This window comes from Pseudomonas sp. RL_105y_Pfl2_101 (assembly GCF_963970585.1).
Classification (GTDB): domain Bacteria; phylum Pseudomonadota; class Gammaproteobacteria; order Pseudomonadales; family Pseudomonadaceae; genus Aquipseudomonas.
In genome coordinates, this window is the sequence record NZ_CAXAPG010000006.1 from 1 (window position 1) to 57003 (window position 57003).

A 57003-nucleotide genomic window follows, 5' to 3' on the forward strand; every position below is an offset into this window, starting at 1 on the left:
CCCCCAAGCAGATCATCTGTGCAGCGATGCGCAAGCTACTACATTTCGTTTACGCCGTTCTCAAATCGGGTCAGCCATTTGACCCAAAATTTGCCCTTGCTCGATGAGGGGCAAGACGGTATCTACAGGGCTTCTATATGGGGCTTCTACGCAGCTCCCAGGTTTCTTCGTCAGAGATGCCGCGTGCAACAGAAATAAGGAGAGTTAGATGGACTTGAATGCTGAAGTGGACAACCTGGTCAGGGCTTCCCAGGCCTGGGTCCCCATGATCATGGAATACGGCAGCCGCGTGCTGCTGGCGGTCATCACCCTGGCCATTGGCTGGTGGTTGATCAACAAAGTGACACGCAAACTGGGCGCGCTGCTGGCCCTGCGTAACGCCGACCTGGCACTGCAAGGGTTTATCAGTACCTTGGCCAACGTCATCCTGAAAATATTGCTGATGGTCAGCGTCGCTTCGATGATCGGTGTGGAAACCACCTCGTTCGTCGCCGCCATCGGTGCCGCCGGCCTGGCGATTGGCCTGGCCTTGCAGGGCAGCCTGGCGAACTTCGCCGGCGGCGTGCTGATCCTGCTGTTCCGTCCGTTCCGCATCGGTGACTGGATCGAAGCCCAGGGTGTGGCCGGTACGGTGGACAGCATCCAGATCTTCCACACCGTGATTCGCACCGGTGATAACAAAACCGTCATCGTGCCCAACGGCAATCTCTCGAACGGCATCATCACCAACACCAATCGCCAGCCGACCCGCAAGGTGGTGTTTGATGTCGGCGTGGATTACCAGGCCGACCTGCAAAAAGCCCGGGAAGTGTTGCTGGCGCTGGCCAAGGATGAGCGTGTGCTGGCTGATCCGGCCCCGCAAGCAGTGATTTCTACCTTGGGCGACAGCTCTATCACTGTGTCACTGCGGATATGGGTCAAGACGGCTGATTATTGGGATGTCATGTTCATGCTCAATGAACAGGCGCGCGATCGTTTGAAGGACGCGGGGATTGATATTCCGTTCCCACAACGTGTTATTCGTATGGTCCACGAAGGTGCTGCACAGTAACGTTTTGACTGTATGGGATTATTGTTAGTTAGCTTGCTAATTACAAAGCTGCTTTAAACTGGCATGCCGTAAGCACAAAAAAACCGCTCACCTGAATCAGGTGAGCGGTTTTTGTTTGTTACGGTGCAGCTATCGAGTTAGCACTGAATTACAAGATGCTCAGTGGGTATTCGACGATGAAGCGGAAGTCGTTGTTGTCGTTGCCGTTGATGCCGTTGTAAGAGGTATTGGCACGGTAGAACGCGCTACGAACACGGAACGACAGATCTTTGGCTGGGCCGCTCTGCATAACGTACTTGGTTTCGAAGTCCCACTCGTGCTCTTTACCTTCCTCACCGCCAGTTTCGATGTTGTCACCGGTAACGTAACGAGTCATGAAGCTCAGGCCAGGGACGCCATAAGTCTTCATGTTCAGGTCGTAGCGAGCTTGCCAGGAACGCTCGTCCTCACCGTTGAAGTCGGAGTACTGGATTGAGTTGGCGAGGAAGATAGTGCCATTGCCGTCAGCACCGTAGGCGTAACCACTGGAGCCACTGGAGCGCTGGTGGGCCAAGGTGAATTTGTGAGCACCGATGCTGTAGGCTGCTGCAAGGGACCAGATGCGGTTGTCAACGTCACCGCTGAGTTCCTGACCTTGGCTCTTTGTATCATAGCCGTTGAAGTCGAAGTTCAGGGACTGATCTTCGTTAATCGGCAGGGTATAGTTCAGGTTGATGTATTTCTTTTTGTAGTAGTCTTCGATATCCGAAGCGGCTACACCGGCTACAAAATTGTCGGTGAATTGATAGGTTGCACCAGCGATGTCAGCGGATTTCAGGCCCGTGCCGTTGATGCTGTCGTGCCCCATGTGATTCTGTCCGCTGATCGCGGTAAACCGACCAGCGCTCAGTTCCAGACCTTTGATTTCCTTGCTGGTGATCAAAGTACCGGTGGCGACTTCTGGAAGCAGACGGCTGTCATCGGTGGAGAAGACAGGGCTGGCAACGTATTGGCTGCCGTATTTCAGAACGGTGTCGGAGATACGGAACTTGACTGCGCCGCCGCCGATCGATTGGGTATCTTCTGGCCGGCCTTCGCTATCGGCGCCGAACATGCCATTACCGGTACGGCCACGGCCGCTGTCCAGTTTGATCATGCTGTTGACCAAGGCGTCCACACCGAAACCAACGGTACCTTGGGTGAAGCCAGACTCGTACGTTGCACGCACGGCAAGGCCTGTTTCTTCACGATAGCTTTGTGAAGAGCTTGGGTTGTTCTTGAAATCACGATTCATGTACAGCATACGGCTCAGAACATTCAGGCTCTGATCTTCAAAAAAGCCCTTGGATTCTTCCTGGGAAGAGGCCATTGCGAACTGCGAAACGCTGGCCGATACAGCCAGTGCGATCATGCTCCACTTCATCACGCGCATCGTGATTTGCTCCTTTGGTTTTTAGAAGAGTACTGCCGTCCCACCTGTTTTTTATCTGGGCGGCTCTTTCTTTTTGTGTCGGCGCAAACTTATATCACGCCGACATTATTGGCGATACTTGCCCATTCAACCTTTCAGCTTCTTTACGACCATGTCGCCAATGGCTCGATCCATGTCGCATTTCAGCTATTCCGACGCAACCGTATTCACAACTCTAAGGTTGTTTTTCTTTTTCCGGCATCGGTGTAAAGAGTCCGTCATTACCGCGTTTGAAGCTCCTGTGGGCAGCCTTGCCACTTTAATTTGTGTGTCGGCAGGTGCTCGCTTCCGGCGGGCCCTTCGGACAGTGTGGGGATGAATGCAACAAGCATGCTCAAACCCGGATTTCGTTTACATTTTTTTCACATTCTACCGATTGACGCGGTGAAACCTCATGAAACCGGGCTCCAAAGGCCTTGTTTTAAATAGGGTTGACTCCCGTGTGCTGCTCGTGTTCAGCACCGACAAACGTGGCGAGACAACCAAAAATGTTACCGGTTCACCCTACCCAGTGAGTAAATCACGGATGCTTTGTGCACTGAAGCGTAGACGTGCTGTGCTGTTTTGGTGCAAAAAATTTTTAAGCTGTACGAAAAATTTACAGCCTCGATGCTGTGCCTGTGCCCTGGAACGGTCCTGTCGAGACCCTATCGGGGTGCTTGCGCTGTGTTGGTGCGCCAGCTTGCACGGGTTGATGCCGGGTGTTGAAAAAAACATTCGAAGTCGAGCATCAGGACAGTACGCAGTGATCGATCCGGCGTTCGCGGGTATGCTGCGCCTCTGAGTCCGATGCAGGCCTGCGGGCCGCCAAACCGGGCAGAACCGATAACGAGCGAGGAGTACGCGCGGTGTTCGCTTTAGATCCACGACTGCAACAAGACACATTGCCCATCGGTGATTTCCCACTGTGCCGGTTGCTCTTGTCCAACGATTCGAATTACCCGTGGTTCATTCTTGTACCGCGGCGGGAAGATATCAGCGAATTGTTTCAGTTGGATGACGCTGATCAACAGCAGCTGTGGAAAGAAACCACGGCGCTGGCCGAAACCCTCAAGGATTCGTTCGATGCCGACAAGATGAACGTTGCAACCTTGGGTAACGTTGTCAGTCAATTGCACATGCATGTCATCGTGCGCAAGCGTGATGATGTCGCCTGGCCTGCGCCGGTCTGGGGCAAGCACCCTGCCCAGGCTTATAATGAAGGGCAGGTCACGGCCATTCGTGAACGGTTGCGAGTGGCCTTGACCGATGATTTCAAGTTTCTGGAGGGCTGAACCATGAACCTTGAAGACCGTGTAACCGATCTGGAAAGCCGCCTGGCGTTCCAGGATGACACTATCCAGGCATTGAACGATGTGCTTGTGGCGCAGCAGCGGGTTGTCGAGCGCCTGCAGTTGCAGATGGCGGCGTTGCTCAAGCGCCAGGAAGAAATGGCTGGGCAATTCGAATCGTTCGAAGAAGAGGCGCCGCCTCCTCACTACTAATTGGGCCGGACTCCCGTTTGACGGGCAATAAAAAACCGCGAGCAGCCAGGCTGTATCGCGGTTTTTTTACGCTTGGATCAGCGGCGCGGCAGCGCGGCGATCACATCTTCGGCCTGCAGACCCTTGTCGCGGTTCATCACGGAGAACTCCACGCGCTGGCCTTCCACCAAGACGCGATGGCCTTCGCCACGAATGGCCCGGAAATGCACGAAGATGTCATCGCCGGAGTCGCGGGAGATGAAGCCGAACCCTTTGGACGTGTTGAACCACTTCACCGTGCCGGTATCGCGGTTGGACATGTCGTAGTTCTGCGCAGCGGCGACCGGCGCCGACTTCTTGTAGAAGCTGACGGCCAGGTGCAGTGCCACGGCGAGCAGTGCCGCGCCCAGGCTGAACAGAATGGCTGGTTGACCGCCGATTTCCGGCATTGGCGCCAGCAGGGCCAGGGTTTGCAGGGCAACGGCCAGCACCAGCAGGGCGCTGACCAGGTTTTGCAGTTGGTGACGTGGACCCTTGTTCCAGTAAGGGATGACGGGTGCAAGGGTCAGGTTGAGCAGGCCGAAAAAGGCCAGGTACAGTGCATCGGGGTGTTGCAGGTAAGGTGTGGCTTCGGAACCCAGGCTAGGGATGAAGGACAGCAGCAGGGCAGCTGCGCCCATTAGCAAGTGGACGATTTTCAACATTTTGATTGGCTCACGGTTAAGACAGATCACAAGGAAGAGCTGGTCGGGGGCGGTTCGCTTCGAAACAATGAGAGGCGTTGGACACGTACCCGAATCAGCCTATGCGCCACACCCGGGAAAATAAGCGTAGCGACACACTGCCTATTTAACAGCAAAGCCACGGCCTTCTCAAACGCGTTACGGGCACGTGCCGCACTGTTCGTCGGCCAGAAAAGCCCTGCGGGTGCTTGAAGGCGCCGGGCAAGCGGCGTTGAATTCCCCTGATGGGCGGAACTGCCCGCTGTCCCGGCTTGTCGGTTCAGGAGGGCTGGCGATCTGTCGCAGGCCATAGGCCGCCAAAACCACTAGAGTTGGGGGCGTTGTCGAATTCATCACCGTCAGGAGATCAACCACCATGGCAATTGATATCGGTATCAGTGAAGAAGACCGCAAGTCCATCGTCGACGGGCTTTCGCGCCTGCTGTCGGACACCTATGTGCTGTATCTCAAGACCCACAATTTCCACTGGAACGTCACGGGTCCGATGTTTCGGACCCTGCACCTGATGTTCGAGGAGCAATACAACGAGCTGGCCCTGGCGGTGGACCTGATTGCCGAGCGAATCCGCGCCCTGGGTTTCCCGGCCCCGGGGGCCTACTCGGTGTACGCGCGCTTGTCTTCTATTAAAGAAGAGGAGGGCGTGCCTGGCGCCGAAGACATGATCCGGCAACTGGTCGAAGGCCAGGAGGCGGTGACGCGTACGGCCCGCGGCATCTTTCCTTTATTGGACAAGGTCAGCGATGAGCCCACCGCCGACCTGCTGACGCAGCGCATGCAAGTTCACGAAAAGACCGCGTGGATGCTGCGCGCGTTGCTGGAGGGGCAGTAGCCCCAGGCAGGTGATGACGTGGTGTGGGCAGCATTCCCTGCGCGCGGCGTGTAGGACGGAGTAATTCGTCGCCGGCCTGCTGTTGGCTTGTCCTACGCCCATGGTCATAAAGTCGTCTGGAACTGGCGATGCCGTTGAGCTTCCATAGAGCCACAGATGGATTGTTCCAACTGAGAGGTTCGTATGGCAAAGGAGTGTCAACGGTATGATTCAAGGAAAAGAACCGGGGGAGGGTGTGCATGGGCGTTTTCAGTCCATCAGCGTCGATCCGTTCGTCAGGGGGTTCGATATGCAACTGGTGCGTCCCCTGGCTCGATCCATTCGTCTGAACGGGTTCGCCACCTGTCTGCGGCTGGAGCAAGTCTATTGGGATATCCTCGGCGACATGGCTCAGCTCAACAACTGCTCCATCAGTACGTTGCTGTCCTATGTGGACAGGGAGGTACACCTGCGTCATGGCGGGGTGCGCAACTTCAGCGCGCTGGTGCGTGTGGTATGCGTGGTGCACAGTTTGAAGGACGCCGGGGTGGACCATGGTGCGGCGTAGGAGCTGCCGAAGGCTGCGATCTTTTGATCTTGATCTTGATTTTTCGCTTGCGACACAAGTGTCTGGGGCAAGATCGCAGCCTCGTTGCACTCGTCAGCTCCTACGCGGCTCCTACGCAGCATCTATTTATTCGGCAATGACCGTGCGGTCTTACGGCTGCACAGGCCGCATTTAATGGATATAATCCCGCTCTTTGCCGCAAAGCCTCGCCTTTGCGCGAGTAACCTGATCGCCGAGACAACCCCATGCCGATGTACGACTATCAATGTGCTTCCTGTGGTCATCAGATGGAAGCCATTCAAAAGATCAGCGCGGCACCGCTGGTCGACTGCCCTGCCTGTCAGGCGCCAGAACTGAAAAAGATGCTGTCCATGCCTGGTTTCCGCCTCGGTGGCACAGGCTGGTATGAAACCGACTTCAAGACCGGCGCCAAGAAGAATTTGGCCGGTGGCGACAAAGCTGATTGAGTTGAACACGCGCGAGTGCTTGCACGGGCAGGTCCTCCAACCGAATTTCGAATTACGAGAAGTGAAACCACTACCATGATGCGCAGCCATTATTGCGGCCAACTGAACGAAAGCCTGGAAGGCCAGGAAGTTACTCTTTGCGGATGGGTCCATCGTCGCCGTGACCATGGCGGGGTGATTTTCCTCGATATCCGTGATCGTGAAGGCCTGGCCCAGGTGGTGTTCGATCCGGACCGCGCTGAAACTTTCGCCGCCGCCGACCGCGTGCGCAGCGAATATGTGGTCAAGGTCACCGGCAAGGTGCGCCTGCGTCCGGCCGGCGCCGGCAACGCCAACATGACATCTGGCATGATCGAAGTGCTGGGCTACGAGCTGGAAGTGCTCAACGAATCGGAAACCCCGCCGTTTCCACTCAACGAATACTCCGATGTGGGCGAAGAAACCCGCCTGCGTTACCGCTTCATCGACCTGCGTCGCCCGGAAATGGCCGAGAAGCTGCGCCTGCGTTCGCGCATGACCACCAGCATCCGTCGTTATCTGGACGAGAACGGCTTCCTCGATGTCGAGACGCCGATCCTGACCCGTGCCACGCCGGAAGGCGCCCGCGACTACCTGGTGCCGAGCCGTACCCACCCCGGCAGCTTCTTTGCCCTGCCGCAATCGCCGCAGCTGTTCAAGCAACTGCTGATGGTGGCCGGTTTCGACCGCTACTACCAGATCGCCAAGTGCTTCCGCGACGAAGACCTGCGTGCCGACCGTCAGCCTGAGTTCACTCAGATCGATATCGAGACCAGCTTCCTCGACGAAAAAGATATCATGGGCCTGACCGAAGGCATGATCCGCAACCTGTTCAAGGAAGTGCTGGGTCTGGAATTCGGCGAGTTCCCGCACATGACCTTCGAAGAGGCCATGCGCCGCTACGGTTCCGACAAGCCAGACCTGCGTAACCCGTTGGAGCTGGTGGACGTGGCTGACCAGCTCAAGGACGTCGAGTTCAAGGTGTTCAGCGGCCCGGCCAACGACCCGAAATGCCGCATTGCGGCCCTGCGCGTTCCTGGCGGGGCCAGCATGCCGCGCAAGCAGATCGACGACTACACCAAGTTCGTCGGCATCTACGGCGCCAAGGGGCTGGCCTACATCAAGGTCAACGAGCGCGCCGCGGGTGTTGATGGCCTGCAATCGCCGATCGTGAAAAACATCCCTGAGGCCAGCCTCAATGTGATCCTCGATCGCGTGGGCGCGGTTGACGGCGACATCGTGTTCTTCGGCGCCGACAAGGCCAAGATCGTCAGCGAGGCCTTGGGCGCGCTGCGCATCAAGCTGGGTCACGACCTGAAGCTGCTGACCTGCGAGTGGGCACCAATGTGGGTCGTTGACTTCCCGATGTTCGAAGAAAACGACGACGGCAGCTTCTCCGCGCTGCACCACCCGTTCACCGCGCCGAAGTGCTCGCCGCAAGAGTTGGAGGTCAACCCGGCCACCGCTCTGTCGCGCGCTTACGACATGGTCCTGAACGGCACCGAGCTGGGCGGTGGTTCGATCCGTATCCATCGCAAGGAAATGCAACAGGCGGTGTTCCGCTTGCTGGGCATCGACGAAGCCGAGCAGGAAGAGAAGTTCGGCTTCCTGCTTGACGCCCTGAAATACGGTGCACCGCCCCACGGTGGCCTGGCCTTCGGCCTGGACCGCCTGGTGATGCTGATGACGGGCGCCCAGTCGATCCGTGAAGTGATCGCGTTCCCGAAAACACAGAGCGCGGCCGATGTCATGACCCAGGCGCCGGGTGTGGTGGATGCCAAGGCGCTGCGCGAGTTGCACATCCGTCTGCGTGAACAGCCAAAGGCTGAGTAAGGCTGGCACCTGAGAGGGCGCATCTTCGGATGCGCCTTTTCATTGGGGTCGATATTTCTGGTTGCCGGCGGTTGCGCAAGCGCACGGCGGGCAATGTTTCAAAGAAAAACCGGAGCGAGTTATGGCAGGTCATTCCAAGTGGGCGAACATCAAGCACCGCAAAGAACGTCAGGATGCCAAGAGAGGCAAGATTTTCACCAAGTGGATCCGTGAGCTGACGGTCGCGGCCCGCCAGGGTGGCGGCGACCCAGGTTCCAACCCGCGCTTGCGCCTGGCCCTGGACAAGGCGCTGGGTGCCAACATGAGCCGTGACATCATCGACCGGGCGATCGCCCGTGGCGCAGGTGCGACCGAGGCTGACAACGTTGAAGAGCTGACCTACGAAGGTTATGGCCCGGGAGGCGTGGCGGTGATGGTCGAATGCATGACCGACAACCGCAACCGTACTGCCGCCGCCGTGCGTCACGCGTTCAGCAAGTGCGGCGGCAACCTGGGCACGGACGGCTCGGTGGCCTATCTGTTCGAGCGCAAGGGGCAAATCAGCTTCGCGCCGGGCCTCGATGAAGATGCCCTGACGGAGGCGGCGCTGGAGGCCGACGCTGATGACGTGGTCGGTCATGAAGACGGTTCGTTCGACGTGTTCACGTCGTTCGCCAGCTTCTATGCCGTGCGCAACGCTCTGGAAGCGGCCGGTTTCAAGCCCGCCGACGCAGAAATCGTCATGCAGCCAACGACCAGTGCCGAACTGGACCTGGAAGGCGCCGAGAAGGTGCTCAAGCTGATCGACATGCTGGAAGACCTGGATGACGTGCAGAACGTTTATTCCAACGCCGATATTCCGGAGTCGGTGGCTGAACAGTTGGGCTGACGGGCGAAATGCTGCACTGAAGTGTGTTTGAGATCATCGTGGCGAAGGAGCCAGCTCCCGCTTGAACCTGTAGGAGCTGGCGAAGCCTGCGATCTTTTGATCTTGATCTTGATCTTGATCTTGATCTTGATCTTGATCTTTCGCTTGAGATTCAAGTGTCTGGGGAAAGATCGCAGCCTCGTTGCACTCGACAGCTCCTACACAGCTCCTGCACGGCTCCTATACGGGTCCTACACAGCGCCTAAACGGGGTCTACACAGCTCCTGCGTAGCTCGGCGGGAGCTGGCTCTCTCGCCACGGATTCACTGCAAGCCTTTGATGAGCTGTATCCTCTTGTAACCCGCATTACCTTTCGCAGGTGTTATGACTTTAATCCTTGGTATTGACCCCGGTTCGCGCATCACCGGCTACGGTGTGGTTCGCGATACCGGGCGCGGCTGTGTGTACGTCGCCTCTGGTTGCATTCGCACCGGTGCGGGTGAGCTGCACGAGCGTTTGCAGATCGTTTATCGCGGTGTACGCGAAGTCATCCAGACCTACGGACCGGTCACCATGGGCATCGAACGGGTCTTCATGGCGCGCAACGCCGATTCGGCCCTGAAGCTGGGGCAGGCCCGGGGCGCGGCCATTGTGGCGGGCGCCGAGGAAAACCTGGAGATCGCCGAGTACACCGCGACCCAGGTCAAGCAGGCGGTCGTCGGCACCGGGGCGGCGAACAAGGAGCAGGTGCAAATGATGGTGATGCACCTGTTGAAACTGGTCAGCAAGCCGCAGATCGATGCCTCCGACGCCCTGGCCATCGCCATTTGCCATGCCCATACCCGTTCCAGTCTGTTGCCTCACGGCCTGGGAACCGCACGCAGTCGTGGCGGGCGCCTGCGTCTCTGATAGCATCAGCGCTTCATTCATGAGCCCGAGTAAGTTGTGCCTGTGTCGTCGGCCTTTATGCTCGTGTCGATATTCGCCAGCCAGCGGCTGGCCAACACCCAAGGATCTGAAACGTGATTGGACGCTTGCGCGGCACCCTGGCTGAAAAACAGCCGCCGCACCTGATTCTGGATGTAAACGGCCTGGGCTACGAGCTGGAGGTGCCCATGACCACGTTGTATCGCTTGCCGTCGGTCGGCGAGCCGCTGACCCTGCATACCCATTTGGTCGTGCGCGAGGATGCGCAGTTACTCTATGGCTTCGTTGGCAAGCGCGAGCGGGACTTCTTTCGCGAGCTGATCCGTCTCAATGGCGTCGGCCCGAAACTGGCCCTGGCCTTGATGTCGAGCCTGGAAGTCGATGAATTGGTGCGTTGTGTGCAGTCCCAGGACACCTCGGCCTTGACCAAGGTGCCGGGTGTGGGCAAGAAAACCGCCGAGCGCCTGCTGGTCGAACTCAAGGACCGCTTCAAGGCCTGGGAGGCGGTGCCGGCCATGTTCGCCCTGGTGCCGAACCAGCCGGACGCGCCTGAGTCTGCGGCCGGCGCCGAAAACGATGCGGTCACTGCACTGATCTCCCTGGGCTACAAGCCGCAGGAAGCCAGCAAGGCGATTTCCGCCATCAAGGAAAAAGGCCTGAGCACTGAAGACATGATTCGTCGTGCCCTGAAGGGAATGATTTAAGTGATTGAAGCTGATCGTCTGATCGCCGCCACGGGCGCGCCCCGTGACCGCGAGGAAATCCAGGACCGGGCGATTCGTCCTGTCAGCCTGGCCGACTACATCGGTCAAGCGACCGTGCGCGAGCAGATGGAGTTGTTTATCCAGGCCGCCCGTGGGCGCAGCGAGTCCCTGGACCACACTTTGATCTTCGGCCCGCCGGGCCTGGGCAAGACCACCCTGGCCAACATCATTGCCCAGGAAATGGGTGTCTCGATCAAGAGCACGTCGGGGCCGGTCCTCGAAAGGCCGGGGGACCTGGCGGCACTGCTGACCAACCTAGAGCCCCATGACGTGCTTTTCATCGACGAAATCCATCGACTGTCGCCGATCGTCGAGGAAGTGCTGTATCCGGCCATGGAAGATTTTCAACTCGACATCATGATCGGTGAAGGGCCGGCCGCACGCTCCATCAAGCTCGACCTGCCGCCCTTCACCCTGGTGGGTGCCACCACCCGCGCGGGCATGCTGACGAACCCGTTGCGGGACCGTTTCGGTATCGTCCAGCGCCTGGAGTTCTACAACAACGCCGATCTGGCGACGATTGTCAGCCGCTCGGCGGGCATCCTCGGGTTGCCGCTGGACCCGGACGGTGCGTATGAGATCGCCCGTCGTGCCCGGGGTACGCCGCGGATCGCCAACCGTCTGCTGCGCCGGGTCCGGGATTTTGCCGAAGTCCGGGCCAAGGGCCATATCACCAAGCCGATTGCCGACCTGGCGTTGAATCTGCTGGACATCGACGAGCGTGGTTTCGATCACCAGGACCGGCGCCTGCTGCTGACCATGATCGAGAAGTTCGACGGTGGCCCGGTGGGCGTGGACAGCCTGGCCGCGGCCATCAGCGAAGAGCGTCACACCATTGAAGATGTGCTGGAACCGTACCTGATCCAGCAGGGCTACATCATGCGTACCCCTCGCGGGCGCGTGGTGACCCGTCATGCTTATTTGCATTTTGGCTTAAACATCCCGACACGAATGGGTGAAATGCCGGTGGTAGACGAGTTTCTCGATGCCGTGGACGATTGAACGAGCTCTGTTCGCCGACTTTTTTCCAGTTCGTGCTGTCCCAGACGACGCCTGGAGCGTCAATGCGTTCGAGAATGAAAAAAACAGTTGCCTGGCTGATTGGCAACCTGAGGAGTAAGCACTAGAGTATGCGCGCGCAAAACGGGCTGGAGTCGTTCGCACATCGCTGTCGCGTTTATTACGAGGACACCGATGCTGGCGGCATCGTTTACTACGTCAATTACCTCAAGTTTATGGAACGGGCTCGAACCGAACGGCTGCGGGAACTGGGTTTTGCCCAATCCGCGCTGGCAGGGGAGGACCTGTTATTTGTCGTGCATTCCAGCGAAGCGCGTTACCACGCGCCGGCGCGATTGGACGACGAGCTTCTGGTCAGTGCCGATGTCATCGAATTAAACCGTGTCAGCCTGCGTTTCAAGCAGCAGGTCAGGCGGGCGACGGATAACGTGCTGCTCTGTGAAGGGCAGTTTTTGGTGGCCTGTGTGCGCACCCATAGTTTGAAACCCCGGGCCATTCCCGAAACTCTACGTGCGGCCTTTGCCGGCGTGAGCGGCGCGGGTACACACTCAGAGCAGGAGATAAAGCGTGGAAGCTAACGTCGTCGACCATACCTCCATGTGGAGCTTGGTCAGCAATGCCAGCGTCGTGGTGCAGTTGGTAATGCTGATCCTGGTAGCCGCATCGGTGACCTCATGGATCATGATTTTTCAGCGCAGCAACATGCTGCGCGCCGGTCGCCGTGCCCTGGAGAGCTTTGAAGAGCGCTTCTGGTCCGGCATCGACTTGTCCAAGCTCTACCGTCAGGCCGGGAGCAACCCGGACCCGGATTCGGGCGTGGAACAGATCTTCCGTGCCGGCTTCAAGGAATTCTCCCGTCTGCGCCAGCAGCCAGGCGTTGACCCGGAAGCGGTGATGGAAGGCGTGGCCCGCGCCATGCGCGTGGCCATCTCCCGCGAGGAAGAAAAACTCGAACAGGGTCTGTCGTTCCTCGCCACCGTTGGTTCGGTCAGCCCGTACATCGGCCTGTTCGGTACCGTATGGGGGATCATGAACTCCTTCCGCGGCCTGGCCTCTGCCCAACAAGCGACCCTGGCCACCGTGGCCCCGGGTATCGCCGAGGCGTTGATCGCCACCGCCATCGGCCTGTTCGCGGCCATTCCGGCCGTGATCGCCTACAACCGCTTCGCTGCTCGCAGCGAAACGCTGACCGGCCGCTACTACACCTTCGCCGATGAATTCCAGGCGATCCTGCACCGCAAAGTGCACACCAGCGAAGAATAAGCAGGTATTTCCCAATGGCTTTAATCGCTCGAGCCCGAAAAAAGCGCAAGCCGGTTGCCGAGATGAACGTGGTGCCCTACATCGACGTGATGTTGGTACTGCTGGTCATCTTCATGGTGACCGCGCCGATGCTCAATCAGGGCGTGAAGGTCGATCTGCCCAAGGTTTCCAGCGAAGCCTTGCCGCAGGACAACAACACCCAGGTACTGACCATTTCGATCAAGGCTGACAAGACCTACTACTGGAACCTTGGCAGCGAAGTCGATACCGAGAAGCAGCAGGACCGGGCCATGACCTTGCCGCAGATGACCGACGCGGTGACCAAGATCATTCGTGTCGGCAACGATGCCGGCAAGCGTACCCAGGTCTTCATTCGCGGCGACAAGACCGTCGACTACGGTGCTGTGATGGGCGCCATGGGCGGTCTGCAGAAAGCCGGGGTCGGTAATGTTGGCTTGATCACCGAGGCCCCCTGATGCAGCAACAGCGAGAGCCGTCCGCCTCGGAAAGCTACTTCTGGCCCAGTGTCATGGCAATCGGCCTGCATGTGCTGGTGTTCGGCATGCTGTTCGTCAGTTTTGCCATGACTCCGGAGCTGCCGCCGGCCAAGCCGATCGTGCAGGCGACGTTGTACCAGCTCAAGTCGAAAAGCCAGGCGACCACCCAGACCAACCAGAAGCTCGCCGGTGAGGCGAAGAAATCTGCTGCGCGCCAGACCGAAGTCGAGCAGATGGAGCAGAAGAAGGTCGAGCAGGAAGCGATAAAGGCCGCGGAACAAAAGAAAGAGGAAGCGGCTCAAAAGGCCGAGCAAGCCAAGAAGGCCGATGAGGCGAAGAAGGCCGACGAAGCGAAAAAGGTTGATGAAGCCAGGAAGGCCGACGAAGCGAAGAAAGCCGCCGAGGCCAAAAAGGTAGAAGAGAAACAATTGGCTGATATAGCCAAGAAGAAGGCCGAAGAAGAAGCCAAGAAAGCCGCTGAAGAAGAGGCCAAGAAAGCGGCCGCTGAAGCAGCGAAGAAAAAGATCGTCGAGGACGCGAAGAAGAAAGCGGCCCAAGACGCCAAGAAGAAAGCTGAAGCTGCAGAGGCGAAAAAGAAAGTCGCCGAAGACGCGAAGAAGAAAGCCGCCGCCGACGCCGCCAAGAAAAAGGCCCAGGACGCAGCGCGTAAATCCGCCGAAGACAAAAAGGCCCAGGCCTTGGCAGATTTGCTTTCCGACACGCCGCAGCGCCAGCAGGCCTTGGCCGATGAGCAGGGCGATGAAGTCGCCGGCAGCTACGATGATTTGATTCGCGCCCGAGCGGCAGAAGGCTGGGCTCGTCCACCTTCGGCGCGCAAAGGCATGACGGTAGTATTGCAGATCGGCATGTTGCCCGACGGTACGGTTACCTCGGTCAACGTCGCCAAGTCCAGTGGTGACGGCCCGTTCGACGCTTCGGCGGTCGCAGCGGTCAAGAACATTGGGCGATTGACGGAAATGCAAGGAATGAAGCCGAGCGACTTTGCTCCCTATCGTTCATTCAAGATGACATTCACACCTGAGGATCTAGCCTTGTGAGAAACCTTCTTCGATCAATGCTGGTCGTTATCTGCTGCTTGGCAGGGATAGCGGTAGCAGAGGAAAAGAACATCCTGGTCACCAGCGGCAGCGACCGGGCGACCCCGATCGCCGTCGTACCGTTCGGCTGGCAGGGCGGTAGCGTCCTGCCGGACGACATGGCGGAAGTCATCGGCAACGACCTGCGCAACTCGGGTTACTACGCGCCGATTCCGAAGCAGAACATGATCAGCCTGCCGACCCAGGCCAGCGAAATCATCTACCGCGACTGGAAAGCCCTGGGCGCCCAGTACCTCATGGTCGGCAGCATCGTGCCGGCCGGCGGTCGCCTGCAGGTGCAGTACACCCTGTTCAACGTCGCCACCGAACAGCAAGTGCTGACCGGCAGCGTGTCGGGCAGTGTCGATCAGTTGCGCGACATGGCGCACTACATCGCTGACCAGTCGTTCGAGAAGCTCACCGGCATCAAGGGCGCGTTCTCTACGCGCATGCTCTATGTGACGGCCGAACGCTTCTCTCAGAACAACACCCGCTACACCCTGCAGCGCTCCGACTATGACGGCGCGCGTGCGGTGACCTTGCTGCAATCGCGCGAGCCGATCCTGTCGCCGCGCTTCGCCCCCGATGGCAAGCGCATCGCCTATGTCTCGTTCGAGCAGAAGCGTCCACGCATTTTCGTGCAGCACATCGACACCGGTCGTCGTGAGCAGATCACCAACTTCGAAGGCCTGAACGGCGCGCCAGCCTGGTCGCCGGACGGATCGCGCCTGGCGTTTGTGCTGTCCAAGGACGGTAATCCGGACATCTACGTGATGAACCTGGCTTCGCGTTCGATCTCTCGCGTCACCAAGGGCCCGGGCATCAACACTGAGCCGTTCTGGGGCAAGGATGGCTCGACCATCTACTTCACCTCTGACCGTGGCGGCAAGCCACAGATCTACAAGACCAGTGCCGGTGGTGGCGGTGCCGAACGCGTGACGTTCGTCGGTAACTACAACGCCAACCCTAAGCTGTCGGCGGACGAAAAGACCCTGGTGATGATCCATCGCCAGGATGGTTTCACCAATTTCAAGGTGGCGGCCCAGGATTTGCAACGCGGTAGCGTAAAAATCCTCACTGATAGCACTCTGGACGAGTCACCCACTGTTGCGCCCAACGGCACCATGGTAATCTACGCCACCCGCCAGCAGGGCCGGGGAGTCTTGATGCTCGTGTCCATTAATGGACGCGTAAGGCTCCCGCTTCCTACCGCTCAAGGCGAAGTCAGAGAACCGTCCTGGTCCCCTTACCTGAACTGACGCGGCGCTATACGTTTTACTTAACACACTGGGGTTCATTAGGAGTTTCACGATGGAAATGCTGAAGTTTGGTAAATTTGCTGCGCTGGCTCTGGCCATGGCTGTAGCTGTAGGTTGCTCGTCCAAAGGCGGCGACAATGCCGGTGAAGGCGCTGTTGATCCAAACGCTGGTTACGGCGCTAACACTGGTGCAGTTGACGGCTCCCTGAGCGAAGAAGCTGCTCTGCGCGCAATCACCACCTTCTACTTCGAATACGACAGCTCGGACCTGAAGCCAGAAGCCATGCGCGCTCTGGACGTTCACGCCAAAGACCTGAAGTCGAACGGCGCTCGTGTTGTTCTGGAAGGCAACACCGACGAACGTGGTACTCGTGAGTACAACATGGCACTGGGCGAGCGTCGTGCGAAAGCCGTTCAACGCTACCTGGTACTGCAAGGTGTTTCCCCAGCTCAGCTGGAACTGGTTTCCTACGGCGAAGAGCGTCCAGTTGCTACCGGCAACGACGAGCAGTCCTGGGCTCAAAACCGTCGCGTCGAACTGCGTAAGTAATTCGTCATGCGAACGTGCCGTCGTGCTGTAACTGTTCTGGCTCTCAGTCTCGCGCCGCTTGCGGTGTGGGCTGCGGTTCCTGTGGTTGATAACGATACTGGCTATAACAATAGCGGGAGCAGTTATCCGCCTGCAGGCTACGGTACGAACGGCGCCTATGCCGGGGGAGGGGTTTCGACCCCTGTCTCGGCACAGGGCGAGCTGTTCAACCAGCTCCAGCAAATGCAGGATCAGCTATCACGCCAACAAGGTGCGATTGAAGTTCTGCAAAATGAAGTATCGCGCATGAAGCAGGAAAGCCTGGAGCGATACCAGGATCTTGATCGGCGCATAGGATCCGGCGTTGCACCTGCCGCGACTCCTGAGAATTCTCCTGCCGGTGGCGATTTGAACGCCCCCGGTGCGGCTGCAGGCGCTTCAGCACCTGCCGCCAGTGGCGAGCCGGCTGATCCGGCGAAGGAAAAGCTCTACTACGATGCTGCCTTCGACCTGATCAAGGCCAAGGATTTCGACAAGGCCAGCCAGGCCTTTGCCGCGTTCCTGCGCAAATACCCAAACAGTCAGTACGCGGGCAATGCCCAATACTGGTTGGGTGAAGTGAACCTGGCCAAGGGCGATCTGCAAGGTGCCGGCCAGGCATTCGCCAAGGTTTCGCAACTGTATCCCAAGCACGCCAAGGTGCCGGATTCGCTGTACAAGCTGGCAGACGTGGAGCGCCGCCTCGGTCATACCGACAAGGTGAAGGGTATTCTGCAGCAGGTGGTGGCCCAATATCCGGGCACATCCGCTGCTCAATTGGCCCAGCGTGATCTGCAACGCATGTAGGTCGGCTTGACCTGTTTCGAAGAAACCCGCGCCTGTCGCGGGTTTTTTCGTTAGAATTCACGCCCTTTTATGAAACACGCTTTTTGGGATCTGCGCGCTGGCGGGGTTCCTTGAAGTGCCTGACGGAGGCGGACAGCCTGTTTAGCTGTTACGCCCGTGGCGACTATGCAAGACACATTGAGAATCACCGAAGTTTTTTACTCGTTGCAGGGTGAAACGCGAACGGCTGGGCTGCCCACGGTTTTTGTGCGCCTCACTGGCTGCCCATTGCGTTGCCAATACTGCGACAGTGCCTATGCTTTCAGCGGCGGCACCTTGCGAACCCTCGACGATATCCTGGAACAAGTGGCCAGTTATCGTCCGCGTTATGTCTGCGTCACGGGCGGCGAGCCATTGGCGCAACCCAGCGCCATCCCCTTGCTCAAGCAGTTGTGTGATGCCGGTTATGAGGTTTCGCTGGAAACCAGTGGCGCCCTGGACATCTCGGCCGTCGACCTGCGTGTCAGTCGCGTCGTGGACCTGAAGACCCCAGGCTCCAAGGAAGCGCATCGCAACCGTTATGAGAACATTCAACTGCTGACGCCCAACGATCAGGTCAAGTTCGTCATCTGTTCGCGGGAAGACTATGACTGGGCCGTGTCCAAGCTGATTCAATACGGCCTTGACCTGCGAGCCGGCGAAGTGCTGTTGTCGCCAAGTCATCACGATTTGAGCGCCCGCGAGCTGGCGGATTGGGTGGTGGCGGACAATCTGCCGGTGCGCCTGCAACTGCAACTGCATAAATATCTTTGGAACGACGAGCCAGGGCGTTGATATGACTGAACATTCGAACATTGCAGAAAAACGTGCGGTCATCCTGTTGTCCGGTGGTCTGGATTCGGCCACGGTCGTGGCCATGGCCCATGCCGAGGGCTACCGCTGCTACACCATGAGTTTCGATTATGGCCAGCGTCACCGCGCAGAACTGCACGCCGCTGAGCGAGTGGCCCGGGACCTGGGCGCGGTGGAGCACAAAGTGATCGGCTTGAACCTCAATGGCATTGGAGGCTCGGCCTTGACCGACAGCTCCATCGACGTACCCGAGGCGCCTAGCGAAGGTATTCCGGTGACGTATGTGCCGGCGCGTAACACGGTGTTCCTGTCCTTGGCATTGGGCTGGGCTGAAGTGCTGGGCGCCCGTGACATTTTTATCGGCGTCAATGCCGTGGATTATTCCGGCTACCCGGATTGCCGCCCGGAGTTCGTCGAAGCCTTCGAGCGCATGGCCAACCTGGCGACCAAGGCCGGCGTGGAAGGGCAGGGTTTCCGCATCCAGGCGCCGTTGCAGAACCTCAGCAAGGCTGACATCGTCAAGGCGGGTGTGAAGCTTGGCGTGGACTACGGGCTCACTGTTTCCTGCTATCAGGCCGACGATCAGGGCCGTGCGTGTGGCAAATGCGACAGCTGCCGCCTGCGTGCAGAAGGCTTTGCGGCGGCGGGCGTGAGCGATCCAACCCGTTATTTTTGATTTATTTCAAATTAAGTGTTGAATAGTCCTTAGAAATCAGTATTATACGCGCCACCACACAGCGGGTCGTTAGCTCAGTTGGTAGAGCAGTTGGCTTTTAACCAATTGGTCGTAGGTTCGAATCCCACACGACCCACCATTTTTTGCAGTTTTAAAAGTCTGGAAGGCCCACGAAAGTGAGGATTTCCGGATTTTTTTTTGCCTGATGAAAAGTCGAAGCCTGAACCGCTCGACGATTCGAGCGGTTTTCGGCGGATTAAAGCAGGCCGTCCTCGGCACATACTTTGATGATCTGTTCGCGAAACCAGCTATTGGCGCTGTCCTGGCTCGTTTTTTCGCTCCACATCATGTCCAGCGTGAAATTCGGCAGACCTGCCGGTGGTCGACGATGGCTGAATGTGTCCTCGTCGCAGGTCAGCGCCTGAATGCGTCGAGGCAGCGTCAGGATGAAGTCGGTATCGGTGATCATGTTCAATGCCGCGACGTAGCTGTTGGCTCGAGCGACGATCTGTCGGTGATAGCCTTGCCGGGCGAGCCATCCATCGATCATGTTGGTGTCGGATGTCCAGGGTGTCGGAAAAACATGCTGGCAGGCGACAAACGCTTCCAGGTTGAACGCCTCTTCTGGCAATGTGAAGTGCTTATCGACCACGCACACCAGTTCATCTTCCAGTAGTACTTGCGAGCGCAATCCCTTGCCGCCTCGATGGAAGTTCGGACCGAAACAAATAACCAGGTCGAAACGACCGTCCATCAACTCGTCGGTTGGAATGTCCCTGTAAAATTTAGTGATATTAATGATGACCGGAAAGCGGCTGCCAATAAAACGTTTGACGAGTTTAGGTACGACAAGGAGTTCAAAGTATTCGGGGGCGTAGACATTGAAGGTTATCTCTTTCTGGGTCGGGTCGAATGCCGGGATGCCAGAATGACATGTGTTTATTGTTTTAAGGATATTAACCAGATGAGGGTACATGGAAGTGGCTTTGCTTGTAGGCAGCATGCCACTACGGGTATTAACATAAAGTTCATCTTCGAAGCTCGTACGCAGCTTCTTCAGGCAATAGCTTACGGTTGACTGGCTGACACAAAGGGCTTCGGACACCTCGGTGACGCTGCTCTGCTCGTACACCGCGACAAACACCATCAGGTCTTGGATATCCAGCTTTCTAAGCGCATTACTATTAAGCATAAGGTCCTTCTTGACGCATCCCGTTGGTAGCATCCCCGACTTTTATGACAAGGACGTTTATTTATATATTAGCGGAAGCATTTTATTTTTTAAATGGCCTGTAGGAGATTTCCTAAATATGCTCGCCTCGCTTTTATAGAAAACTCACACAAGGACGGAGGAGGACGATATGCAAATACGTATCGCAGAAACTCAAACACCGTTATGGGTGCAAGCCACACAAGTTGTAAGGGATAAATTTCGCAGTTCTTATTCGGCCTCAGTTGAACCGAATCCGCAGTACTTTGCGGTTACTCAGGATCCGGCTGATCGTATTCTTGCCTGCGCAGGTATTACCTTTGCGGATCACCGGATACTTTTTTCCGAGCAATACCTGGCGCAATCTATCGACAAGATATTGTCCCAGCGTTTCGAAAAAACGATTGAGCGCTCGAATATTGTCGAAATCGGCAACCTGATCTCCCATCACCTGACGGCCGGAATGATTCTGGTCAATATGATTCCGTTGTTGGCCTGGTGCATGGGCGGGCATTACCTGTTGTGCACCGTGACGCCTCGTGTACGGCAAATGATGGAGAGTTGCCAGATCGATTTCGAGCCCCTGCTGACCGCAGACCCTACGCGCCTGGCCGACGACGGTGGCAAGAGCTGGGGGAGCTATTACGCCAAGTTGCCCGTCACGGGGTTCATCCGCGTCGACCCACAACGTTCACGCTTCGCCGCCATGACGCTCAATACCTCATTCACTCAATTGGCCGGTGACGATCTGGCGAGGGCGCAGCCATGAGCGGCGGGTTTGTCACTCAGCTACAACGGGCGTTGCAGGACAATCGCCAGGCGGTCTGTGCGGTGGACTGGTTGGCGTCAGGCAAGGAGTCGGTGACGCTGAGCTACGGCGAACTGGAGCACCGAGCCCTTAACCTGGCAGCCGAACTGCAGCGACGTTTCCCTGAGCCGGCCTATGGCGATCATGTGGTGTTGGGCATCGCCACGCGCAACAGCAGCGACTGGCTGGTCGCCGACTTGGCCTGTCTGTTCGCCGGGATCACCGCGCTGCCGCTGCCACTGGCGTTCAGCCAATCCCAGGCCGAACATCTGGCATCCCGTTGCGATGGATTTCTGGTAGATGCGGCAGGGCAGCGAACGCTGGAGCAGCGCTGGAAGTTGAATTTTGCCGACAGTCGCCTGCGCCGCCTCAACGAGCCGGTGATCGAACAACCTTTGCTGCAGATGCCGGACGGTGAGGGTGACTGGATCTGCAAGATCATTCATACCTCGGGCACTACCAGCCGTCCAAAGGGTGTGCGTCTGAGCAACCAGGCCGTCGGCACGGTGCTCGCCTCGCTGCGCCAGAGCATGCCGGTCAATGCGCATCGACGTTACCTGTCGCTGGTGCCCCTGAGCCTGCTGCTTGAGCAAGTCACCGCCGCATACCTGCCGCTGTTGGCGGGCGGGACCGTGCATTTCCTGCCACCGGACGAACCGTTGCTCGGCGAGCCGGGCGCTTCACCGCAACGCCTGGTCGACTGGATCCTGCACGTCCAGCCAACGGCCCTGACGGTTCCTCCGGTCATGGTCAATCGTTTCCTGGAGCAGGTGAACGAAGGCGGTGAGCCGGGCGAGCGCCTGGCGCGCTATCTGGCATCGGGCGCGCACATCACCTGCGGCGGTGCGGCGGTGAGTATCGATGCCCTGCGCGGTCTGACTGAGCAAGGCATCGACGTGTATCAGGGCTACGGCCTTTCGGAGAACGCATCGGTCGTTAGCGTGAACACCTTCGAACAGCAACGTCTTGGCAGTGTTGGCAAGCCGTTGCCCCATGTCCAGGTGCGCATCGGCGCTGACCAGACCATCGAGGTCAAGAGCAGCTCGCTGTTCAGCGGCTACTCGGGCACGGACCCCAGTGCCTGTTCCATGTTGGACGACGGCTGGATGGACACCGGTGACCTGGGCGCGTTGGATGCCGATGGCTACCTTTATGTGCACGGGCGCAAGAAGAACGTGATCTGCCTGCCCAATGGCCGAAACGTCAGCCCCGAGCAGGTTGAGCTGGAGTATCGCAAGTACCCCGGCGTAAGCGATGCAGCGGTGTTTTTCGATGAGCAGCACGGTCTGGTGGCATTGCTGTGCGTCGAGTCGACGCCGGTGCGCGATGAACTGCTCGCCTGGTCGGCGGGGCGTTTCTCCGACATCGAGCGACCGAACCGACTCTGGTTGTTGACCCAGGACGATCCGTTGATCGAGCAGCTCTACACCGTCACAGGGCGGCCGAAACGCGCCGATATCGCCACTGTTTTTTCCACGCAGCAAAGGAATGCATCCAATGAGCACACCTGCTTTTCACTTTGAGAATCCGGACGTCTCCATCATTGAGTCGCGCCACTTCGCCAGCCTGGGCAAGGCTGAGTTGTATGAGCTGCTGGGACATTACGGTGTCGTACTGTTTCGCAACTGTATTCATAGCGCCGAGGATTTCAGTGCGTACGTGAAGCAAAACAGTTCGCGGTTGAGCCTTGACCCAGCCCGGGTCATGGTCGGTGGCGCAGCGCAATTGGTGGATGCCGGGCGCCAGGCGGTCGGCCTGCATTGCGAAAATGGCAACTCGCCGTTCTGGCCGGACATGACCTGGTTCTATTGCCAGGAAGCACCGCGCAAGGGCTCGCAAACCACCCTGTGTGACGGCGAACGGGTGCTGGAGAAACTGTCCTCGGACTGTCGCACGTTCTTTGAAGAAAACCCGATTCGCTACAGTCGCACCGTGGCGGGGGAAAAATGGCGCCGACTGGTGTGTCATTACTCGTCAACGTTATCGGATCCGGCGGCCGTCGCGATCGAGGATCTGTTGAAGATCATCGGTGACGACCCGCAAACCCTGATTTCCTTCAACCCGGCCGATGACTCGATCCATTACGCCTTCAGCACGTCGGCGATCCTGACGTCCCCCTTCAGCCGGCGTCCGGCCTTTGCCAACAGCATTCTGGGGCCTTCCTTCAACTACGAGGCACCCGTTATCGATACGGTGGACGGGCAGTCGATTCCTTCCCGATTCCTGGCCGAAATCGCCAAAGTCTCCGCCGATTACACCTGCCCGGTTGGCTGGCGTGACCACGACATGGTGATGATCGATAACCGTCGGGTCATGCACGGTCGGGAAACCATCGTCGACGAGCGTCGGCGCATTTTCAACGCCTTGAGCTATCGCTGAGAGAGTCCATGAAAAACAATAAACAGATTATCGGCGGACAGTACGAGACCTACCTTGACGGTGAGGGTCGGCAGATCATTGACCTGACTGGCGGGTTTGGCTTCCAGGTGCCGCCCGTGATCGAGGCGGTCAACCGTCAGGCGCAGACCATGGGCCTGTCCAATCGGGTGTTGATGTCCGAGCCGCTGATTGCCTTGTGCCGACGCCTGGCCGAGCTGTTGCCCGCACCGCTGGCCAGCTCTTATGTATGCAGCTCCGGCGACGAGGCTTTTGAGGGCGCCTTGAAGTTGTGCAAAGGGCTCAAGCCCAAGGGCAACACCATCGTGTTCATCCAGGGCGGCGACTACGGCTCGCTGACGTACGGGCGCTGCCTCAACGCCGCGCAAGGAGACCTGGGTGTCCAGGCCTTCCTGGGATTCAAGCGGGTGGCGATCCGTCACCTGGCGGACCTGGACGCGGTGGATTGGAGCGATTGCTTCGCGGTCTGCCACAGCAACACCCGCACGGATGCAAACGGCCGGCTGCAGTTGATCGATGCTGATTTGATCGAGCAATTGCATGCTCGCGCGGCAAAAGCCTCGGCGCCCGTCATCGCGGTCGATACCCACAGCTGCCTCGGTAGCCTGGGTTCGCTGTTCGGCTTCCAGCGGTATCGCCCGACTCCCGACATCGTTGTGCTCGGCGGGCCCCTGGGTGGCAGTGCAATTCCCATCGGTACCTATACCTGCAGCGAACACATGGCCTGGCAGGTCTATGGGCGCAGCAGTCCGGCCAAACACGGCAGCACCACCGCCGGTAATCCAATGGCCTGCGTGGCGGCCCTGGCCGTGCTGGATTACGTGCAAGCCCACGACTCGCCCCGGCACTGTCAGGAAAACGGCCAGTTCCTGGCACAAGCTCTCGCGTCATTAGGGGCTGTGGCTGTCGGCGCCTGGGTCAGCTTGCCGCTGGCCGATGATCTGCAACCGGCCGTGCTGTGCGAGGCGCTTTACCAGCAGGGTGTCTATGTCAGTACGCCCCGTGGCCGCGAAGTGATTTTGCGCTGCCCGATCACCGCACGCCCCGAGCAGATCCAACGTGCCGCACTCATCATCAAGGAGACGTTAAGCCATGTCCTTACTCAGGCCGCATGAACAACTGCTGGATGACTGCCAGCGCCACTGGAGCGCGTCGGCGGCCAAGTTGTATCGCCTTGGCAAGACCACTGTCGAGCAGCAGGCTGATGGCATCCACGTCACCGACCACACCGGCAAGCGTTTCATCGACTGCGCGTGCAGCTACGGGGTGTTTATCGTTGGGCATCGCAATCCAATGGTGCGTGAGCGGGTGCAGGCGCAACTGAATAAAATGGCCTGGGTGCCGGAAGGCCGGCGCCACCCGCTGCAGGACACCTTGTCCGAGCGGCTTTGCCAGTTGGTGCCGGGGGAGTGGGGCGATGTGCAATTCATGGTCTCGGGGGCCGAGGCCGTCGAGCAGAGCCTGCGCTATGTGCTGCAGATCCAGCCCCAACGGCGTGGCATCGTGGTGATGAGCGGCTCCTACCACGGCAAGACCCTGGCGGCGATGAGCATCCTGGGTCAGCAGCAGAACCATGCTAGCTATGGTATCGCCCCCCCTGACGTGACCTGCGTGCCCTACGGTGATTTCGCCGCGTTGCAAAAAGCCGTGGGCGAGGGTGTGTGTGCGGTGTACGTCGAGCCGATTCTGGGCGGGGCACATTTGCAGGTGCCGCCAGTGGGCTACATGGCCAATATCCGGGCCCTGTGCGACGCCACCGGCACCCTGTTGGTGGCCGATGAAATCCAGACGGGTTTCGGTCGCTGCGGCAAATGGTTCGCCGTGCAATACGATGACGTGGTGCCCGACATCATGATCCTCTCCAAGGGCTTGACCGGCGGCTACACCTCGTTTGCCTGCGCCATGTACAGCCAGCGCCTGGCCACCCAGTACCCCCTCGGCGATATCGAGCCGGATACGCGAACCAACGGCGGACATCCGGTCGCCTGCGCTTCGGCACTCGCGGCCATCGATTACATCGAGCAAAACAACCTGGTGGAGTTATCCCGGGTCAACGGCGGCGTGTTGCGCCACGGCCTGCAACGGCTGGCCTTGCGTTATCCGCACATTGTCGAGGATGTGCCGGGTGTCGGCTTGATGACGGGCCTGCGCCTGCGTGGCTCGGTCTATGAAGCCTTGATGAGCATGGAACTGGGCAAGCGCGGTGTGCATGCCGGGCATTCGATGAATGAAAAGGCCGAGCGTCCGGTGCTGCGCTTCTATCCGCCGTTGAATATCGAACCCGAAGCGTTGCGTCATGTCCTGGCGATGATCGAGGAGGCCCTGGAAGCCATCAACCAGCGTCCGGCGCTGGCGGTGAAGGCGTTTTCCCTGGTAGTGCGCAATATGTATCAGTTGCCCAACAAGTGGTTGCGCAGCAAGGAGGCATCGTGAGTATGTTCAACCCCGACACGCTGACTTTGCGGGAAATGGCCGGTCTGTTGCGCCGGGGCGTGCTGACCAGCGTGACGTTGCTGGAGTTCTACCTGCAGCGCATCGCCGAGCGTAACCAGCAGATCAATGCATTGATCCAACTGACGCCGGTCGAGGAACTGCGGCGCCAGGCCCGTGAGGCTGACGAGATGGCGCGCATCGGTCAGATCAGCGGTCCGCTGCATGGCATTCCCATCACGATCAAGGACGTCCTCCATGTTCGCGGATTCAAAATGTCCCGCGGCGTGGAGGAGCTGATGGGTGGTGTCAGCCAGGAGGACGCGACGACTGTCGCCCGACTTCGGCAAGCCGGCGCGATCATTCTGGGCATCAGCAATGTGCCGGAGCTGTGCATGGCCTTTGAGACCGAGAACCTGATCTACGGGCGCACCCTCAACCCCCACGATCCGCTCCGCTCGGCGGGAGGCAGCAGTGGTGGGGAGGCGGCCGCCATCGCCGCCGGGTGCTCGCCAGCGGGGCTGGCGTCCGATGCCTGCGGCAGTGTGCGGATTCCGGCGCACTTCAATGGTATCTGCGGCCTGAAACTGACCCAGGGACGGGTGCCGCTGACCGGCCAGTTTCCCAATGACCGTTCCGGACTGTTTCATATGACCTCGGCTTTTGGCGTGATGGGGCGCTATGTCGATGACCTGGCGCTGCTCGGTCCGCTGATCAGTGGTGCCGACGGCCATGATCCGGACACCGTCGATGTGCCGTTCGCCGCCAGCGAGCCCCTGGCCGACCTGCGTATCGCGCTGTTTTCGGCGTCGAACCGAACCCCTGTCAGCGCTGCGGTGAACCATGTGCTGCAGCAGGTCGAACGGTGCCTGAGCCCTGTGGTGTCGCAGGTGAGCGAGGTCGCGCCGCCGATGCTCGACGAAGCCTGCGATGTGCTGTGGCGGGTGTTCATCACGGGCGCCGATGCCGGACGTGGCTGGCGGCGTTTGTTCGAATCCATGAACAAACGCAGCTTTACCCCGGCTATCGCTCAGTTGCTGGACATGAGTGAAGCCGTGGAATTGAGTGTGGATGAAGTCAAGCGCGACTGGATCATGATCGATACCTTCCGCTATCAGTTGGCGAAGTTCTTCAAACAGCACGATTTGTTTATCTGTCCGGTCTTTCCGGATGTCGCGTTCCACCACGGGGAGTCCCTGGAGGACCGCGATCAGTATGCCTTCGTGTTCCCGTTCAGTCTCAGCGGCTCACCCGCGGTGGTAATCCGCGCCGGCGTCGACCCGTCCACCGGGATGCCCATCGGCATTCAGATTGTCGGGCCTCACTGGCAAGAGGAACGGTTGTTGGCGGTAGCGGCTTTCCTTGAACGGGAGCTGGAGCGTTGGAGCCCGGTTTCGCCTCGCCCGGCATCGACGTACTGAGGGGGCTCAAGCCGTAACGGTTCTGGCGTTACGGCTGCTGACCACCAGTGCCAGCATGCCGCCCCCCACCAGCGCGGCGCCGATGATCTCGATCATCATCGGTTGCTGCCTGAGCCAGAACCAATTCAATAGGGTGACGAACAACGTGTTGAGGTAGACGTAGGAAATCACCGTGGAGGGCGAGATCACCCCGATGGCCCGGTGCAGCAGCCAGAACGTGGCGAGGGTCCCGAACAAGGCCAGGTACACCAGCCAGCCGATGTCCAGCGTTGACAGTTGCAGGCCGCTGCGCCACCCACCGCTGACCAGGCAGAACACCAGCAAAAACAGCGAACCGAACAGCATGTTCCAGAACGTCATCGCCACCGGATCGCGGCCTCGCAACGCGGTCGCCTTGAAGCGTTGACTCAGCGGCGAATACAACGCCATCGCCAGGCAACCGGCACCGAACACCAGCACCGGATAGAGCGCCGGCATCTGTCCCGGGGCCGAGCCCTTGAGTGTCAGCAACACTGCACCGGCTGCCGCCACCAACATGGGGAGCAGGCGGGTCTTGAGGCTGGGACTGGGCAGCAGGAATACCTCGAAAAACAAGGTCATCAAGGGCACCAGCGTGTACAACGTCGCGGTGTTGACCGCTGAGGTATAGCGCAGCGCTTCGAACAACGAACCAAAATAAGTTGCCAACAGCAGGCCGAGCACGGCATGGGCCAGCAGGCCCCTGACGGAAATGGGCGAGGTATTTTTCAGGAGCAGTAGCGGCAGGAACATCAGTGCGGAAAACAGCAGCCGCAGGCCTGTGAGCAAGATCGGGTCGATCGTCTTGCTAACCTGGGCCGCGGCAAAGAATGACGAGGCGATCAGCATCGCCCAAATAAGCATGCCCCAGTGAGCGGCAGCAAAGCCGACGTTTTTCATCAAGGTCTTATTCCTGTATTGCGGATCGGAACGTCATGATGGACAAAACGGTCTGCCGTCATGGGTGAATTGTCAAAACCGGGGCTGCATCCAATGCAGCCCCGGGCACGAGTGGCTGGTCTTCGTCGACTAACTGATGTGCCGCGCGTATTGCTTGGGATTGAAGCGCAGGACCATCAGGAGCATCAGCGCCATGACGGCCGTGAGCGACCACCAGGCCCATTCGAAGCTGCCCAACTGATCGCGAATCATCCCGGCAATCAATGGCGAGAGCCCAGCGATCAGGTAGCCGATGCCTTGCACGAACGCGGTCAGGCCGCCGGCCCGTCGTGGGTTGTCCAAGTGGTCGAGGGACACGATCAAACTCATTGGAAACAGGCCGCCGATGCCCAGACCCAACAGGCAAGGCCACAACAGGCTGAAGCGTTCCGGACTGAGGATCAGGCCACAGAAGCCGCTTATGATCAGGACCAGTAACACGGCGAGCACCACGCGCTTGTCCTGGCTGCGGTTGGCAATCGCCGGGGTGACGAGGCCGGACAGCACTTCCATGGCCGTGAGGAACCCCAACAGCAGGCCCGCGTGTTGTTCACTCCAACCCTTCTCCACGTAGTACGGGGCCAGCCAGGCCAATACACAGGTGTAGGAGGCGGTGCCCAGGCCGAAGAAAATCGCCAGTAACCAAGCTCGGGAATTGCTGAAGAATGACTCTTGCTGCTGGACAGGGGTTTCAGGCAGCGGTGTCACGGCTGCGCGCTGGGCGTACCAGCAACCCAGGGCGACCAACGCTAGCAGTGCCCAGATGGCCAGGCCGATGCGCCAGCTGCCGGTCTGCGACAGGACAAACGGCGAAAACGACGCGGCAATCGCCGCCCCGCCCATGATCGACGTGACATACAGGCCCATGAACAGTGAGACGTTGTCGGCGTAGCGCGACTTGATCAGCGCCGGCATCACCGCCTGGATGAGCGCAATGCCGAGCCCGGCCAACACCGCGCTGATGATCAGCTCGGCGGCGCTGTCCAGGTACAAGCGCGATGCGGTGGCAATACCAATGATCAACAGCGACAGCACGATGGTGCGGTGCTCCCCGATGCGCAGGGCGATGCGCATGCCCAGGAACATCGCCAAGCCCATCGCCATGACCGGCAACATGGTCAGCAGCGAGGCGGTGCTGAAACTCAGGGGGATCTCGCCGCGAATGGCGGATAACAGCGGTCCGACGGCGGCCATCGAGGGCCGCAGGTTCAGCGCCACCAACACGATGCTGACCATTAACCAGACGGCATGGGTGCTTGAGGTTCGAACGTTTTCCATAACAGAGCCTTGGCTAAAACAAAGCATCATTTATGCGTCGGTACGGTGTTTTGGGCAAACTGAAAACTGGCGGTGCTTATTGAATAATTAAATGCCGAGCCCGGTTGATCTTTTTGGCGTGGGAGCCAGTTCCCTCGCTACGGATTCAGTTGGGCGTTATAAGGGGGCCAGCGTGCCCCCGACTACTCCATTCCAGGGCTCAAGGTCCCCAGCCAAGCCACCCCCCCCAGGATGATCACCGCCACAGAGAACTCCAGGACTATGCTGCGCCGCAGGGCATTCACCGCGACCCCGTGCTCGCCGCTCTGCCGGGCATTTTCCAGGAGTGGACTCAGATGAAAACGGTTCAACGCGGCGAACACCAGCATGGCCGCGAACAAGACGAGCTTGAGCGCCAGCAACTGGCCGTAGGTGCTGTCGAGCAATTGCGCGACGCTCGGGCCGACGATGAACAGATAATTGACCACCCCCGTCACGCTGATCAGCACCACGATCATCGCCCCGGCGGTTTCAAACCCGGTCAATGTCCGGACCAGTATCGCCAACTGAGGTTCGGCCTGGCGAAGCAGCAGGGCAAACGCGGCCAATGCCCCGACCCAGCCACCCGCCGCCCACAGGTGCAGGAAGTCGGTGATGAAGTGCCAGTTACGACGGGAGCCTTCGTCCATGGCGCCGTGGCCTGCCCAGGCCAGCGTCGCCAGCGCCACGGCCCCGCCCAGTGTGACCAGGCTTAGGCTGGCGGTCGGCCAACGCTGATTGAGCGTCACGGCGAAACCGGCCAGCAACAGCGCGGCCATGCGCAGCGTCCACGTCAGGCCGACATCGGTCTGCACTACCAGCATTTCTATGTGCGGCCACAGCTCGCTCCACTCCGAAACGCCGCTCATGGCCCAGGCCATGCAGGCCATGGCGGCCAGAGAGAGCAACCCGCCCAGCAGCGCCGAGATCAGCAGCAGCGGCACGAAAGGCAACTGCACCCCTGAGGCCCGCTCCTGGCCTCGCAGGCTATAAAGGCCAAACGCGGCCAGACCGAACAGCAACATCAAATCCAGGTACAGGGCAAAACGCAGCGCAATGTTGATCAAGTCGCTCATCAACTCACTTCACCTTGAACGTGACGTTGCCGGTGATCGGATGAGTGTCGGACGACACCGCACGCCACTGGACCTGATAGGTACCGGCGGAGAGGGGGGCGTTCGGGATAATGACCATGGTTTTCGGGTCATCGCTGCCGGAGACCTTGGCTGGCATGGGCATGGGCGAATGCGCCGCCATGCCGGGCATCTCGGTCATCGTCAGCTTGGCGCCGGAGAACTTGGTCATCAGGATTTCGGAAAAATGCAGCTCGATTTTTGCCGGTGCCGCGCCGTCTGCGCCTTCGGCAGGGCTAGAGGACAGCAGTTTCGGGTGAGCCTGGGCCAAGGCACTGACCAACAGGCCGGTGGACAAGGCGACAGCAACAACAGCGGTTTTGATGAATGACATGCAAGGACTCCTACAACTTGGTTCTTGGTTTTTAGTGAGGCAGGTCAGCGGCTCAGAACCACATGCGCAGGCCCAGCACCAGGCGCGCTTCGCTGCGGTCTTCGCCTTCTTGTCGGGCGTAATCGGCGGTGTTGCCGTAGACGCGGTTCCAGGTGACGCCAATGTAGGGCGCGAATTCGCGGCGTATTTCATAACGCAGTCGCACGCCGAGTTCGGTGTCTGACAACCCTGAGCCGACACCACGGGTGGGATCGTTCTTGCCATAGAAGTTGACCTCGGCGGTGGGCTGCAGGACCAACCGATTGGTCAGCAAGATATCGTAGTCACCTTCCAGGCGCGCTGCGCTCTGGCCACCTTCGCCGATGAACGCAGTGGCTTCGGCTTCGAAGTTGTACAGCGCCATGCCTTGCACGCCGAAGGTGGCCCAGGTTTGCGGGTCGCCCGGCTTGAAGTCCTGGCGTACGCCGGCCACCACGTCCCACCAAGGACTGATGGCGTGGCCCCATAGGGCTTGAAGTTCCGCCTCTTCGGTCTTGCCGTTGAGGCGTTCACCTTCGGAGCGCAGCCACAAACGGTCGATGTCGCCACCGATCCAGCCGGAGGCGTCCCAGCTCAGGGCGCTGCCGTCATCGGCGTCCTGCCACTCCAACTGGTCGATGAGGAAAAACGAATTGATGGCGCTGTCATGCACCGCGTGTCCGCCACGATCCTCGTAGACGGCGGCGCGGTCGGCGGCGGTCAGTTCCGGGATCGGCGTGCGGCTGCTGGTCGGCGCTGATTGCATGGTTTCCATGCCCTGCATCGAATCCATGCCTTGCATCTGGCTATGGTCCATCCCGGGCATCTGGTTGTGATCCATGCCTTGCATGTCGTTGCCCGCCGCCCAGGCCGAGGGGGTGGCACCGAGGGTCAGGCCGGCAATGAGTGCCATGGGGTATTGAAAAACAGTGGTCATGGTCGGCTCCTCATTCCTGCACCCGAACTTCACGGAACATCCCCATCTCCATGTGAAACAGCAGATGACAGTGGTACGCCCAGCGTCCGAGGGCATCGGCCGTGACGCGGTAGCTGCGCTTGGCGCCCGGTGGCACGTCGAGGGTGTGCTTGCGCACCATGAATTGACCGTTCTCATCCTCCAGGTCGCTCCACATGCCGTGCAGGTGGATGGGGTGGGTCATCATGGTGTCGTTGATCAGCACGATGCGCAGTCGCTCGCCATACTTGAGCAGCAGCGGCGCCGCGTTGGAAAATTTCACGCCGTTGAACGACCAGACGAATTTCTCCATGTGCCCGGTCAGGTGCAGCACGAGCGTACGGCCTGGCTCGCGGCCGTCGGGGTCGGGGAAGGTGCTGCGCAGGTCTGAGTAGGTCAGCACTTTGCGGCCGTTGTCGCGCAGCCCCATGCCCGGGTCGTCGAGTTTGGGCTTGACGCTCATGGCCTGCATGTCCACCAGGGGGTTGTCTTTCACGGTGTCGGGGGGCGACAGCATACCGTCCATGCCTTGCATGGCGCCGTGATCCATGCCGGTCATGTCGTCCATGCCCTGCATCGAACCGTGGTCCATACCGCTCATTTGCCCCATGCTGCCGTGGTCCATGTCACCCATGCCCATGTCGTCCATGGTCACCAATGGCCGCGGGTCCAGGGGCGGCACTGGCGCCGACAGCCCGGCCCTGGCCGCGAGGGTGCCGCGGGCGTAGCCGGTGCGGTCCATGGACTGGGCGAACAGGGTGTAGGCCTCCTGGGTCGGCTCGACGATGACGTCATAGGTTTCGGCCACGGCGATCCGGAACTCATCGACACTCACCGGTTTGACGTATTGGCCGTCGGAGGCCACCACCGTCATCTTCAAGCCGGGAATGCGCACGTCGAAATAGCTCATGGACGAGCCGTTGATGAAGCGCAGGCGAAGACGTTCGCCAGGCTTGAACAGGCCGGTCCAGTTCATGTCCGGCGCCTGGCCGTTCATGAGGTAGGTGTAGGTGGCACCACTGACGTCGGCCAGGTCGGTGGGATTCATCTTCATCTCAGCCCACATCTTGCGGTCGGCCACGGTGCTGGCCCAGCCGTTCTTGCCCACATCGTCGATGAAGTCGCCGACGGTGCGTTTGTTGTAGTTGTAGTAGTCCGACTGTTTCTTGAGCTTGCGCATGACGGCGCCGGGGTCTTCATCGGTCCAGTCGGTGAGCATCACCACGTAGTCCCGTTCGTACTGGAAGGGCTCCGGTTCCTTGGCATCGATCACCAGCGGGCCGTAGACCCCGGATTGTTCCTGGAAACCGGAATGGCTGTGGTACCAGTAGGTGCCGTTCTGCCGGACTTTGAACTGATACACGTACATGCCGTCGGGTTCTATGCCCTTGAAACTCAACCCCGGAACGCCGTCCATGTTGGCTGGCAGCAGGATACCGTGCCAGTGGATGGACGTGGTGTCCCTCAAGCGATTGCGCACCCGCAGGGTCACGGTGTCGCCTTCACGCCAGCGCAGCAGCGGACCGGGAATGCCGCCGTTGATGGTCTGGGCGGTGCGTGGGTTGCCGGTGAAATTGACCGGGCTTTCGCCGATGAATAAGTCGAACTCGGTGCCGCTCAGGACGTTGGGCTGGCCCGGGCCGGTGACTGCCCAGACAGGTGCGCGCCACAAGCCCAGGCCGCCGAGGATGCCGCTGGCAGTCAGGCCCTTTACGAAGGTTCGCCGGGAAGTTTTTGTTTGCATACGATGGAAGTCCGTCAGTCGATTCGCAGCGAACACGGGGGCTGTTCCCTGGTGTCGCTTTGAAAAGAAGATGACATAAGCCAGCGGGGCAGGTGATTACATTTCGGTCAGCTTGCTCCCGCTGGGGCGCACGTCCGGTTCTAGGGTTGGGCACAGGTCAGAATGATCTTTTGCATCGACGGGATATTCTGTAGCCTTGCCGGCTTCACGCTGTCCCGTGCCTGATTGATACCCACTTTCCCGGCGGTACCCGAGTGGTCCGGAGCCGGGTGTATACTCGACTTTCGCGCTAAACGCGCTTGCAGGTCTTGCGAACATGACGCAAATTTCCGAACGCCTTCTGGTCCAAGCCCACCTCGACGCCAAGCAGCCCAAGCCGCTGACCGCCGAGCAAGAAGCCTGGTACCGCGCCGCCATCGCCGCCGAGCTCAAGGCTCAGGACGCGGTGCTGGTCGCGCACTTCTACTGCGACCCGATCATCCAGGCCCTGGCCGAAGAGACCGGTGGTTGCGTGTCCGACTCCCTGGAAATGGCCCGCTTCGGCAATGCCCACCCGGCCAAGACCGTGGTGGTGGCGGGGGTCAAGTTCATGGGGGAAACCGCCAAGATCCTCAACCCCGAAAAACGTGTGCTGATGCCCACTCTGGAAGCCACTTGCTCCCTGGACCTGGGTTGCCCGGTGGACGAGTTCTCGGCGTTCTGCGACCAGCATCCGGAGCGCACCGTGGTGGTCTATGCCAACACCTCGGCGGCGGTCAAGGCCAGGGCCGACTGGGTGGTGACATCCAGTTGCGCGCTGGAGATCGTCGAGAGCCTGATGGACAACGGCGAGACGATCATCTGGGGGCCGGACAAGCACCTGGGCACCTACATCCAGCGCAAGACCGGCGCCGACATGCTGCTCTGGGACGGTGCCTGTATCGTCCACGAAGAGTTCAAGTCCAAGCAGTTGGAGGACATGAAGGCGCTGTACCCGGATGCTGCGATCCTGGTGCACCCGGAGTCGCCGACGTCGGTGATTGAACTGGCGGATGCCGTTGGCTCCACCAGCCAGTTGATCGCTGCGGCCCAAACCCTGCCGAACAAGACGCTGATCGTCGCCACCGACCGAGGCATTTTCTACAAGATGCAGCAGTTGTGCCCGGACAAGGTCTTCATCGAAGCCCCTACGGCCGGCAACGGCGCGGCGTGCCGCAGTTGCGCGCACTGCCCGTGGATGGCGATGAATACCCTGGAACGCACGCTCAAGAGCTTGCAGGAGGGCGCCAACGAGATCTTCGTCGACCCGGCGCTGATCCCCCAGGCGATTCGCCCGCTCAAGCGCATGCTGGACTTCACCCAGGCGGCGCGGATGAAGCTGGCGGGCAATGCCTGATTGTTGGAAGGCTTGAGGCTTTTAAACGGTCTTGAGGCCTATCAAGCTTTTTATGGCAAGGGCGCTTGCTCCCACTCGGCTCTGTAGGAGCTGCCGAAGGCTGCGATCTTTTGATCTTTCGATCTTTCGCTTGAGACTCAAGTGTCTGGGAAAGATCGCAGCCTCGTTTCACTCGACAGCTCCTACACAGCTCCTACACAGCTCCACAGAGCCGAGCGGGAGCAAGCGCCCTTGTGGTGTTCTTATTTGGGCTTCTTGGGAATCCGCACCAACTGCGTATCCGAGTAGATGTCATGCCAACTGCGCTTGCGCTTGTCGAACAGCGCCCAGATGAAACCCAGCCCCACCAGCAGCAATGACGCAATCGATACCACGAACCGTAACAGCGCCTGCCATAGGCTGATGGCCGTGCCATCGGCGTTCTGTACCCGGATGCACCACACTTGCATGCCCAGGGTCTGGCCGTTGTGGGTCCAGAACTTGGCGAAGAAGCCGAACAGCACGAACAGCAGCACGGTGGACAGCAGCGGGTCACCGTCCAGGGCGCCGGCTTCGCTCAGGGCGCGCATTTTTTCTTCGCCGATGATCGCCATCTGGATCATCTTATAGGCACCGCTGGTGACGATCAGCAGCGCTGTGCACAACAAGAAGTCATAAAACATCGCTGCCAGGCGACGGCCCAGGCCGGCGGGAGGAAAGTCGCCCTGGGGAGTGAGCAGGTGTTTCGGCATGACGGCCTCAGCTGAAAAAAGAAGCCATTTTACGGATTTACGCCCATAAAAAAGCCCCTGATATCAATCAGGGGCCTTTTTAGTGTGCGAAAGCCTTAGGCTTCGGTTTGAACCTCGTCAGCCTGCATGCCTTTCTGGCCTTGCACGGCAACGAAAGTGACTTTCTGGCCTTCTTTCAGGCTCTTGAAGCCGTTGCCCTGGATGGCGCGGAAATGCACGAACAGGTCCGGACCGCTTTCAGGCGTGATAAAACCAAACCCCTTCTCGTCGTTGAACCACTTGACGGTACCGCTCTGACGTTGAGACATTTTCTTATTTCCTTTGACGCTAACATTGATGACAGCCTCTTTCGCATGAAAGAGTACTGGGGCTGGGTTGCAGGAAAGTAAGAGACGTCGAACGGGATGTAGCGAACTTCATAAGCTACTGCCCAGGTCACGATTCCAAGCGACCCATGCAAACACAGTGACCAAACTCTACGCCAACTACGAATGAAAAAACAACCCCCGGGGAAGCCCGTATTTACTCAGCTTTCAGGCAATTACATACATCGCCAGGCGGGGCCTATTCGATAGGCCAGTTCAATGGTTAACGACTGTTATAAGCGCCATTGAATGTCTAAGGATATGCACCTTTTTATGGCGGTTGCGTTACACATTAGTGCACGTATAACGCAATCGCGTTACTTATAGAAACAGTCAATCAACCGCGGTAGTAGCGTTGTGGGACGAATGGCATTTTGCTTACAAGTAAAGGCACCTTTTTCCCACGCACGATGGCCCAGACTGGCGTATCCAGCGCGACATAGGCGCTGTCCAGGTAACCCATCGCCAACGGACCGCCCAGGGTCGGGCCGAAACCGCCGCTGCACACCGTCCCGATAATCACGCCCGCTTCGTTGACGATCTCTGCGCCTTCGCGCACCGGTGTGCGTTCCTGGGGCAGCAGGCCGGCACGTTTGCGGCGCACGCCGCCCTGTTGTTGGGCGAACACGGTTTCGGCGCCGGGGAAACCGCCAGCGCGGGTGCCGTCGGCACGACGTACTTTGGACATCGCCCACAGCAGGCTGGCTTCGACCGGCGTGGTCTCGGTGTTCATGTCGTGGCCGTAGAGGCACAGGCCGGCTTCCAGGCGCAGGGAGTCACGGGCGCCGAGGCCGATGGCCGCGACTTCCGGCTCGGCCAGCAGGGCGCGGGCCAGTTTTTCCGCATCGGCGGCGGGTACCGAGATTTCGAAACCGTCTTCACCGGTGTAGCCGGAACGGCTGACAAAGCAGTCCACGCCCAGCAGCGTGACGCGCTGGAACTGCATGAAAGTCATTTTCGCCACGTCTGGCGCCAGGCGTGCAAGCACGGTGACGGCAGCTGGCCCCTGCAGGGCAAGCAGGGCTCGGGCTTCGAACAGTGGCTCGATGCTGCACTGCGCGCCAATGTGGGCACGTAGGTGGGCCAGGTCCTGGTCCTTGCAGGCCGCATTGACCACCAGGAACAGTTCGTCGTTGCCCAGGTTGGCCACCATCAAGTCGTCAAGGATGCCGCCGTTGTCGTTGGTGAACATGGCGTAGCGCTGCATGCCCACCGGCAGGTCGATGATGTCCACCGGCACCAGGGTTTCCAGGGCCTTGGCGGCGCCGGCGCCAGTCAGGCGGATCTGGCCCATGTGGGACACGTCGAACAGCCCGGCCTGATCGCGGGTGTGCTGGTGTTCCTTCATCACGCCCAGAGGGTATTGCACCGGCATGTCGTAGCCGGCGAACGGCACCATGCGGGCGCCGAGTTCGAGGTGCAGCGCGTGCAGCGGGGTCTTCAGCAGTTGTTCGGTGGACATATCAGCTCCTGGAAAAAATGTAGAAGTGAGGCAAGCGCATCAGCATTCGATGATGTTGACCGCCAGACCGCCGCGGGCGGTCTCCTTGTATTTGCTTTTCATGTCGGCACCGGTCTGGCGCATGGTGCGGATGACTTTGTCGAGGGAGACGAAGTGATGCCCGTCGCCGCGCATGGCCATGCGCACCGCGTTGATGGCTTTCACCGAGCCCATGGCGTTGCGCTCGATGCACGGCACCTGCACCAGGCCGCCGATCGGGTCGCAGGTCAGGCCAAGGTTGTGTTCCATGCCGATCTCGGCGGCGTTTTCCACTTGCTGCACGCTGCCGCCCAGCACCTCGCACAGGGCGCCGGCGGCCATGGAGCAGGCCACGCCCACTTCACCCTGGCAACCGACTTCGGCGCCGGAGATGGAGGCGTTTTCCTTGTACAGGATGCCGATGGCGGCGGCGGTCAGCAGGAACCGCACCACGCCATCCTCGCTGGCCCCGGGGATAAAGCGCATGTAGTAATGCAGCACGGCCGGGATGATGCCCGCCGCCCCGTTGGTCGGTGCGGTGACGACGCGCCCGCCATAGGCGTTTTCTTCGTTGACCGCCAAGGCATACAGGTTGACCCAGTCCAGCACCGACAGCGGGTCGCGCAGTGCGGCTTCCGGGTTCTTGCACAGCTGGCGGTGCAACGCCGCGGCCCGGCGCTTGACCTTCAGCCCGCCTGGCAGAATCCCTTCGTTGCGACAGCCCGCCGCCACGCAATCCTGCATCACCTGCCAGATTTTCAGCAGGCCGGCGCGGGTCTCGGCTTCGGGGCGCCAGGCGCTTTCGTTAGTCAGCATCACCTGGCTGATGGACAGCCCATAAGTGCTGCAGTGGCCCAGCAGGTCCTTGGCACTCTTGAACGGGAAGGTCAGGGGCGTGGCATCTTCGACGATGCGGTCGGCGCCAGCCGCGTCTTCATCCACGACAAAGCCGCCACCGATCGAGTAGTACTCGCGGCTGCGTACTTGCAGCCCTGCGGTATCGAAGGCGCGGAAGATCATGCCGTTGGGGTGAAAGGCCAGCGGCTTGCGGATCATCGCCAAGTGCAGCTTTTCATTGAATTCGATGGAGTGTTCGCCGAGCAGGTTCAGGCGACCGCTGCTGCGGATCGCTTGCAGGCGGGCGTCGACGGTTTCGGTGTCCACGGTGTCGGGATGCTCGCCTTCCAGGCCCAGCAGCACGGCCTTGTCGCTGCCGTGACCCTTGCCGGTGGCGCCGAGCGAGCCGTAGAGCTCGACTTTGACGCTGGTGGTGCAATTGAGCAAGTCATCGCGACGCAGCCCCTCGGCGAAACGGGCAGCGGCACGCATCGGGCCGACGGTATGGGAGCTGGAAGGGCCGATACCGATCTTGAACAGGTCGAACACGCTTAACGACATGGTGTTTCTCCGGTTTCTTTTTATGAGGATCGACGGTTTAAAGTCGGGCATAGATCCTTGTGGGAGCGAGCCTGCTCGCGATAGCGGAGTGTCAGGCAACATCTCTATTGGCTGTTACGCCGCTATCGCGAGCAGGCTAGCTCCCACAGGGGATTCGGAGGGCTGGCAGATCGCCCTCCGTTCAGGTCAAGCGTAGCTTTCGATCGACGGGCAGGCGCAGATCAGGTTGCGGTCGCCGAACACGTTGTCGACCCGGCCCACGGGCGGCCAGTACTTGCCCTCGACCAACGAGGCCACCGGGTAAACCGCCTGTTCGCGGCTGTAAGGGTGGGTCCACTCGCCGACGATTTCAGCCGCCGAGTGGGGGGCGTTTTTCAGTGGGTTGTCGTCTTTGTCCAGGCTGCCGTTTTCCACCGCGCGGATTTCTTCGCGGATGCAGATCATGGCGTCGCAGAAGCGGTCCAGTTCTTCCTTGGACTCGCTTTCGGTCGGCTCGATCATCAACGTGCCGGCCACCGGGAACGACATCGTCGGGGCGTGGAAGCCGAAATCGATCAGGCGCTTGGCCACGTCATCGACGCTGATGCCGCTGCTGTCCTTGAGTGGGCGCAGGTCGAGGATGCATTCGTGGGCTACCAGGCCGTTGCTGCCGGAGTAGAGCACCGGGTAGTGCTCTTCCAGGCGACGGGCGATGTAGTTGGCGTTGAGGATCGCCAGTTGCGAGGCGCGCTTGAGGCCGGCTCCGCCCATCATGCCGATGTACATCCAGGTGATCGGCAAGATGCTCGCGCTGCCGAACGGCGCCGCGCACACCGCGCCTTCCTTGCGTTCCATGTTGGCGTGGCCCGGCAGGAACGGTGCCAGGTGCGACTTGACGCCAATCGGGCCGACGCCCGGGCCGCCACCGCCGTGGGGAATGCAGAAGGTTTTGTGCAGGTTCAGGTGCGACACGTCGCCGCCGAACTTGCCCGGGGCGCAGAGGCCGACCATGGCGTTCATGTTGGCGCCGTCGATGTACACCTGGCCGCCGTTGTCATGAATGATGCCGCAGATTTCGCGGATGCCTTCTTCGAACACACCGTGGGTGGACGGGTAGGTGATCATCAGCGCGGCGAGGTGTTCGCGGTGCTCGATAGCCTTGGCCCGCAGGTCTTCGATGTCGACGTTGCCGCGGGCATCGCAGGCGGTCACGACCACGCGCATGCCGGCCATGTGGGCGGTGGCCGGGTTGGTGCCGTGGGCCGAGGACGGGATCAGGCAGATGTCGCGACGATCGTCGCCACGGCTCTGGTGATAGGCGCGGATCGCCAGCAGGCCGGCGTATTCACCCTGGGAACCGGCGTTGGGTTGCAGGGACACCGCGTCATAGCCGGTGGCGGCGCAAAGCATGGCCTCCAGCTCATCGGTCAGTTGCTGGTAGCCAGCACTCTGCTCGGCCGGGGCGAACGGGTGCAGGGTGCCGAACTCGGCCCAGGTCACCGGGATCATTTCGCTGGCGGCGTTGAGTTTCATGGTGCAGGAGCCCAGCGGGATCATGGTGCGATCCAGGGCCAGGTCCTTGTCGGCGAGTTTGCGCAGATAGCGCATCAGTTCGGTTTCGGAGTGGTAGCGGTTGAACACCGGATGGCTGAGGATCGCCGATTGGCGCACCAGCTCGGCCGGGATATGGCTTTGCACGCTGGCGGCCAGTGCCGCGAAGTCCGGTAGCGCCTTGCCGTCGGCCAACACGTTCCACAGGGCTTCGACGTCAGCCTGGCTGGTGGTCTCGTCCAGGGACAGGCCCAGGCGTTCAGCGTCCACGACACGCAGGTTGATGCGCTGTGCGCGGGCCTTGTCGTGCAGGGCGGCGGTTTGCGCGCCGGTGTGCAAGGTCAGGGTGTCGAAGAAGCTTTCTTGCTCGACGCTCAGGCCCAGCGCGCCCAGGCCCTTGGCGAGGATCGCGGTCAGGTGATGGATGCGATTGGCAATTTGTACCAGGCCCTTGGGACCGTGGTACACGGCGTACATGCTGGCGATGTTGGCCAGCAGCACCTGGGCGGTGCAGATGTTGCTCGTGGCTTTCTCGCGGCGGATGTGTTGCTCGCGGGTCTGCATCGCCAGGCGCAGGGCCGGCTTGCCGAAACGGTCCACGGAAACGCCGACCAGGCGGCCCGGCATATCGCGCTTGAAGGCATCCTTGGTGGAGAAGTACGCCGCGTGCGGGCCGCCGAAGCCCAGTGGTACGCCGAAGCGCTGGGCACTGCCGATGGCCACGTCGGCGCCGAATTCACCTGGCGGGGTCAACAGGGTCAGGGCCAGCAGGTCCGCGGCAACCGCCACCAGGGCATTGGCGGTGTGGAAGCGTTCGGTCAGTTCGCGGTAGTCGAACAGGTCACCGTTGCTGGCCGGGTATTGCAGCAGCGCGCCGAAGAAGCTGCTGACGTCGCTCAGTTCGCGCTCATCGCCTACCACGACGTCGATGCCCAGGGGCTCGGCACGGGTGCGCAGCACGTCGAGGGTCTGCGGGTGGCTGTGTACGGAGGCGAAGAACGCGTTGCTGCCCTTGTTCTTGCTCAGGCGCTTGCAGAAGGTCATGGCTTCGGCGGCGGCGGTGGCTTCGTCGAGCAAGGACGCGTTGGCAATCGGCAGGCCGGTGAGGTCGCTGATCAAGGTCTGGAAGTTCAACAACGCTTCGAGACGGCCCTGGGAGATTTCTGGTTGATACGGGGTGTAGGCGGTGTACCAGGCCGGGTTTTCCAGCAGGTTGCGCAGAATAGGCGCCGGCGTATGGCAGTTGTAGTAGCCCTGGCCGATGTAGGTCTTGAACAGTTGGTTCTTGGCGGCGATCGCCTTGATCGAGGCCAGAGCATCGGCTTCGCTCTGGCCGTCGCCCATGTCCAGCACGCTGGTGCCCTTGATGCTTTCTGGAATGACGCTGGCGCTCAGGCTCTCCAGGGAGTCGTAGCCCAGGCGCTCGAGCATGGCTTGCTCGTCGCTGGCACGCGGGCCGATATGGCGGGCAATGAATTCGTTGGCAGTGCCGAGATTAACGGTCATGTGGCGCTCCTCAGGCTTGGGCGTTGGCTTTGATCAGGCGGTCGTAGGCGTCTTGATCCAACAGCTTAGCCACTGCGTCGACGTCGGTCGGTTTAAAGCGGAAGAACCAGCCTTCGCCCATAGGATCTTCGTTGACCAGTTCCGGGCTGCTGTCGAGGTTGCCATTCACTTCGAGCACTTCACCGTCCAGTGGCATGTACACACCGCTGGCGGCCTTGACCGACTCCACGGTGGAGGCTTCGGCGCCTTTTTCATAGGCTTGCAGTTCAGGCAGTTGCACAAAAACCACGTCACCCAATGCGTTCTGCGCGAAAGCGGTAATGCCTACGGTGACGCTGCCGTCGGCTTCGGTGCACAGCCATTCGTGATCTTCAGTGAAACGCAACTCGCTCATGGAAACTCCTGGGGCCAGATTCGTCTGGTGGACGCGAAGAAAGGCGCGGGGCTTGGCCCGGCCGAATGCTAATACCCATAGCAAGAATGCGGCCAATGTTAATAATTGCTTACATATCAATGGTTTGGCTGGTTTTGTCGAAGCTTGGATCGACTTCGCTGTAGCGAAATCGCTACAGCTGGGAGGCTGGAAAAAATCGTTGTGGGATCAAAGCCTTGCGCAGCGCTGCTTAGCGATGAGTGTAGCGATATCGTTCCGCTGTAGCGCTTTCAGTACAGGTGGATGTCGTTTTTGACGCGATTCTCGACCACAACACAGAACCCAGTGGGAGCGTGCTTGCTCGCGATAGCGGTGTGTCAGTCAACCTATGGCTGACTGGGCTACCGTCATCGCGAGCAAGCTCGCTCCCACAAGGGGATTGCGGTGGGCTTATGGCTTGTTGGAAATCCCGTATTTACGCAACCGATGGGCAATCGCGGTGTGGGAGGTTTGCAGGCGGCTGGCGAGCTGGCGGGTGGAGGGGTAGTTGACGTAGAGGCTTTCGAGCAGGTGTTTCTCGAAGGTTTCCATAGCCTGCTCCAGGCTTTCGACTTCCACATCGCCTTGGCGCGCCACGGAGGTGCCGGCGATGTCCAGGTCGCCGATGTCCACCAGGCTGCTTTCGCAGATGGCGGCGGCGCGGAAGATCACATTCTGCAATTGCCGCACGTTGCCCGGCCAGCGGTTGCCCAGCAGGGCCGGGTAAGTGCCGGGGGCCAGGCGGCAGACCGGGCGCTGGATTTGTGCGCAGGCCTGCTGCATGAAATAACGCGCCAGCAGCAGGATGTCCTGGCCGCGCTCACGCAGCGGCGGGACTTCGACGTTGAGCACGTTCAGGCGATAGAACAGGTCTTCGCGGAACGAGCCCTCGCTGACCATTTTCTCCAGGTTGCGGTGGGTGGCGCTGAGGATCCGCACGTTGACCTTGATTTCCCGGTCGCCGCCCACTCGACGGAAGCTGCCATCGTTCAAGAAACGCAGCAACTTGGCTTGCAGGTAGGGCGACATCTCGCCGATTTCATCGAGGAATACCGTGCCCTGGTTCGCCAGCTCCATCAGGCCTGGCTTGCCGCCCCGTTGGGCCCCGGTGAAGGCGCCGGGGGCGTAGCCGAACAGCTCGCTTTCCGCCAGGTTCTCTGGCAATGCCGCGCAGTTCAGGGCTAGGAATGGGGTGCCATGACGGGCGCTGATGGCGTGGCAAGCCCGGGCTACCAATTCCTTGCCGGTGCCGGTTTCCCCCTGGATCAGCAACGGTGCATCCAGCGCCGCGACCCGCAGGGCCCGGGCCTTGAGGGTGCGAATTGCCGGGGACTCGCCCAGCAGCGCGTCGAAGCCTTCGGCGTGATCGTGATGCAGTGCCGACAGGCGTTCGCCGATGCGGTTCGGTTGATACAGCGTCAGCAGCGCGCCGGCGTCGGTGATGGGCGTGGCGTCCAGCAGCAGCGTCTGGCCGTTGAGGGTGATTTCCCGCAGCGGCAAGCGAAAACCGCTCTCCAGCAAGGCGTCCAGCAATGCCTCGTCACCGAACAGCTCGGCCACGCTTTCCCCGGCCGGTTCACGACCGTACAGGGCAATCAGCGCCGGGTTGGCCAGCAACACCTTGCCGGCACTGTCCAGGGCCAGTACCGGGTCGGTCATGGCCGCGAGCAAGGCATCGAGCTGCAAGTGCCGACGCTGACCCGGCAGGATGTCCACCACGGTGACGGCCTGCACGCCGCGCACGCTGAACAGCGCCTCGCGTAACTCGTCGAGCACTTGCGGGCTGAGGGTCGGGGCGTCGATGTAGACGTTGGGCGGCACCATCTCCACCGCATCCAGATTGAGATTGCGCCCACCGAGCAAGGCCAGGACTTCCTGGGTGATGCCGACGCGGTCGATGAAACTGACGTGGATACGCATGGGGCGGTTTTGGGTTCTGGAGTGCGGAGGGTGGCCAGTATGCCTTGGGGCGGGCTATTGGTGAAATCCTGGTCATACACTGATTTCCATTGTGTGCGAGCCTGCTCGCGATGGCGGACAGTCAGTCAACATCGCTATTAGCTGTCACACCGCTATCGCGAGCGGGCTCGCTCCCACAGGGGAACCTCATTGTGGCCAATATTGTTTAGAGCCCCACATCCCACTCGGGCGTCTCGGGAAACTTGAGCACCAAAAAATCCAGCAGACTGCGCAGCGCCGACGGCATGTGTTTGCGTGAGGCGTACACCGCGTACATGTTCATCCGCCGGGGTTCGGCGTGGGGCAACAGGCGGGTCAGTTCGCCGTTCTTGATGTGGGCGCCGGCCTGGTAGCTGGGCAGCATGGCCACGCCGGCACCGGCTATCGTTGCCTGAAGCAATGTGCTGGCTTCGTTGGCGCTGATATTCCCTTGCACCGGCACCGACACCTGCTCGCCGTCCTGCTCGAAATGCCACAGGCTCTTGCCGACGTAGGAGTGGGTCAGGCAGTTGTGTCGGCTCAGGTCTTCCACTCGCAGCGGTGTCGAGTGTTCCCCCAGATATCGCGGCGAGGCGCAGATCACCGAGCGGCAGACCGTGAGGCGACGGGCAATCAGGTTCGGGTCCAGGTCGTTGCTCATGCGGATCGCCAGGTCGATGCGCTCATCCACCAGGTTCACGGTGCGGTCGAGCATTTGCAGGTCGACGCTCACCCCTGGGTAGCGCTTGACGTATTCGGCCATGGCGCTCGCCAGTTGCGCTTGGCCGAACGAGGTACTGGCACTGATGCGCAACATGCCCCGTGGCGCGTCGTCCGGGGTGCTGACGGCGGCTTGCATGTCGCCGGACAGCTCCAGCATCTGCCGGCAACGCGGCAGGATCTCCGAACCTGCGGCCGTCAGGCTCAGCTTGCGGGTGGTGCGGTGCATCAACCGGGCACCGACCCAGTCCTCCAGTTCCGCCAGATACCGCGACACCACCGGCCGCGACAGGTCCAGATGCTCGGCCGCCGCCGACTGGCTGCCCAGGTCCACCACCGTGACGAACACCCGCATTGCTTGTAGACGATCCATGATTTGCCCGATTTCAGAAACAAACTATGTTCCAGCATCGCATTTTTTGTAACGAGTCAGGTAACTAAGCTCAGTCCCCATTCCCCTGACGGCTTTTTGGACAACGGAGCACACCATGACCGGATTTATCCCACTCAAGCGCCTACTACTGGCAACCGCCGCCCTGGCCTTCACGGCCCAGACCTGGGCCGCCGGCCTGACACTCGACGTCTACAACCCCGGCGCAGCGGCGGTTTTCCCGGTGACTTCGGTGTTGGTCAGCGGTGAAAAAGAGGCGATTCTGGTGGACGCCCAGTTCGGTAAGACCCAGGCCGCCCAGGTGGTGGAAAAAATCCGCGCCAGTGGCAAGCGACTGACCACGATCTACATCAGCCACGGCGACCCAGACTACTACTTTGGTCTGGAAACCCTGACTGCCGCGTTCCCTGAGGCCAAGGTGCTGGCGTCGGCGCCGACCGTCGAACACATCAAGCACACCATGGACGGCAAGCTGAAATATTGGGGGCCGATCCTGAAGACCGATGCGCCGGCCAAAGCCATCGTGCCCCAGGTGCTCAAGGGCGACAGCCTGACCCTGGAAGGCCAGCGCTTGCAGGTCGTCGGCCTCGATGGCCCGCAGCCGGACCGCAGTTTCGTGTGGATTCCATCGATCAAGGCCGTGGTTGGTGGTGTGGTGGTGGTCGAGAACACTCATGTGTGGATGGCCGATACCCAGACGCCGCAGTCTCACAAGGATTGGCTGGCGACCCTCGCCAACATTGAAAAATTGCAACCGAGCACGGTGATTCCGGGTCACTACTTGGGTGACAGCGCCCGTTCCCTGGCCCCGGTGCGCTTCACCGCCGGTTACATCAAGGCCTTCGACGAAGAAACCGCCAAAGCCAAGGATTCCGCCGCGCTGATCGCTGCCATGAAGCAACGCTACCCGGACCTGGGTGAAGACAGTTCCCTGGAACTCAGTGCCAAGGTGGCCAAGGGCGAGATGAAGTGGTGAAAGCCAATCTTTGATCCGGGTACTTTTGTGGCGAGGGGATAAATCCCCTCGCCACAAAAACAGACATTTCGAACATCGCTAACCAATGGAGAGCACCATGAGCAAAATCGCAATCATCGGCGCCACCGGTCGCGCCGGCAGCCAATTGCTGGAAGAAGCCCTGCGGCGTGGTCACAGCGTGACGGCCATTGCCCGCAACACCGCGAAAATCGGTGAAAGGGCCAGGGTGGTCAGCAAGCAACTGGATGTATTGGACAGCGAGGCGTTGACCGCAGCCATCGCCGGGCATGACGTGTTGATCAGTGCCGCTCACTTCGCCAATGTGCCGGCCGACAAGCTCATCGGGCCGGTGAAAGCTGCCGGGGTCAAGCGTTTGCTGGTAGTCGGCGGGGCCGGTTCGTTGCTGTTGCCGGATAACAGCCGTGTGATCGACAGCGATGACTTCCCGGAGGAATACCTGGCCGAGGCCAGCGCCGGAGCATTGTTCCTGGACGTACTGCGCAAGGAGCAGGACTTGGACTGGACCTTCCTTTCGCCTTCGGCAGAGTTCGTCGAAACCGAGCGCACGGAGGCGTTCCGCGTCGGCGAGGATCACCTGCTGTTCAACGATGCCGGGGAGAGCAGGATCAGCTTTGCCGATTACGCCATTGCGATGATCGATGAAGTGGAAAAGCCGCGGTTTTCGCGGACCCGGTTTACCGTCGGCTATTGATCCTGCACGACCTGTCTGGCCTGCGCGAACTGTAGGAGCTGCCGAGTGCAACGAGGCTGCGATCTTTCCTCTGACAATTGAGTCACGAGCGAAAGACCAAGATCAAGATCAAAAGATCGCAGCCTTCGGCAGCTCCTACGGGGGATGTGCGTCGCCGCAGCTTCAGCCGTGGATTCTTACCCAGGCGCTGACCAGCACCGTCGCGGCCATCAGCCACGCCACCGCCGCTACGGCGAGGGAGGCCTCCAGGCGCATGCGGTCGACCATCACGTAGAGGGTCGCCAGATAGACGAAGTACGGAATGATCGACCACATCCCAAACACGATGGTGGTCTTCAGGTCGTCCACCGAGCGGCCCTTGCCGACGATGTAATGGGCAATCAGGGCGAAGGTCGGGAACAGCGGCACCAGTCCGGCGATGTAATAGTTCTTGGTCTTGGCCAGCATCGCCAGGATGACCACCACGGCTGCACCCAGCGCCGCCTTGAAAATCAGGTCCACAGGTTTACGTCCCCGGTCAGTGGCTCAGACCATATTTTTTGACTTTGTCGAACAGCGTGGTCTTGGCCATGCCCAATTCCAGGCTGGCCTGGGTCAGGTTGCCACCGCTGCGTTGCAGGGCGTCTACCAGCAGGTTGCGCTCGAAGGCTTCGACTGCTTCGGCGAAGGCCAGGCCCTGGTTGCCGCCGCTGGCACCGGAGCGCTTGAACGCCGGCAGGCCCAGGGCGTAGCGCTCGGCGACGTTGCGCAGTTCGCGCACGTTACCCGGCCAGTCGTGGCTCATCAGGTTCGACAGGGTCTGGTTGTCCAGCTCCGGCACCGTGCGGTCGAAGCGCAGGGACGACTGCTGGAGAAAGTGCTTGAACAGCTGCAGGATGTCTTCGCGCCGCTCGCGCAGTGGCGGCAGTTCCAGGGTCACCACGTTGAGGCGGTAATACAGGTCGCTGCGGAACTGCCCGGTCCGGCCCATTTCGTCCAGGTCGGACTTGGTGGCGGCGATTACCCGGCAATCCACGGCCACGCTCTGGTTCGAGCCCAGGCGCTCGAGGGTACGTTCCTGCAACACGCGCAGCAATTTGATCTGCAAGGGCAGGGGCATGCTTTCCACTTCATCGAGAAACAGCGTGCCACCGTCGGCGTGTTCGATCTTGCCGATCCGGCGTTTGCCGGCACCGGTAAAGGCGTTGGCCTCGTGGCCGAAAATCTCGCTTTCGAACAGGTTCTCCGGCAGGCCGCCACAGTTCAGCGCGACGAACGGCTTGTCGTGGCGTCGGCTGAAGTCATGCAGGCAACGGGCGACCAATTCCTTGCCGGTGCCGGTTTCGCCTTCGATCAGCACGTTGGCCGAGGTGTCGGCGACGTTGGCGATCAGGGCGCGCAGGTGCTGCATGGCGGGCGAGCGGCCAATGATCCGGCCTTCCAGGGAATCGCGTTCGGCCAATTGCCGACGCAGCGATGACACTTCCCGGGCGAGGCTGCGCTGTTCCAGGGCACGGCGGGCGACGTCCACCAGGCGCTCAGGGGAGAAGGGTTTTTCCATGAAGTCATAGGCGCCTTTTTGCATGGCATCGACGGCCATGGAAATGTCGCCGTGGCCGGTGATCAGCACCACCGGCAAACTGCGGTCCCGTGCCTTGAGGCGGGTCAGCAGTTCCAGGCCATCGATGCCCGGCAGGCGAATGTCGCTGATGACGATGCCGGCAAAGTTATCGTCGACGCGCTCCAGGGCCTCTTCGGCGCTGCCCACGCCGATGCAGGGAATGTCTTCCAGGGTCAGCGCCTGCTTGCAGCCCAGCAGGACATGGGGGTCGTCTTCGACGATCAGTACGCTCAGGTCGTTGTTCATAGCGGCTCGGCAGGTAAAAGGCTTACCAACGGTAAACTGAGGACAAACGTGGTTCCACTGCCCTCAACCGGGTGTTCAACGCCCAGGTATCCACCTGTGGCGGCGGCTAGGCTGGCGGAAAGCGTCAGGCCCAAGCCCAGGCCTTGTTCGCCGGGTTTGGTGGTGAAGAAGGGTTCGAACAGATGCTTGCGTGTTTCTAGGTCAATGCCGTGGCCGTTATCCCGCACGCGCAGACGATATTTGCCATCGCCGGCCTGACCTTCGAGCCACAGCTGCGGTTCGGGTTGCGTCTGCATGGCGTCCAGGGCATTGCCGATCAGGTTCACCAGGATCTGCTCCAGGCGCGTCTGGTCAATGTGTACCTGGACGTCGTCGACGCTGGAATGAATCTGGATGTTCAAGCTTTCAAGGCGAGCGCCCAGCAGTTGCAGCGCGGCCTCGATGCCTTTGCCGAGGCTGGCCTGGCCCTGGTCGTCCCCGCGGCGGGCGAAGGCGCGCAGGCTGGCGGTGATCCGGCCCATGCGGTCGATCAAATCGTTAATGGTCTTGAGGTTAGTGCTGGCGATGTCCAGTTGGCCGCGCTCCAGGAAGCGTACGGTATTGCCGGACAAGGTGCGCAGTGCCGCCAGCGGCTGGTTGAGTTCATGGGCGATGCTGGTGGACATCTGGCCGATGGCCGCCAGTTTACCGGCCTGGACCAGTTCGTCCTGGGCCCGGCGCAAGGTCTCTTCGGCCTGACGCCGTTCGCGTATCTGGCCCTTGAGTCGTTCGTTGCTGGCGCGTAGGTCCGTGGTGCGTTCGGTAATCCGACGCTCGAGCTGGTTGTTGGCTTGCTGCAAGGCTTTCCGGGCCGCGAGACGGGTGGCAATGACCTTGCGCCGTTCGTTCCAGGCGATCAGCAGGAACGCCACCAGGGCGAAGGCCACGGCCACCAGGATGCCTTGGTTGATCGCCTGGCGACGCAGGTCTTCAAGCGGGGTCAGCAGGGTGAAATTCCACGGTGTGTCGCTCAAGGGTCGGGTCTGCGACAAGTAGCTGATGGCGCGCTCGTCGGACACCAGTTCGCTGTTGGCCGGGAACGTCAGCTTCTCCATGCCTTCGGCCAGGCGCTCCCGGGCCAAGGGCACCAGTTCATTGAGCGGGAACCAGTAGTACTGCAGGCTGCGGGCCAGGCGTTCCTTGGTGTCGTCGCTCAGGGGGCGCACCGACTTGAGCCGCCGCGCCGGGTCGCTGGACAGGATGATGATGCCGTTCTCATCACTGACGAACGCCTCCAGTCGCGCTCGCTGCCAGCGTTCCTCCAGGGCTTCGAGGCGTACCTTGACCACGGCGACGCCGATGATCTTGCCTTGTTGCTCCAGGCCATGGGCCAGGTAGTAGCCGGGTTCGCCGTTGGTGCTGCCGATGCCGTAGAAGCGCCCCGGCTGGCCGCGCACGGCGTTCTGGAAATAGGCGCGGAAGGACAGGTCTTCGCCCAGGTAACTGTCGACGTCGCGCCAGTTGCTGGTGGCCATCACCCGGCCAGTGGTGTCCATCACGTAGACGGCCCGGCTGCGGCTACGGCGGTTCAGGCCTTCGAGGTATTCATTGACGGTCCTGCGATGCTCGGGTGTCGGGTCATCGAGCAGTTGCGAGACACTCGATTCAAGCTCCAGCAGGCTGGGCAGGTAGGTGTACTTGTTGATTTCGCTCTCGACCGCACGGGCGTGCAGCTCCAACTGGCGTTCGCCATTCTCGGCGAGGCCACGTACGCCATAATGCTCGCTGATCCAGAAGCCGAGGTAACCCAGGCCGATCATCAGGGCAATGACCAGTGGCGGCAGGAACAGATGGCGGATCAGACGGGGTTTCACGGCGAGTGATGGCGGCGCGGCGCGATAGAGGGTGGGGTCGCATTTCATCACAGAAGCCTTGGGTCAACCACAACACTTACTCAGAGTCACCACGGCCCCTTGTGGGAGCGAGCCTGCTCGCGATGGCGGACCTACCTTCAACATTGATGTTGACTGTGATGGCCTCATCGCGAGCAGGCTCGCTCCCACAGGAGGCGTGGGAGCTTTCGCAAATGTGTTTTTAGTGCTGCAGGATTTTCTCAAGGAAATGCTGCGCGCGTTCGGAGCGGGCGCTGATGTCGCCGAAGAACTCTTCTTTCTTGCAGTCTTCGATGATCTGGCCCTGGTCCATGAAGATCACCCGGTTCGCCACTTTGCGGGCAAAGCCCATTTCGTGGGTCACGCACATCATGGTCATGCCTTCGTGGGCCAGTTGCACCATCACGTCGAGCACTTCGTTGACCATTTCCGGGTCAAGGGCCGAGGTCGGTTCGTCGAACAGCATCACCACCGGGTCCATCGCCAGGGCACGGGCAATTGCCACGCGCTGCTGCTGGCCGCCGGAGAGCTGGCCCGGATGCTTGTGGGCGTGGGCCGAAAGGCCGACCCGCTCAAGCAGTTGCAGGCCTTTCTTGGTGGCTTCTTCCTTGCTGCGGCCCAACACCTTGATCTGCGCGATGGTCAGGTTTTCGGTGATGGTCAGGTGGGGGAACAGTTCGAAATGCTGGAACACCATGCCCACGCGCGAGCGTAGTTTCGGCAGGTTGGTCTTCGGGTCGGCGATGGAGGTGCCGTCGACCACGATGTCGCCTTTCTGGAACGGTTCCAGGGCGTTCACGCACTTGATTAGCGTCGACTTGCCCGAACCCGATGGCCCGCACACCACCACCACCTCACCTTTGCTGACCTCGGTGCTGCAATTGGTCAGTACCTGGAAGTCCCCATACCACTTGTTGATGTTCTTGATAGAGATCATACGGCGAACCTTTTTTGCAGATGCTTGACCAGCTGCGAGGCGGCAAAGCTGATGGTGAAGTACACGAGACCTGCGATGATCAGGAACTCATTGGAGCGGCCGATGATGTCGCCACTGGCCCGCGAAGCATTGAGGAAGTCCACCAGGCCGACCGTATAGACCAGCGAGGTGTCCTGAAACAGGATGATGCTTTGTTGCAACAGCAGCGGGGTCATCTTGCGAAACGCCTGGGGCAGGATGATCAGGCGCATGGTCTGGCCGTAATTCATGCCCAGTGCCTGGGCGGCGCCCATCTGGCCCTTGGGAATCGACTGCACGCCGGCGCGGACGATTTCGCAAAAGTACGCCGCTTCGAACATCATGAACGCCACGATGCAAGAACCGAATGCCCCGATCGGCGTGTCTTCGCCGGTGATCCAGCGCAGCACGAACGGTACCGCCAGGTAGAACCAGGTGATCACCAGCAGCAGCGGGATCGAGCGGAAGTAGTTGACGTAGGCGCCAGCGATATTGGAGACCAGCTTGTTATGGGACAGGCGCATCAGCGCCAGGATCGTGCCGAGGATGATCCCGCCGACCACGCCCAAGGCCATCAGCTTGAGGGTCATCACCATGCCGTTCCACAAACCGGGAATGGCCGGGATGATGCCAGTGAAGTCGAATTCCATTATTTACCCCCCACGGAGATCAGGCCGGGCACCGCGACTTTCTTCTCGACCATGCGCATAAGCAGCATCAGGCTCATGTTCAGGGTGAAATAGATCAGCGTGGCCAGGGTGAAGGCTTCGAACAGGTTGGCGGAGAACTCGGCGGTCTGCTTGGTCTGCGCGAGCAACTCCATCAGGCCGATCAGCGAGGCCACGGAGGAGTTCTTGAAGACGTTGAGGAACTCCGAGGTAAGCGGCGGAATGATGATCCGATAGGCCTGGGGCAGCAGCACGTTCCAGTAGATCTGTGGCAGCTTGAAGCCCATGGCACGGGCGGCGGATTCCTGGCCGCGCGGTAGCGCCTGGATACCGGTGCGCACCTGTTCGCAAACCCGGGCGGCGGTGAACAGGCCCAGGCACACGACGACGCTCAGGTAGGCCGAGGTGGTCGGGTTCAGGTCCTGCTTGTACCACTCCTGAATATCGGCGGGCAGCAGGTCCGGCACCAGGAAGTACCAGATGAACAGCTGAACCAGCAGCGGTACGTTACGGAAAAGCTCCACGTAGCAAGTGGCGATGCCCGACACCAGTCGGTTCGGCACGGTACGCATCACACCCAGAATCGAGCCCAGCAGCAAGGCGATGATCCAGGCTACGATGGCGATGGCGATGGTCCAGCCCAAACCGGTCGCATACCAGTCGAGATAGATCTCGCTGCCTATGCCGGTGGACTTGAAGAACACGCTCCAGTCCCAGTTGTAATTCATTAGGGTCTCCCCTCAGATCGTTCGATGTACAAATGCCCGCCTGGGGAAACTCCGTTCCCGCCTGGCTTGAAGGCCAGGCACACGCGATCGGCTCGACAGCCACCGGTTCGAGTGTTTCCAGATTTGCCAGCAGGGAGTGACCATCCCCTGAAAGGGCCGGGCCCCTTCAGGAGACAAGGTTAGTCAGAAATCAGGATTTCTTGTCGTCAGCCGCTTTGTCGGTCGGCTTGGCGATCAGTGCCTTGAGTTCTTCGCTCATCGGGAAGTTCAGGTTCAGGCCTTTTGGCGGGATAGGTTGCATGAACCATTTTTCGTAGATCTTGTTGATCTCGCCCGACGCGTAAGTGGCCTTGATGGCGTCATCGACAGCCTTCTTGAACGGCTCGTCGCCCTTGCGCATCATGCAGCCATAGATTTCGTAGGACTGTGGGGTACCGGTCACGGCCCAGTCATCGGCCTTCTTGGCCTTGGCGGCTTCGCCTGCCAGCAGGGCGTCGTCCATCATGAACGCAACGGCGCGACCCGATTCCAGCATCTGGAAGGATTCGCCGTGGTCCTTGGCGGAGATGACGTTCATGCCCATCTGCTTGTCGGCGTTCATGGACTTGAGGATGCGCTCGGACGTGGTGCCGGCAGTGGTCACGACGTTCTTGCCCTTGAGGTCGGCGAAATCCTTGTACTTGGAATCTTTCTTGGACAGCAGCTTGGTGCCGATTTCGAAGATGCCAACGGAGAAGTCAACCTGCTGCTGACGCTCGACGTTGTTGGTGGTGGAGCCGCATTCCAGGTCCACGGTACCGTTCTGCACCAGCGGGATACGGGTTTGCGAAGTGACCAGGTTGTATTTGACTTGCAGGTTCGGCAGGTCCAGGTCCTTCTTGATCGCTTCGACGACTTTCATCTGGATGTCGTGGGAGTAGCCGACTGGCTTGCCCGTAGCGTCCGCGATGTAGGAAAACGGAATGGAAGCGTCGCGATGGCCAAGCGTGATAACGCCGGATTCTTTGATCTTTTTCAGTGTGCCGGTCAGTTCGGCCGCGAAAACCGGAGTGCTGATCAGAGCGGCAGCAATGGCTGCGCCCAGGAGATGGGGAACGATGCGCATCTATATTTCCTCGACATTGTTTTTTTTATTTCGGCCGGTTCGTCGGCCCTGAGTACTTCGAAGTGCCTGGAAGCTCCTGTTGTGTTGGCGTACAGGCATTCGTCTCGCAGGAGTGTAGAGCATGACTCGTGCCAGGCTCGGAGGTTACTACTTAACTTGTTGATTTAAATAATAATTAATGTTTTGTTTCAGGCTTTGTGCGGCCTGATTTATCCGGTTAGCCGAACTGACTGGTGGGTCTTGTTCGGAAAACCGAATGGCTTGAGCTTGCCTCGATCCATCGGGCGCGCTCGCTGGCGATAGCGGTGTGCCAGCCACCTGGATGTCGAATGTGCCGGCCTCTTCGCGAGCAAGCCCGCTCCCGCAGGATCTGTGGCGAATTTCAGATAGCAAAAAGCCCCTGAATCGCAGGATTCAGGGGCCTTGGGTGCGGCGGGCTATCGTTCAGGCCGCTTCGATCTTGCGGCGGTTGTGCTCGAGCTTGTCCAGGTACTGCTGCAGTTTCTCCTGCTCGACCGGGGTGGTGAACAAGCCTAGCTTGCTGCGGCGCCAGAGGATGTCCTGGGCATCGACGGCCCACTCGTCGCTGCACAGGTAGTCGACTTCGCGGGTATAGAGACCGGCGCCGATGTGCTCGCCCAGATCTCCCTGGTTGTGCACACCTTCGAGCATGCGCCAAGTGCGGCTGCCGTAGGTGGTGGCCCAGCGGCGGGCGATGTCGGTTGGCAGCCAGTCGAACTTGTCGCGGATCGCCGAGCACAGCGCCTGCGGGGTGGTCATGTTTTCGCCGCCAGGGAGGGCCTCTACGGCGGTCCAGCTCGGACGCATTTGCGTGAAATACGGGGCCAGTTGCGCCATCGCCGATTCGGCCAGTTTGCGGTAGGTGGTCAGCTTGCCGCCGAACACCGACAGCAGTGGGGGTTCTTCACCGCCACCCGACAGCGCCAGGGTGTAGTCGCGGGTCACGGCCGACGGGTTGTCGGATTCGTCGTTGCACAGCGGACGCACACCGGAATAGCTGTGCAGAATATCGTCGCGGCTGATCTGCTTCTTGAAGTGGGCATTGACCACTTTCAACAGGTAATCGGTTTCGCCTTCGGTGATCGCCACTTTGGCCGGGTCACCGGTGTATTCGCGGTCAGTCGTGCCGATCAGGGTGAACTGGTTCAGGTAGGGAATGGTGAACACGATGCGCTGGTCTTCGTTTTGCAGAATGTGCGCATGTTCGCCTTCGTAGAGTTTCGGCACGATCAGGTGACTGCCCTGGATCAGGCGGATGCCGTAGGGCGATTCCAGCTTAAGGTCATCACGAATGAACTTGGCGACCCACGGGCCGGCGGCGTTGACCAGTGCCTTGGCACGAATCGAAAACAGGCTGCCGTCGGCACGTTCCAGGTGCAAGTGCCACAGGCCTTTGCTGCGACGGGCGTTCACACAGCGCGTGCGGGTGTGGATATGCGCGCCTTTTTCCCGGGCGGCCATGGCGTTGAGTACCACCAGCCGGGCATCGTCGACCCAGCAGTCGGAGTATTCGAAACCTTTGGTGATCTCGCTTTTCAATGCGCTGTCGGCACCGAACTTCAGGCTTTTGGAACCGGCGAGCTGCTCACGTTTGCCCAGGTGATCGTAGAGGAACAGGCCGGCGCGGATCATCCAGGCCGGGCGCAGATGCGGGCGGTGAGGCAGCACGAAGCGCATTTGCTTGACGATGTGCGGAGCCTTACTCAGCAGCACCTCGCGCTCGGCCAGCGCTTCGCGCACCAGGCGGAACTCATAATGTTCGAGGTAGCGCAGGCCACCGTGGATCAACTTGCTGCTGGCCGACGATGTGTGGCTGGCCAAGTCGTCCTTTTCGCAAAGGAACACCGAAAGACCGCGACCGGCAGCGTCCGCGGCAATCCCCACGCCGTTGATACCGCCACCAATGACGGCGACGTCGTAAACCTCGGCGAGAGGGGGCGTAGGCATGGTAGAAGTGGGCATCGGCTGGCCTCAGGCTCTTTTTCGTAATATTTTAATTCGAACATAAATGTTCATTTGCGAAAATACTAGCCCATAAAGACAGCAACAGCCAGCCATCTTCGATTGAAAATACTGATCAAGGGGAGCTGAAAGGAAAATTTTCGAACATGGAAGGACGAGCAAAGGTGCCTGGGCACGCTTTTGTGGCGAGAGGGATTTGTGGGAGCAACGCTTGCTCGCGAAACAGGCGCCTCGTTCTATGTAGAAAGTGTGTTGCCTTCATCGCGGGCAAGCCATGCTCCCACAGCAGCCTCGCCACAGGGTATTGAGGCGGTCGTCAGACCACTTCCAGCCGAATCTTGTGCTGGCTCAGCAATTGCGCCAGGGCCGGCACGGGTTGCTGGTCGGTCACCAGGCAGTCGATCAGGCTGATGGGCCCCAGTCGGACCATGGCGTTGCGCCCGAATTTGCTCGAGTCCGCCGCCAGCAGCACCTTCCGGGCGTTGGCGATGATGGCTTGGGAAACCCGCACTTCCTGGTAGTCGAAGTCCAGCAGGCTGCCGTCTTCATCGATCCCGCTGATGCCCACCAGGGCGAAGTCGACCTTGAACTGGTTGATGAAGTCGACGCTGGCCTGGCCCACCACGCCGCCGTCACGCCGTACGTTGCCGCCG

The 57003-nt window shown here is 60.2% G+C and carries 55 protein-coding genes and 1 tRNA gene (1 of these 56 only partly in view); 30 read left to right on the forward strand and 26 right to left on the reverse strand.

Annotated features, from left to right (window positions below; translation table 11 throughout):
* The first annotated feature begins 208 nt into the window (after window positions 1-208).
* The gene (locus tag AACY31_RS09110) at window positions 209-1051 is read left to right on the forward strand and encodes a mechanosensitive ion channel family protein (RefSeq protein WP_339504352.1); all 843 of its coding nucleotides are present in this window, start codon (window positions 209-211) and stop codon (window positions 1049-1051) included.
* A gap of 148 nt (window positions 1052-1199) precedes the next feature.
* Here AACY31_RS09110 and AACY31_RS09115 read toward each other — a convergent pair whose 3' ends face one another.
* Entirely contained in the window at window positions 1200-2462 is a 1263-nt protein-coding gene (locus AACY31_RS09115) for an OprD family porin (RefSeq protein ID WP_339504353.1), read from the reverse strand.
* A gap of 887 nt (window positions 2463-3349) precedes the next feature.
* Here AACY31_RS09115 and AACY31_RS09120 point away from each other — a divergent pair.
* Both AACY31_RS09120 and AACY31_RS09125 read left to right on the forward strand, forming a co-directional pair.
* Window positions 3350-3775 carry an HIT family protein gene (locus tag AACY31_RS09120; protein WP_339492042.1) on the forward strand — a complete coding sequence of 142 codons (426 nt, stop codon included), beginning with the start codon at window positions 3350-3352 and terminating at the stop codon, window positions 3773-3775.
* Window positions 3776-3778: 3 nt separating this feature from the next.
* Window positions 3779-3985, forward strand: coding sequence for a SlyX family protein (locus tag AACY31_RS09125; RefSeq protein ID WP_053124626.1), 207 nt, complete (start codon window positions 3779-3781; stop codon window positions 3983-3985).
* A gap of 77 nt (window positions 3986-4062) precedes the next feature.
* On the opposite strand, the gene AACY31_RS09130 is transcribed toward AACY31_RS09125, so the two are convergent.
* Window positions 4063-4668 (reverse strand): cold-shock protein, encoded by a 606-nt coding sequence (locus AACY31_RS09130; protein ID WP_339492038.1) that lies wholly within the window; start codon window positions 4666-4668, stop codon window positions 4063-4065.
* Between the two features lie 394 nt (window positions 4669-5062).
* On the opposite strand from AACY31_RS09130, the gene AACY31_RS09135 reads away from it, so the two are divergent.
* The 18 genes from AACY31_RS09135 (at window position 5063) to AACY31_RS09220 (ending at window position 19096) form a co-directional block, all read left to right on the forward strand.
* On the forward strand, window positions 5063-5536 hold the full coding sequence (locus tag AACY31_RS09135; protein WP_014339923.1) for a Dps family protein: 474 nt from the start codon (window positions 5063-5065) through the stop codon (window positions 5534-5536).
* A gap of 205 nt (window positions 5537-5741) precedes the next feature.
* A complete protein-coding gene (locus AACY31_RS09140; RefSeq protein ID WP_339504354.1) occupies window positions 5742-6083 on the forward strand; it encodes a ribbon-helix-helix domain-containing protein in 342 nt (113 codons plus the stop codon).
* 245 nt (window positions 6084-6328) lie between these two features.
* Window positions 6329-6550 carry an FmdB family zinc ribbon protein gene (locus AACY31_RS09145; protein WP_003178589.1) on the forward strand — a complete coding sequence of 74 codons (222 nt, stop codon included), beginning with the start codon at window positions 6329-6331 and terminating at the stop codon, window positions 6548-6550.
* 75 nt (window positions 6551-6625) lie between these two features.
* Window positions 6626-8401, forward strand: a complete 1776-nt coding sequence (gene aspS / locus AACY31_RS09150; RefSeq protein ID WP_339504356.1) for an aspartate--tRNA ligase — start codon at window positions 6626-6628, stop codon at window positions 8399-8401.
* 121 nt (window positions 8402-8522) lie between these two features.
* Entirely contained in the window at window positions 8523-9269 is a 747-nt protein-coding gene (locus tag AACY31_RS09155; RefSeq protein ID WP_039591693.1) for a YebC/PmpR family DNA-binding transcriptional regulator, read from the forward strand.
* Window positions 9270-9632: 363 nt separating this feature from the next.
* The gene (ruvC, locus tag AACY31_RS09160; protein WP_014339919.1) at window positions 9633-10157 is read left to right on the forward strand and encodes a crossover junction endodeoxyribonuclease RuvC; all 525 of its coding nucleotides are present in this window, start codon (window positions 9633-9635) and stop codon (window positions 10155-10157) included.
* Window positions 10158-10270: 113 nt separating this feature from the next.
* On the forward strand, window positions 10271-10879 hold the full coding sequence (ruvA, locus tag AACY31_RS09165) for a Holliday junction branch migration protein RuvA (protein ID WP_339475539.1): 609 nt from the start codon (window positions 10271-10273) through the stop codon (window positions 10877-10879).
* Entirely contained in the window at window positions 10880-11941 is a 1062-nt protein-coding gene (gene ruvB / locus AACY31_RS09170; RefSeq protein ID WP_339475537.1) for a Holliday junction branch migration DNA helicase RuvB, read from the forward strand.
* A gap of 128 nt (window positions 11942-12069) precedes the next feature.
* Entirely contained in the window at window positions 12070-12537 is a 468-nt protein-coding gene (gene ybgC / locus AACY31_RS09175) for a tol-pal system-associated acyl-CoA thioesterase (protein WP_123415693.1), read from the forward strand.
* Window positions 12527-13222, forward strand: coding sequence for a protein TolQ (gene tolQ, locus AACY31_RS09180; protein WP_339475530.1), 696 nt, complete (start codon window positions 12527-12529; stop codon window positions 13220-13222). Before ybgC ends, tolQ begins: the two co-directional genes overlap by 11 nt.
* Before the next feature lie 23 nt (window positions 13223-13245).
* A complete protein-coding gene (gene tolR, locus AACY31_RS09185) occupies window positions 13246-13698 on the forward strand; it encodes a protein TolR (protein WP_161798348.1) in 453 nt (150 codons plus the stop codon).
* Entirely contained in the window at window positions 13698-14777 is a 1080-nt protein-coding gene (tolA, locus tag AACY31_RS09190) for a cell envelope integrity protein TolA (protein WP_339475527.1), read from the forward strand. The genes tolR and tolA overlap by 1 nt, the downstream gene beginning before the upstream one ends.
* Entirely contained in the window at window positions 14774-16075 is a 1302-nt protein-coding gene (tolB, locus tag AACY31_RS09195) for a Tol-Pal system beta propeller repeat protein TolB (protein WP_445261530.1), read from the forward strand. The genes tolA and tolB overlap by 4 nt, the downstream gene beginning before the upstream one ends.
* 52 nt (window positions 16076-16127) lie before the next feature.
* The gene (gene pal / locus AACY31_RS09200; protein ID WP_003205029.1) at window positions 16128-16625 is read left to right on the forward strand and encodes a peptidoglycan-associated lipoprotein Pal; all 498 of its coding nucleotides are present in this window, start codon (window positions 16128-16130) and stop codon (window positions 16623-16625) included.
* 6 nt (window positions 16626-16631) lie between these two features.
* Window positions 16632-17450 carry a tol-pal system protein YbgF gene (gene ybgF, locus AACY31_RS09205; RefSeq protein ID WP_339475524.1) on the forward strand — a complete coding sequence of 273 codons (819 nt, stop codon included), beginning with the start codon at window positions 16632-16634 and terminating at the stop codon, window positions 17448-17450.
* 165 nt (window positions 17451-17615) lie between these two features.
* Entirely contained in the window at window positions 17616-18263 is a 648-nt protein-coding gene (queE, locus tag AACY31_RS09210; protein WP_339475523.1) for a 7-carboxy-7-deazaguanine synthase QueE, read from the forward strand.
* A gap of 19 nt (window positions 18264-18282) precedes the next feature.
* A complete protein-coding gene (gene queC / locus AACY31_RS09215; protein WP_339475718.1) occupies window positions 18283-18957 on the forward strand; it encodes a 7-cyano-7-deazaguanine synthase QueC in 675 nt (224 codons plus the stop codon).
* A gap of 63 nt (window positions 18958-19020) precedes the next feature.
* A tRNA-Lys gene (locus tag AACY31_RS09220) sits at window positions 19021-19096 on the forward strand.
* 117 nt (window positions 19097-19213) lie between these two features.
* Here the strand turns inward: AACY31_RS09220 and AACY31_RS09225 are convergent.
* Window positions 19214-20149, reverse strand: a complete 936-nt coding sequence (locus tag AACY31_RS09225) for a LysR family transcriptional regulator (protein WP_339475521.1) — start codon at window positions 20147-20149, stop codon at window positions 19214-19216.
* 169 nt (window positions 20150-20318) lie between these two features.
* Here AACY31_RS09225 and AACY31_RS09230 point away from each other — a divergent pair, with 169 nt between their 5' ends.
* The 6 genes from AACY31_RS09230 to AACY31_RS09255 are packed head-to-tail and all read left to right on the forward strand — an operon-like array spanning window position 20319 to window position 27223.
* Window positions 20319-20936 (forward strand): thermostable hemolysin, encoded by a 618-nt coding sequence (locus AACY31_RS09230; protein ID WP_339475519.1) that lies wholly within the window; start codon window positions 20319-20321, stop codon window positions 20934-20936.
* Window positions 20933-22498 carry an AMP-binding protein gene (locus tag AACY31_RS09235; RefSeq protein ID WP_339504358.1) on the forward strand — a complete coding sequence of 522 codons (1566 nt, stop codon included), beginning with the start codon at window positions 20933-20935 and terminating at the stop codon, window positions 22496-22498. Before AACY31_RS09230 ends, AACY31_RS09235 begins: the two co-directional genes overlap by 4 nt.
* Entirely contained in the window at window positions 22473-23354 is an 882-nt protein-coding gene (locus tag AACY31_RS09240) for a TauD/TfdA family dioxygenase (RefSeq protein ID WP_339475515.1), read from the forward strand. Before AACY31_RS09235 ends, AACY31_RS09240 begins: the two co-directional genes overlap by 26 nt.
* Before the next feature lie 8 nt (window positions 23355-23362).
* Window positions 23363-24487 (forward strand): aminotransferase class III-fold pyridoxal phosphate-dependent enzyme, encoded by a 1125-nt coding sequence (locus tag AACY31_RS09245; protein WP_339504359.1) that lies wholly within the window; start codon window positions 23363-23365, stop codon window positions 24485-24487.
* On the forward strand, window positions 24465-25805 hold the full coding sequence (locus tag AACY31_RS09250; RefSeq protein WP_339475513.1) for an aspartate aminotransferase family protein: 1341 nt from the start codon (window positions 24465-24467) through the stop codon (window positions 25803-25805). The genes AACY31_RS09245 and AACY31_RS09250 overlap by 23 nt, the downstream gene beginning before the upstream one ends.
* 2 nt (window positions 25806-25807) lie before the next feature.
* Window positions 25808-27223: an amidase gene (locus tag AACY31_RS09255; RefSeq protein WP_339475717.1), complete on the forward strand. Its 1416-nt coding sequence runs from the start codon at window positions 25808-25810 to the stop codon at window positions 27221-27223.
* Between the two features lie 6 nt (window positions 27224-27229).
* Here the strand turns inward: AACY31_RS09255 and AACY31_RS09260 are convergent, their stop codons facing one another.
* From AACY31_RS09260 to AACY31_RS09285, 6 genes are all read right to left on the reverse strand, one after another.
* Entirely contained in the window at window positions 27230-28141 is a 912-nt protein-coding gene (locus AACY31_RS09260; protein ID WP_339504361.1) for a DMT family transporter, read from the reverse strand.
* Between the two features lie 129 nt (window positions 28142-28270).
* A complete protein-coding gene (locus AACY31_RS09265; protein WP_339475511.1) occupies window positions 28271-29458 on the reverse strand; it encodes a cyanate transporter in 1188 nt (395 codons plus the stop codon).
* Window positions 29459-29640: 182 nt separating this feature from the next.
* Window positions 29641-30552: a copper homeostasis membrane protein CopD gene (copD, locus tag AACY31_RS09270; RefSeq protein WP_339475509.1), complete on the reverse strand. Its 912-nt coding sequence runs from the start codon at window positions 30550-30552 to the stop codon at window positions 29641-29643.
* A gap of 4 nt (window positions 30553-30556) precedes the next feature.
* Entirely contained in the window at window positions 30557-30943 is a 387-nt protein-coding gene (copC, locus tag AACY31_RS09275; RefSeq protein WP_339475508.1) for a copper homeostasis periplasmic binding protein CopC, read from the reverse strand.
* A 52-nt stretch (window positions 30944-30995) separates the two neighbouring features.
* A complete protein-coding gene (locus AACY31_RS09280) occupies window positions 30996-31898 on the reverse strand; it encodes a copper resistance protein B (RefSeq protein ID WP_339492028.1) in 903 nt (300 codons plus the stop codon).
* Between the two features lie 10 nt (window positions 31899-31908).
* A complete protein-coding gene (locus tag AACY31_RS09285) occupies window positions 31909-33660 on the reverse strand; it encodes a copper resistance system multicopper oxidase (protein WP_339475504.1) in 1752 nt (583 codons plus the stop codon).
* 316 nt (window positions 33661-33976) lie between these two features.
* On the opposite strand from AACY31_RS09285, the gene nadA reads away from it, so the two are divergent.
* Window positions 33977-35035, forward strand: a complete 1059-nt coding sequence (gene nadA, locus AACY31_RS09290; protein WP_003205010.1) for a quinolinate synthase NadA — start codon at window positions 33977-33979, stop codon at window positions 35033-35035.
* Window positions 35036-35277: 242 nt separating this feature from the next.
* Here the strand turns inward: nadA and AACY31_RS09295 are convergent, their stop codons facing one another.
* From AACY31_RS09295 to AACY31_RS09330, 8 genes are all read right to left on the reverse strand, one after another.
* The gene (locus AACY31_RS09295) at window positions 35278-35766 is read right to left on the reverse strand and encodes an RDD family protein (protein WP_339475502.1); all 489 of its coding nucleotides are present in this window, start codon (window positions 35764-35766) and stop codon (window positions 35278-35280) included.
* A gap of 95 nt (window positions 35767-35861) precedes the next feature.
* The gene (locus AACY31_RS09300) at window positions 35862-36074 is read right to left on the reverse strand and encodes a cold-shock protein (protein WP_166591775.1); all 213 of its coding nucleotides are present in this window, start codon (window positions 36072-36074) and stop codon (window positions 35862-35864) included.
* Window positions 36075-36468: 394 nt separating this feature from the next.
* Entirely contained in the window at window positions 36469-37593 is a 1125-nt protein-coding gene (gene gcvT / locus AACY31_RS09305; protein WP_339475497.1) for a glycine cleavage system aminomethyltransferase GcvT, read from the reverse strand.
* A 39-nt stretch (window positions 37594-37632) separates the two neighbouring features.
* Window positions 37633-39009 carry an L-serine ammonia-lyase gene (locus tag AACY31_RS09310; RefSeq protein WP_339475495.1) on the reverse strand — a complete coding sequence of 459 codons (1377 nt, stop codon included), beginning with the start codon at window positions 39007-39009 and terminating at the stop codon, window positions 37633-37635.
* A 186-nt stretch (window positions 39010-39195) separates the two neighbouring features.
* Window positions 39196-42045, reverse strand: a complete 2850-nt coding sequence (gene gcvP, locus AACY31_RS09315) for an aminomethyl-transferring glycine dehydrogenase (RefSeq protein WP_339504362.1) — start codon at window positions 42043-42045, stop codon at window positions 39196-39198.
* A gap of 10 nt (window positions 42046-42055) precedes the next feature.
* Entirely contained in the window at window positions 42056-42439 is a 384-nt protein-coding gene (gcvH, locus tag AACY31_RS09320; RefSeq protein ID WP_339475490.1) for a glycine cleavage system protein GcvH, read from the reverse strand.
* A 429-nt stretch (window positions 42440-42868) separates the two neighbouring features.
* Window positions 42869-44377, reverse strand: a complete 1509-nt coding sequence (locus tag AACY31_RS09325; RefSeq protein ID WP_339475488.1) for a sigma-54-dependent transcriptional regulator — start codon at window positions 44375-44377, stop codon at window positions 42869-42871.
* 205 nt (window positions 44378-44582) lie between these two features.
* Window positions 44583-45488, reverse strand: a complete 906-nt coding sequence (locus tag AACY31_RS09330; protein ID WP_339475486.1) for a LysR family transcriptional regulator — start codon at window positions 45486-45488, stop codon at window positions 44583-44585.
* Between the two features lie 115 nt (window positions 45489-45603).
* Between AACY31_RS09330 and AACY31_RS09335 the strand changes: the two genes are divergently transcribed.
* Together AACY31_RS09335 and AACY31_RS09340 are read left to right on the forward strand one after the other, a co-directional pair.
* Window positions 45604-46482, forward strand: coding sequence for an MBL fold metallo-hydrolase (locus AACY31_RS09335; RefSeq protein WP_339475483.1), 879 nt, complete (start codon window positions 45604-45606; stop codon window positions 46480-46482).
* Between the two features lie 97 nt (window positions 46483-46579).
* A complete protein-coding gene (locus tag AACY31_RS09340) occupies window positions 46580-47194 on the forward strand; it encodes an NAD(P)-dependent oxidoreductase (RefSeq protein ID WP_339475480.1) in 615 nt (204 codons plus the stop codon).
* Between the two features lie 162 nt (window positions 47195-47356).
* Here AACY31_RS09340 and AACY31_RS09345 read toward each other — a convergent pair whose 3' ends face one another.
* The 9 genes from AACY31_RS09345 to AACY31_RS09385 all read right to left on the reverse strand — a co-directional run.
* On the reverse strand, window positions 47357-47686 hold the full coding sequence (locus AACY31_RS09345) for a GlpM family protein (RefSeq protein ID WP_339475715.1): 330 nt from the start codon (window positions 47684-47686) through the stop codon (window positions 47357-47359).
* A 25-nt stretch (window positions 47687-47711) separates the two neighbouring features.
* Entirely contained in the window at window positions 47712-49040 is a 1329-nt protein-coding gene (locus AACY31_RS09350; protein ID WP_339475478.1) for a sigma-54-dependent transcriptional regulator, read from the reverse strand.
* On the reverse strand, window positions 49037-50941 hold the full coding sequence (locus AACY31_RS09355; protein WP_339504363.1) for a sensor histidine kinase: 1905 nt from the start codon (window positions 50939-50941) through the stop codon (window positions 49037-49039). The genes AACY31_RS09350 and AACY31_RS09355 overlap by 4 nt, the downstream gene beginning before the upstream one ends.
* Window positions 50942-51113: 172 nt before the next feature.
* Complete coding sequence (locus AACY31_RS09360) at window positions 51114-51848, reverse strand: amino acid ABC transporter ATP-binding protein (protein ID WP_003204983.1); 735 nt, start codon at window positions 51846-51848, stop codon at window positions 51114-51116.
* Entirely contained in the window at window positions 51845-52516 is a 672-nt protein-coding gene (locus AACY31_RS09365) for an amino acid ABC transporter permease (protein WP_339475474.1), read from the reverse strand. The genes AACY31_RS09360 and AACY31_RS09365 overlap by 4 nt, the downstream gene beginning before the upstream one ends.
* Complete coding sequence (locus tag AACY31_RS09370) at window positions 52516-53262, reverse strand: amino acid ABC transporter permease (RefSeq protein ID WP_339475471.1); 747 nt, start codon at window positions 53260-53262, stop codon at window positions 52516-52518. Before AACY31_RS09370 ends, AACY31_RS09365 begins: the two co-directional genes overlap by 1 nt.
* Before the next feature lie 190 nt (window positions 53263-53452).
* Window positions 53453-54367: a glutamate/aspartate ABC transporter substrate-binding protein gene (locus tag AACY31_RS09375; protein WP_339475468.1), complete on the reverse strand. Its 915-nt coding sequence runs from the start codon at window positions 54365-54367 to the stop codon at window positions 53453-53455.
* 444 nt (window positions 54368-54811) lie between these two features.
* Window positions 54812-56350: a glycerol-3-phosphate dehydrogenase gene (gene glpD / locus AACY31_RS09380; protein WP_339475465.1), complete on the reverse strand. Its 1539-nt coding sequence runs from the start codon at window positions 56348-56350 to the stop codon at window positions 54812-54814.
* Between the two features lie 316 nt (window positions 56351-56666).
* On the reverse strand, window positions 56667-57003 hold the end of the coding sequence (locus AACY31_RS09385; protein ID WP_339504364.1) for a DeoR/GlpR family transcriptional regulator. 419 nt of this gene lie beyond the right edge of the window; only the last 337 of its 756 coding nucleotides appear in the window; its start codon lies beyond the right edge, outside the window; it ends in the stop codon at window positions 56667-56669.

Coding starts and splice junctions, on each gene's coding strand:
- AACY31_RS09110 (WP_339504352.1), top strand. CDS start 209: ATGGACTTGAATGCTGAAGTGGACAACCTGGTCAGGGCTTCCCAGGCC.
- AACY31_RS09115 (WP_339504353.1), bottom strand. CDS start 2,462: ATGCGCGTGATGAAGTGGAGCATGATCGCACTGGCTGTATCGGCCAGC.
- AACY31_RS09125 (WP_053124626.1), top strand. CDS start 3,779: ATGAACCTTGAAGACCGTGTAACCGATCTGGAAAGCCGCCTGGCGTTC.
- AACY31_RS09130 (WP_339492038.1), bottom strand. CDS start 4,668: ATGTTGAAAATCGTCCACTTGCTAATGGGCGCAGCTGCCCTGCTGCTG.
- AACY31_RS09135 (WP_014339923.1), top strand. CDS start 5,063: ATGGCAATTGATATCGGTATCAGTGAAGAAGACCGCAAGTCCATCGTC.
- AACY31_RS09140 (WP_339504354.1), top strand. CDS start 5,742: ATGATTCAAGGAAAAGAACCGGGGGAGGGTGTGCATGGGCGTTTTCAG.
- AACY31_RS09145 (WP_003178589.1), top strand. CDS start 6,329: ATGCCGATGTACGACTATCAATGTGCTTCCTGTGGTCATCAGATGGAA.
- aspS (WP_339504356.1), top strand. CDS start 6,626: ATGATGCGCAGCCATTATTGCGGCCAACTGAACGAAAGCCTGGAAGGC.
- AACY31_RS09155 (WP_039591693.1), top strand. CDS start 8,523: ATGGCAGGTCATTCCAAGTGGGCGAACATCAAGCACCGCAAAGAACGT.
- ruvC (WP_014339919.1), top strand. CDS start 9,633: ATGACTTTAATCCTTGGTATTGACCCCGGTTCGCGCATCACCGGCTAC.
- ybgC (WP_123415693.1), top strand. CDS start 12,070: ATGCGCGCGCAAAACGGGCTGGAGTCGTTCGCACATCGCTGTCGCGTT.
- tolA (WP_339475527.1), top strand. CDS start 13,698: ATGCAGCAACAGCGAGAGCCGTCCGCCTCGGAAAGCTACTTCTGGCCC.
- pal (WP_003205029.1), top strand. CDS start 16,128: ATGGAAATGCTGAAGTTTGGTAAATTTGCTGCGCTGGCTCTGGCCATG.
- ybgF (WP_339475524.1), top strand. CDS start 16,632: ATGCGAACGTGCCGTCGTGCTGTAACTGTTCTGGCTCTCAGTCTCGCG.
- queE (WP_339475523.1), top strand. CDS start 17,616: ATGCAAGACACATTGAGAATCACCGAAGTTTTTTACTCGTTGCAGGGT.
- AACY31_RS09225 (WP_339475521.1), bottom strand. CDS start 20,149: ATGCTTAATAGTAATGCGCTTAGAAAGCTGGATATCCAAGACCTGATG.
- AACY31_RS09230 (WP_339475519.1), top strand. CDS start 20,319: ATGCAAATACGTATCGCAGAAACTCAAACACCGTTATGGGTGCAAGCC.
- AACY31_RS09235 (WP_339504358.1), top strand. CDS start 20,933: ATGAGCGGCGGGTTTGTCACTCAGCTACAACGGGCGTTGCAGGACAAT.
- AACY31_RS09240 (WP_339475515.1), top strand. CDS start 22,473: ATGAGCACACCTGCTTTTCACTTTGAGAATCCGGACGTCTCCATCATT.
- AACY31_RS09245 (WP_339504359.1), top strand. CDS start 23,363: ATGAAAAACAATAAACAGATTATCGGCGGACAGTACGAGACCTACCTT.
- AACY31_RS09250 (WP_339475513.1), top strand. CDS start 24,465: ATGTCCTTACTCAGGCCGCATGAACAACTGCTGGATGACTGCCAGCGC.
- AACY31_RS09255 (WP_339475717.1), top strand. CDS start 25,808: ATGTTCAACCCCGACACGCTGACTTTGCGGGAAATGGCCGGTCTGTTG.
- AACY31_RS09260 (WP_339504361.1), bottom strand. CDS start 28,141: ATGAAAAACGTCGGCTTTGCTGCCGCTCACTGGGGCATGCTTATTTGG.
- AACY31_RS09265 (WP_339475511.1), bottom strand. CDS start 29,458: ATGGAAAACGTTCGAACCTCAAGCACCCATGCCGTCTGGTTAATGGTC.
- copD (WP_339475509.1), bottom strand. CDS start 30,552: ATGAGCGACTTGATCAACATTGCGCTGCGTTTTGCCCTGTACCTGGAT.
- copC (WP_339475508.1), bottom strand. CDS start 30,943: ATGTCATTCATCAAAACCGCTGTTGTTGCTGTCGCCTTGTCCACCGGC.
- AACY31_RS09280 (WP_339492028.1), bottom strand. CDS start 31,898: ATGACCACTGTTTTTCAATACCCCATGGCACTCATTGCCGGCCTGACC.
- AACY31_RS09285 (WP_339475504.1), bottom strand. CDS start 33,660: ATGCAAACAAAAACTTCCCGGCGAACCTTCGTAAAGGGCCTGACTGCC.
- nadA (WP_003205010.1), top strand. CDS start 33,977: ATGACGCAAATTTCCGAACGCCTTCTGGTCCAAGCCCACCTCGACGCC.
- AACY31_RS09295 (WP_339475502.1), bottom strand. CDS start 35,766: ATGCCGAAACACCTGCTCACTCCCCAGGGCGACTTTCCTCCCGCCGGC.
- AACY31_RS09300 (WP_166591775.1), bottom strand. CDS start 36,074: ATGTCTCAACGTCAGAGCGGTACCGTCAAGTGGTTCAACGACGAGAAG.
- gcvT (WP_339475497.1), bottom strand. CDS start 37,593: ATGTCCACCGAACAACTGCTGAAGACCCCGCTGCACGCGCTGCACCTC.
- AACY31_RS09310 (WP_339475495.1), bottom strand. CDS start 39,009: ATGTCGTTAAGCGTGTTCGACCTGTTCAAGATCGGTATCGGCCCTTCC.
- gcvP (WP_339504362.1), bottom strand. CDS start 42,045: ATGACCGTTAATCTCGGCACTGCCAACGAATTCATTGCCCGCCATATC.
- gcvH (WP_339475490.1), bottom strand. CDS start 42,439: ATGAGCGAGTTGCGTTTCACTGAAGATCACGAATGGCTGTGCACCGAA.
- AACY31_RS09325 (WP_339475488.1), bottom strand. CDS start 44,377: ATGCGTATCCACGTCAGTTTCATCGACCGCGTCGGCATCACCCAGGAA.
- AACY31_RS09330 (WP_339475486.1), bottom strand. CDS start 45,488: ATGGATCGTCTACAAGCAATGCGGGTGTTCGTCACGGTGGTGGACCTG.
- AACY31_RS09335 (WP_339475483.1), top strand. CDS start 45,604: ATGACCGGATTTATCCCACTCAAGCGCCTACTACTGGCAACCGCCGCC.
- AACY31_RS09340 (WP_339475480.1), top strand. CDS start 46,580: ATGAGCAAAATCGCAATCATCGGCGCCACCGGTCGCGCCGGCAGCCAA.
- AACY31_RS09350 (WP_339475478.1), bottom strand. CDS start 49,040: ATGAACAACGACCTGAGCGTACTGATCGTCGAAGACGACCCCCATGTC.
- AACY31_RS09355 (WP_339504363.1), bottom strand. CDS start 50,941: ATGAAATGCGACCCCACCCTCTATCGCGCCGCGCCGCCATCACTCGCC.
- AACY31_RS09360 (WP_003204983.1), bottom strand. CDS start 51,848: ATGATCTCTATCAAGAACATCAACAAGTGGTATGGGGACTTCCAGGTA.
- AACY31_RS09365 (WP_339475474.1), bottom strand. CDS start 52,516: ATGGAATTCGACTTCACTGGCATCATCCCGGCCATTCCCGGTTTGTGG.
- AACY31_RS09370 (WP_339475471.1), bottom strand. CDS start 53,262: ATGAATTACAACTGGGACTGGAGCGTGTTCTTCAAGTCCACCGGCATA.
- AACY31_RS09375 (WP_339475468.1), bottom strand. CDS start 54,367: ATGCGCATCGTTCCCCATCTCCTGGGCGCAGCCATTGCTGCCGCTCTG.
- glpD (WP_339475465.1), bottom strand. CDS start 56,350: ATGCCCACTTCTACCATGCCTACGCCCCCTCTCGCCGAGGTTTACGAC.